Source organism: Lysobacter capsici, from assembly GCF_018732085.1.
Lineage (GTDB): Bacteria > Pseudomonadota > Gammaproteobacteria > Xanthomonadales > Xanthomonadaceae > Lysobacter > Lysobacter capsici_A.
Genome location: NZ_CP076103.1, coordinates 3,097,699 through 3,155,369, shown reverse-complemented (window position 1 = coordinate 3,155,369; position 57,671 = coordinate 3,097,699). Strand labels below are relative to the sequence as shown.

Genomic DNA, 57,671 nt, shown 5'->3' with positions numbered 1-57,671 from the left:
CGATCGATCAGGCTTCGCAACAAGGCCGGACCGGCGACATCCACACCATCAACCGCGCCTACGACCAGGCGCAGGCGCGACTGGACGCCGACAACGTCGCCGCCCAGTACAAGCCCGAACCGCCGGCGAACACTCGCGCTTCGCAGACGCCCGACGGCGCCGCCGTGCGCGAGAGCACCTACGCCGACGGCACCCGCATCGTCCAGACCGACGGGCTCGACGCCAACGGCCATGCCTTGGTGACGACCAAGGTGTTCGATCCCAAGGCGACCGGGCCCGCCGCCGCGGTGCCGCTGGAAAGCCGCAGCGTCGTCGACAACGGCGTGTCGACGGTCAGCGGGCTTCCGCAACGCACGGTGCAGCCAGGTCCCGACGGCAAGAGCGCGGTCGTCACCGATGCCTACGGCGGCACCGCGGCCGAACCGGCGCGGATCGTGCAGCATGCCGTGATCCCGAACGAACAGGGCTATCAGGTCCAGTCGGTGACGCTGCGCGAGAACGGCGCCGACATCACCGGGCCGCAGCCGCTGCGGATTCGCGAAGTGTCGGCCGACGGTGCGACCACCTTCGATACCGGCGAGGTCAGCAAGGTCACCACCACCCCGGTGGCCGGCCAGCCCGGCGTCAGCACCGTGACCCACGCCTACGACAGCGGCTATCGCATGGAGTACCAGGTGCATGCGGCGCCGGCCGGAGCGCAGGGCATTCCCGATGCGCAGCTGTCGCAGAAGCTGGTCGCGCAGGACGGCAGCGTCGTGTTCGAGCAGAAAGGCGTCGCGCGCACGGAGCAGGTCGGCGAAGACGGGCGCAAGCAGGTCGTCGACACCGCCGCGGACGGACGGCGCACCGTGTACTCGCTGGGCGACGACGGCAAACTCGCCACGACCCAGGCCTACGACGCCAAGGGCGCGCTGCAGCAGACCACCCAGCACGAGTCGGTCAGCGGCCTGCCGGTGGTCACCCGCCGCGATACCACCACCAACGCCGACGGCAGCAAGGTGGTGACCGAATACGACGCGCAGCAGCAGCCGATTGGCGTGCGCCAGACCGCCGCCGACGGCAGCGTGGTCAAGGAACTGGGTTCGCTCAAGGGCGAACGCATCGATCAGGGCAGAGCGGGGCAGGTCGCCGACGAGATTCTCGATCAGGGCGACCGCACGATGTGGCGCGACGACTACGAGAAGCGCCTGAACTACGCGCTCGACACGCTGCAGGACCTCGACCCGGTGTCGCAGCAGATGGTGATGTCGGCGCTGCAGGAAAAAGATCCCGGCATGGGCCAGTCGTGGTTCAAGACCGGCATCCTGGAGAACCTCTCGCCCGAGCAGATGACCCAGCTCGAAAACGGCGGCCTGGACATCATGACCGGCGTGCCCGGCACCAAGGCCGCCGATCTGCAGGCGATCAAGGACATCGATCAGTACAACGCCAACGGCGACAACTACACCGGCGAATACGGCGAACTGGCCGCGACGAGCGATCAGCAGAACGCCGGGCAGCTGCAGGCGTTCATGACCCAGTATCAGGCGCGCGCGGCCGATCCCGCCGCGCAGGCGCGCTTCGTGGCGCTGTACAACCGCATGCACGGCGATGCGTTCACCGAAGGTTTCCTCAGCGACGAACATCTGGCCAGCGCGCGCGACGCCGGGGTGAAGACCTTTACCGAGCAGACGGTCAAGATCGACGGCGACACCTACAACACGCTCATGGGCGATCGCCTGGAGACCGCGGCCGACAAGAGTCCCGCCGTGCTCGCCGCGCGCGATCGGGTGATGGATGCGGGCGTTCGCCGCTTCATGGTCGACAACCAGGAAGAGCGGGTGCAGGCGCTGGTCAAGGAAATGGGTTCGCTCGATGCCGACGGCCAGGCGGCGCTGATCCGCCAGATCGTCAAGACCGATCCGGACGCGCGCCTGAACTGGCTGCGCGACAGCATCATCAGCCGCGCCACCGAAGGCAACGAGGCGTTCACCCCGCAGATGCGCGAGCTGATCACCGATGTGCGCGGCAACGGCGAAACCAGTTTCATGGGCCAGCTGCAAGGCTTCGGCGGCGGCGTCAAGGACGCGGCGGTGGGCTTCGTCGTCGGCCTGGGCGCGTTGGCGAGGACCGCGTACGACCTCAGCGGCACCGGCGTGCTCGTCGATCAGGTCAGCGGCGGCAACGCACCGGCGTTCCTGCCCAGCGCCAAGCGCGGCATGGAAACCGGCGAGGCGATGGTCGAAGGCCTGCCGCACATGTTCGATCACATCGGCAAGGCCTGGAACGACGGCCGTTACGGCGAAGCGCTCGGCAACGTCACCTTCGACGTGGCCTCGCTGGTCATCCCGCTGAAGATTCCCAAGATCAAGCTGCCCGGCGCGGCCGGGGCGGTCGACGACGTGGCCCACAGCCCGCTGCGCTACATCGATCAGCAAGGCCGCCCGGTAACGCCGCCGGCGACCGAGCCGCGGTTGGCGACGCAAGGCCCCGACGGCGTCTACAACATCACCGATCTGCCGCCGCCGCGCGGCGTGCTCGGCGGCGCGCCGCAGCGACTGGCGCTCGACGCGGCGCCGACCGCGGAGGTCATCGCCCAGCGCCAGGCGACGGCGATCTCGTTCTACGAGCGTGCGACCGGCAAGCCCGCGGATCTTTCGCACGTGGCGGGCATCGACTTCACCCGCCCGGTGGAAGTGCGGACCTTGCCCAAGGGCACCGAGGTCTATCAGTGGCAGGTGCCGGGCGGGCCGAAGGGCAACTACTTCTCCTTCAGCGACAGCGCCCGTCCCACCGACATCGGCATCGCCGATATCGGCCCCGGTCCGGGCGTCTACGGCCGCGTGCGCGACATCCAGGGCCAGCCGCACGTCGGCGTCGATCCTAAATATGCCGCGGAAATCACTCCCGACGGCATCGTGTCCAAGGTGTCCACGCGCTACGTGCTGACTGAAGACACTCAAGTGCTGGTGTCGACCGCGAATCGCATCGACGATACCTGGGCGATACCCGACAACAGCTTGTCGATGCCGACCGAAGGCGGCCGCCTGCAGATCTATGCCGGCAAGAACGATCCCTTCCAGCCCGTGGCCAAGGGCGTCGATCCTCCGGACGGCGTGCCGCCGGCCGGCGCGACCGGCGCCTATCAGGTGCCGCCGGGCCGATCCTTCGCCGACGACATGGCGGGCACCACGCCGCATCGGCTGGACGGCGATCTGCTGCAAGTCGCCAAGCACGTCTACAAGGCCGACGGTTCCCCTCTGGAAGGCAGCTTCCGCCAAGTCGCCGACGCCGATCTGCCGGCCGGTTTCACCCCGGCGGATTTCAACCATTCCTCGGGACTGCGCGCGGGCCTGTACACCAACGGCGAGGGCCAGTTCGTGCTCGCGTTCAAGGGCACCGCGCCGACCAGCCGGACCGCCTTGAAGGACATCTACACCGACGCTGCACAAGGTTTGGGCTTCGACACCGCGCAGTATCGACATGCGGTGGATCTGACCCGTCGCGCCTATGAAACCTATGGCGAGAATCTCGTATTGACCGGCCATTCGCTCGGCGGCGGGCTCGCCTCGCAGGCCGCGATGGCGGTGGGCGGCGGGCATCTGCCGGCGATCGTGTTCAACCCGGCGGCCGTGCATCCGCGCAATCTGGCCCGCAACAATCCGCTGTTCCGTGAGGATGGCGGCGTGCAGCAGGCGCCCGACGGCGGAACCTTCGCCAACAGCCGCGACCTCGCGCCGTATTTCGCCGAGCAAGGCGGCATCGTGCGCGCCTACCTGGTCAAGAACGACGAACTCAACTGGTTGCAGGACCATATTCCGGGCATGCCCGATGCCTTGGGTCATCGCGAGATGCTGCCGCCGAAGTTCCCGGTCGGCCACACCATGGGCCCGGTCGAGGAGAGCTTCAACAAACGCTTCCCCGACGGCGTGCCCGAGATTCCCGCCGACGTCGGCCGCTGGTACATCGATCCGCAAACCGGGCAATGGACGACGAAGGCGCCCGATCCCAACGCATCGGGTTGGCCGGATTGGCCGCTGGGTGGAGGCCGATAGTCGTCGTCGCCGGTCGCCGTCGCTGACGACCTGGCACCACCGCGGTTTCCCCTTTATAGCGGGGAACCGCGACGAATCGAACTGTCCGCACCGCAGCTATTCATGCGTTAACCCCAGTACGCATGGACGACTGGGGAAAGGACATGGCCGACAGGACAGTGGGGCGTCTCTCGCATCGGCTCGGCGTGGTCTGCCTGTTGCTGGTGGCCTGCATCAACGCCGGTTGCGTTTCCGGACGGACGTATCGGACGCAATTGCATACGAGCGACTACTGCATCTTCGAGGCGAAGGGCGACTGCCCGCAGGAAGTACTGCACCAGGTGGGCGAAACGCCGTCGAAGTCCCCGCCGGTATTGCTGGGCTATGTCGAATTCGACGACCAAGGCTATTTGCGCGAGCCCGAAAGCAAGGAAAACCTGATGCGGCAGATCCGTGCGATAGACAGCGATCGCCCGGTCCTCATGGTCGTTTTCGCCCACGGATGGAAGCACAATGCCGCTCCCGACGACGGCAACGTGGAGGCGTTCGCGCAGTTTCTGCGCAAGATAGCCAAAGCCGACGCGCAGGCCTGCGAAAACAGGGCATGCGCGCCGCGCCAGGTGGTCGGGATGTACCTGGGCTGGCGAGGCTTGTCCAACAAGGTCGAGCCGTTCAAGACGCTGACATTCTGGGGACGCAAAGGGCGCGCGCATCGCGTCGGCACCGACGGGGCCACCGAGGTGCTCGCCGAACTGGCCAAGATCAAAGCCACCCGGCGCAACAATCGCCTGATCGTCACAGGCCATAGCTTCGGCGGCGCGCTGGTCTACAACTCGCTCAACCAATTACTCATTCGCGACACCGCATTTGCCAACAAGGAAGGGACGGTCGCGCGCAACGCCGCCGACCTGGTCGTGCTGGTGAATCCCGCATTCGAGGCAGCGCGCTTCAACGCACTGCAGCGCAAAGCCTCGGGGATGACGTTCAAGCCCGGACAGATGCCGATCCTGGCGATCTTCACCTCACAGGCCGATACCGCGACCAAGCGGGCCTTCCCGGCCGGACGCGCGCTGGCGACCTTGTTCTCCGAGCACAGCACGCCCGAACAGAGGCGCCAGAACATTCAGGCGATCGGTCACTACGCCCCGTATCGCACCCACACGCTGATGCAGCTCGCCACGCCGGCGACGGTCGACTTCAAGGACTTCGCTTGCGCCTGGAAGGCTTACAGCATCGGGACAAGTAACCGGTGGAACGTCGGAGCGGTTGCGCTTGCACGAACTCCGGCGAAGCCTGAAAGCTCGCAGTCGAGTCTGGAGTCGGCCCGTTTCAATCCTTACATGGTGGTCGGGGTGGAGAAGGGAATCATCTCGGGGCATAACGAAATCTGGGGCGACGAGTTCTCCGACTTCCTGTATCGATTCGTCGCCGTCCAGCGCTACGGCGGGCACTGCGGGACTGCTGAGGATTCGACACAGCAGGAGCAGGATTGAACGGCGGAAGAACCGGGCTCTCGCTGGGCATCGGCGGCTTTTCGGCGTGGGCGCCGCGGATCGCGCGCACGGCGACGGCGAAAACGCCGTCGCCGGCTGGAAGCACGAATCGGCCTCGGCCAGGTCCGATACGCCCGATGGCATCGCAGGGCGTTCAAGCTGGCATGCACACCCCCGACGCGAAGCGGGCCAGGCTCAGGATGCGTGGGCCGCGTCCAGCGCTGCGAGACTGGCCGGGCGCATGTCGGTCCAGTGCTGTTCGACGTAGTCCAGGCAGCTCTGGCGCTGGTCCGGGCCGAACACGCGCTTCCAGCCGGCCGGGATTTCGGCGAACTGCGGCCAGAGCGAATGCTGGTTTTCGTCGTTGACGAGGACGAGGAAGCTGCCGTTGTTGTCTTCGAAGGGATTGGTCATGGCGTTCTCCGGTTAAAAGTGGATGGCAAAGCAGGTGGCCCGTCCTGAAGCGGCGGCCATTGGAAAAATCCACATCCCATGTCGGGATGCGGGGATGGCGCATGGCGACGCAATGAGCAATCGCCGCGGCCACGGCACGCGGCATCGATGCGCGTCGTCGCCGCGGGTCGTCATAGGCGATAGTCCTCCGCCAGCGTGCGACCGATGCGCGCCAGGTGTTGCGGGTGGGTCAGTTCGTCGTGGCGGCAATCGATGTCGTAGGTGCGCAGCGCGCCGGTGATGTTGTGCTTGAAGGTGGCCGGCTCCAGTACGTAAGCCTCGCCCTGGCTGTCCTGGGTGGCGATGAAGAACACCACGTCGCCGCGGAACTTGCCGCTGGGCGTGTAGTAGTTGAGCAGGTCCGAGTCGTTGTTCTGGGTGGCGACGAAGCGCTCCAGCAAGCCGGCGTCGAAGCCGGAGAAGATGCTGTATTTCAGCAGCTCGGTCGCCTTTTCGAAGTCCAGCGATTCGGGATCGTAATCGCCGATATCGCAGCCGGCGATGTTCTCCAGGAAGCCTTGCAGGATGCTCGCGCGGTAGTCGCCGGTCGGCGCGGTGGCGGGATCGAACCCCGGCATCGAGGTGCGTATGCACGAATCCAGGATCACCAGCCGTTCGACCTCCTGGTCCGCTTGTTGCAAACGCAGGGCCGTCTCCAGGGCGGTCGCGCCGCCGTAGGAATAACCCAGCAGGTGATACGGCCCCTCGGGCTGGATCGCGCGGATCTGGGTCAGGTAAGCGGCGACATCCTCCTCGACGCTGGCCGACAACGGCGCCGAGGGATCGATCAGGCTGGCGCTTTGCAACGCATAGATCGGACGCTGTGGGTCGAGATAGCGAGTCAGGCCGCGATACCACCAGCCCAGGCCACCGCCCGGCGGCAGGCAGAACAACGGCGGCAGATCGCCCTGCGCGCGGATCGCCACCACCGGCTCGAGCGCGGACAGCGCCTGCAGCGGCTCGGCCATGCGTTCGGACAAGGCCGCGATCGTCGGCGATTCGAACAGCAGGCGTGCGGAGACTTCGATGCCTAGGGTGTGGCGAATGCGGCCGACCAGACGCGTGGCCAGCAGCGAGTGGCCGCCGATCTCGAAGAAGTCGTCGTCGATGCCGACTTCGTTGAGTTCCAGTACTTCGGCGAACAGCTCGCACAACGCCTGCTGCTGCGGTGTCGTGGCTGCGCGCCGATGGCTGGAGGTGAACTCCGGCGCGGGCAGGGCCTTGCGGTCCACCTTGCCGTTCGGGGTCAGCGGCAGCATCGGCAGCGGCACCAGCAGCGGCTGCATGTAGTCGGGCAGATGCTTTTGCGCATGTTGGCGCAGATCGACCAGGCGATCGAAGCTGCCCGGGCTATTGGCGCAGGCATCGAAATCGCGCGGGTGGGCCGGTACATGGATGTCGGTCCAGATCGTCTCGGCGTCGTGCTTGGGCAGGAACAGCACTTCCAGCCCGCGTTCGGGCGCCGACCACGTGACCGCGACGTCCCAGCCCAGCGTTTCGCCGTGAGCATGCAGCGCCTCGACCGGCGGCAATTCGCGCGTCTGCGCCGCCAGCAGGCGAGAGCGGACTTCGGCGATGCGCCGGCCGGCCTGCAACTGCTGCAGCGCATCCAGCTCGGGCTGCAGCAGCGGATGCGGAACATCGACGATGCGCAGTCCGGCGCGATGCTCGGCCAGCTGCGCGGCCAACGCATCGGGTTCGAGCAGCGCGGCGGACCACGGCCGGGTCGGCAGCGCGGCCGCCGAACGCACCTCGGGGCCGTGCTTGCGCAGCACCACTTCATAGCGGTGACGGCTCAGCTCATTGTCGTGGCGGCTGCGCTTGGTCTGGATATCGACCGCGGCGATGCTTTGCAGGCGTTGCGGCAACTGGGTGAAGAATTCCGGCGCCAGCAGCAGTTCCTTCTCGGTCAGCAGGGTCTGATCGATACGGCGTTGCAGGGTGGTCGCGTCGATGTCGTTGCCGGCCTGATGCAGTTGCACGGCGTTAACGAAGCTGCGCAGCAGTTGCAGGTTGCGCACGTCGCCCAGGTACAGCGCGCCGCCCGGCGCCAGCAACGCCATCGCCTGCTCGATCACCTCCAGCAGATAGTCGCTGCTGGGGAAGTACTGCAGCACCGAGTTGACGATGATCAGGTCGTAGTAAGCCTGCGTCGGCAGGGACGCGGCCACTTGCCGGGTGCGGTGCGCGGGCAGGGTGTGCAGTTGCACCTTGCCCGCCAGTTCGGGCCGTTGCGCGAGCTGGCGTTGCAGGCGCTCGACCGTGGCGCGCGACAGATCGGTGCCGTGGTAGGTCTCCACCTGCGGCGCCACCGGCGCCAGGATCAGGCCGCTGCCGACGCCGATTTCCAGCACCCGGCGCGGACGCAGCGCGAGGATGCGCTGCACCGTGGCCGCGCGCCATTCGCGCATTTGCTCCAGTGGAATCGGGGTCTGGGTGTAGCTGCTGTTCCAGCCGCGGAAGTCTTCGCCGAACTGCGGCGCCTGCGCATCGACGGTGTCGTCGTCGTAAAGCTCCTGATACAGCGATTCCCACTCGTCGACCTGGCGCGTCTCCAGCGCCGCATCGCGCTGACCGCCGCCTTGCTTGAGCACCACATAGCCGACCAGTTGCTTGTGACCGGGCACGTCCTCGCGCACCTGCACGAGGGCCTGGGCCACAGCAGGATAGGACTGCAGCACGTTTTCGATCTCGCCCGGCTCGATGCGGAAGCCGCGCAGTTTCACCTGCTGGTCGCTGCGGCCGATGAATTCGATCTGGCCGTCCGCGCGCCAGCGCACCAAGTCGCCGCTGCGGTACATGCGCTCGCCGCGGTGATGCGCGGGCGCGTAGGGGTTGGCGACGAATCGTTCGGCGGTGAACGACGGCCGCCCGAGGTAGCCGCGGGCCAGGCCGGCGCCGGCGATGTACAACTCACCGGGCACGCCCGGCGGCACCGGCCGCAGCGCGCCGTCGAGCACGTAGACGCGCATATTGTCCAAGGGCGCGCCGATCGGGACGCTGGCCGCGTCGCTGGCGAGCGTGGGCACCGCGCAGCTCAGGGCGAAGGTGGTGGTTTCGGTCGGGCCGTAGCCGTTGACGATGCGCAGCGCGGGGTAGCGCGCCTGCAGACGGCGGATCGCATCGGCCGAGAGCACGTCGCCGCCGGCCCATACTTGCACCAGCGGTGCGAACAGTTCGGGCATCGACTCGACGAATTCGTGGAACAGGCCCGCGGTCAGCCACATGCTGCGCACACCGTGTTCGGCGACCAGCCGCTGCATCTGGCGCCCGTCGCCGGAGTCGACCGTGCAGACCACCACGCGGCCGCCGTTGAGCAGCGGCACCCACAGCTCATACGTCGACGCATCGAAGGCGTGCGGGGAATGCAGCAGCACGACTTCGTGATCGCGCGCGAAGCGGCGGTCGCGAGCGAAGGCCACGATGTCGCCTTGTTCCACCGCGACGCCCTTGGGGCGGCCGGTGGAGCCGGAGGTGAACATCACGTAGGCCAGTTGCCGCGGATGGGCGACGGGCAGGGGCGTGGCAGCGGCCTGCGCCGCCTCGTCGTCGGGCAGATCCAGGCGCAACACCTGCGACGGCGCCAGGTCGAGATTCCGTCCTTCAAGACCGGCATCGGCGATCAGCAGCACGGCATCTGTCTCGGCCAGGAGCAGGGCCAGGCGTTCGTCCGGATGTTGTTCGTGCAGGGGCACGTAGTAAGCGCCGGCCTTGAGCACGGCCAGCGTAGCGATGACCAACTCGGGCGAACGACGCAGCAACAGCGCCACGCCTTGTTCGGCGCCGACGCCGCGCGCGATCAGCCGCTGCGCCAGGGATTCGGCGCGACGGTCCAGTTCGGCATAGCTCAGCGTGAGTTCGCCGGCCACCAGCGCCACCGCGTCCGGCGTGGCGCGTGCTTGACGCTCGAAGCACGCGGCCACGCTTTCGGGCATCACCGGATGCTCGGCGCCGTTCCAGCTTTCGAGCTGCGCACGCTCGCTTTCCTCCAGCAGATCGAGCTGGCCCACGCGCAGGCCCAGATCGCCGGCCAACTGTTCGAGAATGCGTTCGTAGCGGCGCGCGAAGCGCTGGATGTCGGCCTTGGCGAACACGTCCGGGCGATAGCTGAAATTCAACTTCACCCATTCGCCGGGCATCGACAGCAAGGTCAGCGGGTAGTGCGATTTGTCGCCGCCGAAGCCGTCGACCATGGAGATGCGCAGCGAGCCGTCGGCATTCGACAGGCGCTGATCGTCGGCGTCCATCAGATAGTTCTCGAACACCATCAAGCTGTCGAACAGCCGCGTGTGGCCGCTGTCGAGCAGGATCTGGCTCAGTCCCAGATGCTGCGCGTCCAGCAGCTGCGCCTGCCGGTCCTGCAGCGCGGCGAGCCAATCGCCCAGCGTCTGCGCCGGGTCCAGCGGCAACCGCAACGGCAAGGTGTTGATCAGCAGGCCGGCCATGCGTTCCACGCCGGCCAGTTCGGGCGGGCGGCCGGAGACGGTGATGCCGAAGACGATGTCCTGGCGTCCGGTCGTCTGCGCCAGCAACAAACCCCACGCAGCCTGCAACAGGGTGTTGATGGTCAGGCCGTGGCGGCGCGCCTGCGCGGTCAGCGCCTGGGTGAGTTCGCGCGAGAAATCGTGCGGATGGGTGTGCGGCATCACCGGTTCGGGCGATGCCTGCGGCGCCAGCAGCGTCGGTCCGTCGAGGTCGGCCAATTCGCGCCGCCAGTTATCGCGCGCGGCCTGGCGATCCTGCGCGGCGACCCAGGCCAGGTAATCGCGGTACGGCGTCACGTACGGCAGCGCCGAGCGATCGCCACGCGCGTAGTACAGGCTCAGCAGTTCCTTCATCACCATCGGCGAGGACCAGCCATCGAGCAGCATGTGATGGCTGGTGAACGCGAGGTAATGGCACTCGGGCGCGGTGCGCACGAGCAGGAAGCGCAGCAGAGGGCCCTGCGACGGATCGAAGCGCCGCTGGTCTTCGCGCAGCAGCGCCGGTACGCCGGCCTCGTCGCTGTCGACCAGGCGCCACGGCGCCTTGGGCTTGAGCGGGATCACCTGCACGGCTTCCGGCAGGCCGCGATGCAGGAACGACGCGCTCAGGTTGGCGTGCCGTTCCAGCAATCGGTCGGCCGCGGTCCGCAGCATGTCGGTGTCGAGCGCGCCGTCGAAACGGAATACCTCCTGGACCAGATAGGCATCGACGCTGTCCTCGTCGTAGATCGCGTGGAACAGCAGGCCGTGCTGCAGCGGCGACAGCGGCAGGATCTCGGCCAGCGGCGGTTGGCTGGCTTCGATCGCTTCGATCTGGGCCTGATCGAGCTTGACCAGCGGCAGGTCCGACGGGGTGAATCCGGGTTTGGCATGCGCGGCGCGTTCGGCGATGCAGCGCAGCAGTTCGAACCAGCGCTGCGCCAACGCGCGTATCGCCGCCTCGTCGAACAATTCGCCGGCCCAGTTCCAGGTGGCGTGCAGCATCGGGCCGCAGGCGTGGTCGATCGTGACCGCGTCCAGGCCGAGCACATGCCACAGCGGCCAGGTCGCGTCCTCGCCGTTCGGCGCTTCGGTTTGTGGCGGGTCGAGCTGTCGTTCGTCGTCGCCGGCGTCACTGACCGCCTGCAGGCGGCCCAGGTAATTGAAGCCGACCTGACGCGACGGCCGCTCGGCGAGTGCGTCGCGTCCGTGTTCGTCGAGATAGCGCAGCAGGCTGTAGCCGATGCCTTTGTCGGGCAGTCGGCGCAGTTGTTCCTTGACCCGCTTGAGCGCGTGTTCGAGCGCGGGGCCGCCGCGCAGCGCCTCAATCAGATTCAATCCGGTCAGATCGAGTTGCAGCGGGAATTCGCTGGTGAACCAACCCACGGTATGCGACAGGTCGGCGCCCTCGACGATGGCCTCGCGGCCATGGCCTTCCAGATCGAAACGCAGCGACGAATTCGTCGCGCCGAGCCGTTGCTGGCGCCAGTCGATCAGCGCCAGCGCGAACGCGGTCAGCAGTACGTCGTTGATGCGGCCGCGGATCTGGGTCGGCGCCACGGTCAGCAGTTGCTGGGTGGTCTGGGTGTCCAGGCGCAAGGTCAGTGTGCGCTGGGTGGCGCCGATATCGCGCCGGGGATCGAGCGGCCGTTCGCTCAAGGCCGGGTCGTCGCCGGCGAACATCGATTGCCACAGCGGCAGTTCGCCGCGTCGCGCGGTCGCGATCGCCGGCAACTGCATGGCCCAGTGGCGTAGCGAGGTGCCGGCGTTTTCCAGGCGCGGCGCCAGACCGCGTTTGCGCGCGTCCAGCGCGGACTGCAAGTCCGGCAGCAGGATGCGCCAGGACACGCCGTCCACGGCCAGGTGATGGATCGTCAGCAGCAGTTGCGCGTCGTCGCCGTCGACGAAGCACACGGCTTGCAACATCCGGCCTTCGCCGGGCGCCAGGTCTTCGCGAGCGGTGCGTTGCGCTTCCTCGATGACGCGTCGGCGGGCAGTGGAATCCAGGCCCGCCAGCGACACCTGACGCAGACAGTCCTGCGCATGCACAGTGCGTTGCGGGGCGATCTGCAACTGGCGTCCGGCGTCCACGCGCAAACGCAGCGCATGGTGATGATCGAGCAGATCCTGCAGCGCATGCGTCAGCGCTTCGCCGGCCAGGTCGGCCAAGCTGAGCGGCAGGGTCATCGACTGATTGAAGGACTCGGCGAGCTCGGGCTGATCCAGCAGCCAATGCATGATCGGGGTGGCCGGGAATTTTCCGGTCGGCGCTTCCAGCGGCGCGGCTTGGGTGCGCGGCAGCGGCACGGCCGTCGCCGCGAGCACCTCGACCGTCTGCTGGCGGAACACGTCGCGCGCGGTGATCACCAGGCCTTGCTTGCGCGCGCGGCTGACCAACTGGATCGAGCTGATGCTGTCGCCGCCGAGGGTGAAGAAGTTGTCGTCGATGCCGACCCGTTCCAGGCCCAGCACTTCCGCGACCAGGGTGCAGAACAACTGCTCCTTCGCGTCGCGCGGCGCGCGCACGCTGGCGGAGGCGAAGTCCGGCGCCGGCAGCGCCTTGCGGTCGAGCTTGCCGCTGATGTTGAGCGGCAACTGCGGCAGCCGCACGAACGCGGCCGGCACCATGTAGTCGGGCAGTTGCGCGGCCAGTTGCCGACGCAGCGCCTCGACATCGACGCCGGCGCTGTCGGCCGCGGCGATGTAGGCGACCAATTGCTTGCGTCCGGGCTGGTCGTCGCGCACCAGCACCGTGTTCTGGCTGTAGCCGGCCTGGGCGATGCGGGCCTCGATCTCGCCCAGTTCGATGCGGTGGCCGCGGATCTTGACTTGGTTGTCGCTGCGGCCCAGGTATTCCAATTGGCCGTCGCTGCGCCAGCGCGCCAGGTCGCCGCTGCGGTACATGCGCTCGCCATGGGCGAACGGATCGGCGACGAAGCGTTCCGCGTTCAAGGCCGGACGATCCAGGTAGCCGCGCGCCAGGAACGCGCCGGCCAGGTACAGCTCGCCGGCGACGCCGACGGGCAGCGGCTGCAGGCGCGCATCAAGCACATAGGCGCGGCTGTTCCACACCGGCGCGCCGATGGCCGGACGGCTGCCGGGTTCGATGCTCGCGAAGCAGGCATCGACCGTGCATTCAGTCGGGCCGTAAAGGTTGTAGCCGCGCGTGTGCTGCGATTCGCCAAGCAGGCGCCAATGGGTGTCGTTGACCGCTTCGCCGCCCAGCATCACGCAGTGCAGTTGGCTGTCTTCGCGATCAAGCAGGCCGTCCTGCAACAGCAGTTCGAACAACGACGGGGTGATGTCCATCCCGTTGATGGCGTGCTCGACCACGTAGTCGACCAGCCACTGCGTGTCCTTGCGGACCTGCTCGTCGATCAGATGCAGTTCGTGGCCGGCGACCATCCACAGCAACGCGTCGATCGAGGTGTCGAACACCATCGAGGCGGTCAGGGCGAAGCGCATGCGCGCACCGCCGGCGAAGGCGGCTTCGCGATCGATCAGGACCTGCTTGTGATGGTGATAGAGATTGGCCAGCGAGTCATGAGCGATCACCACGCCCTTGGGCTTGCCGGTGGAACCGGAGGTGTAGATGACATAAGCCGGGTGCAGCGGCGACCACGGGCGGCGGCGATCGGCATCGCTGGGCGCGTGGGACGGCGCCGCGGCCAGCAGGTCGCGGGTGTCGGCGCTGTCGAGCATCAGCAAGGGCAGCTCGCGGCCGCGATCGTCCTGGGTCAGCGAGCGCGTGCCTGCACTCGTGCCGATCACGACCGCGGGCAGAGCGTCGTCCAGGATCTCGTGCAGGCGTTCGGCCGGTTGCTCGATGTCCAGCGGCAGATAGGCGGCGCCGGCCTTGAGCACGGCCATCAGCGCCACGATCATGTCCGGCGTGCGCAACAGCGCGAGCGCGACGCGGTCCTCGGCGCCGACGCCGCGGGCGATCAGCACATGGGCCAGGCGATTGGCGCGTGCGTCGAGTTCGGCGAAATCCAGCGACTGCCCGTTGCACACCAGCGCGGTGGCCTGCGGCGTGCGAGCGGCGGCTTGCGCGAACAGATCGTGCAGGCCGCCGGGCGGCAGCTCGCGCAGTTCGGCGCCGCCGTTTTGCAGCAGGCGCGTGCGCTCGCCCGCCTCGAGCAGATCCAGCCGACCGACCGGCACGGTGAGATCGCCGGCCAGGATTTCGAGCAGGCGGGTGAAGCGACGGATCTGGTCCTGCAGATCGGCGACCGAGAACACATCGGGCCGGTAGCTGAAATCCATCTGCAACTGCTCGCCGGGCAACAGCGAGACACTGAGCGGATAGTGCGACAGATCGCCGCCATGGCCGTCGGCCATGCTGATGCGCAGTTCGCTGTCGGCTTCCAGTGCGCGCCGGTCGTTCGGGTCGAACGGATAGTTCTCGTAGACCATCAAAGTGTCGAACAGCGCGGCGTGCTCGCAGTCGCGCAGAATCTGCGGAAGCTCCAGGAACTGCTCGTTGAGCAGCCGCGCCTGGCGCGCCTGCAGGTCGTCCAGCCACGCGCCCAGCGATTGCGCCGGGTCGATGCGCAGACGCAGCGGCAAGGTGTTGATCAGCAGGCCGACCATGCGTTCCACGCCGGCCACTTCGGGCGGACGGCCGGACACGGTGATGCCGAACACGACGTCGTGGCGGCCGGTGGCCTGCGCCAGCAGCAAACCCCACGCCGCCTGCAGCAAGGTGTTGAGGGTCAGGCCGTGGCGACGCGCCTGCGCGTTGAGGGCCTGGGTGAGCTCGCGCGAGAACCGATGATCGTGGGTGAGCGGCATGCACGGCTCGGCCGAGGCCTGCGGCGCGAGCAAGGTGGGTTCGTCGAGATCGGCCAGTTCCCTGCGCCAGGCCTCGCGCGCGGCCTCGCGATCCTGGGCGGCGATCCAGGCCAGGTAATCGCGGTAGGCCGGTGCCGGCGGCAATGTCGCGTCGCTGCCGCGATCGTGGTAAATCGCCAGCAACTCGCGCAGCACGATCGGCATCGACCAGCCGTCGAGCAGGATGTGATGGCTGGTGAACACGAGGTAATGGATATCGGGCGCGGTGCGCGCCAGGGTGAAGCGCAACTGCGGCGCCTGCGACGGTTCGAAACGCTGCTGCTTGTCGAGCAGCAACAGCGTCTGCAGCCCTTCTTCGTCGGTGTCGACGCTGCGCCACGGCGCCTTGACCACGCGCGCGATGGCCTGCACGTTCCTGGAGCGGCCGTCGTGGATGAAGGCCGCGCGCAGGTTGGCGTGGCGTTCGAGCAGGCGATCGGCGGCGGCCTGCATCGCCGCCGCGTCGAGCCGGCCTTCGAAGCGGAACACCTGCTGCACCAGATAGGCGTCGGGGGCGTCCTCGTCGTAGAGCGCATGGAACAACAGGCCGTGCTGCAACGGCGACAGCGGCAGGATCTCGGCCAGCGGCGGCAGGATCGCCTCGATGGCTTCGATGCGTTGCTGGTCGAGTTCGATCAGCGGCAGGTCCGACGGCGTGAACAGCATGCGCTCGTCCTGCGCGGCGCGCAGCGCCACCTGACGCAGCAACTCGAACCAGCTCTGCGCGAGTTCGCCGATGGCGCGCTCGTCGAACAGTTCGCCGGCCCAACTCCAGTTGGCGCACAGCACCGGGCCTTCGCGGCGGTCCTCGGTGGTGGCGTTGAGCGACAGCGCGTGGACCAGCACCTCGTCGTCGCCCGCGCTCGCAATGGCGGCGTCGGCCTGGGTCCAGGCCGCGTCGGCCTGACCGTGCTCGGTGACGGCGAAACGGCCCAGATAGTTGAAGCCGATCTGCGCGGCGGGTTGTCCGCCCAGCGCGGCGCGGCCGCTCGCGTCGAGGTAACGCAACAGGCCGTAGCCGATGCCGTTGTCGGGCAATGCGCGCAGTTGCTCCTTGACCGACTTGAGCGCGGCATCGAGCGCGGCGCCGCCATTCCAGGCGGCGGCCTGATCGATGCCGGCCAGCGACAGCCGCACCGGGAACTGGCTGGTGAACCAGCCGACCGTGCGGCTGAGATCGGCGCCCTCGACCACGGCCTCGCGGCCATGGCCTTCCAGATCGAAACGCACACCGTCGACATCGCCCAGGCCCTGACGACGGCGCCATGCGGCCAGCGCGAGCGCGAAGGCGGACAGCAGCACGTCGTTGATGCGGCCGCGGATGCGTTCGGGCGCGCGGGTCAGCAGCAGGCGCGTCACATCGGGTTCCAGACGCAGCGACAGGCTGCGCTGGGTCGCCAGCGTGTCGCGCTTGGCATCGAGCGGACGCGGCGTCAGCGGTGGATCTTCGCCGTCCTGCATCGCCTGCCAGAACGGCAGTTCGTCGCGGCGCGCGGCTGCCGCCTCGGGCAGAGCCAACGCCCATTGCCGGAACGAAGTCGGCACGGGTGCGAGCGTGGGCGCAAGGCCAACTGCGCGCGCTTCCCACGCCGCCTGTAAGTCGGGCACCAGGATGCGCCAGGACACGCCGTCCACCACCAGGTGATGCACGGCGAGGAACAATCGCGAATCGACGCCGTCGTCGAACCACACCGCTTGCAGCATGCGGCCTTCGTCGGGATTGAGCCGCTGTTGCGCCGCGCGCATGTGCTCGTGCATGAGGCGTTCGCGCGCATCGGCGCTCAGCGCGTGCAGCGGCACGGTCTCCAGGCAATCGATCGCGCGTACGCTGCCGGCCGCATCGATCTGCGCGATGCCGTCGCGCAACTGCATGCGCAAGGCATGGTGGTGTTCGATCAGATCCTGCAGCGCGGCCAGCAAGGGCTCGCGCCGCAGTTGCGGCACTTGCAGCAGCATGGCCTGGGCGAAGTGCCGGTACGGGCCTTCGCGCTCGAGCAGCCATTGCATGATCGGCGTGGCCGGCAGGACGCCGGTCGGAGCTTGCTGCGGCACGGCGGCGGCGGCGGGCTCGCGGGTGCCGGCGATGCGCGCGAGCGCCTGCACCGTCGGGTGCTGGAATACGTCGCGCGCGCTGAAGCGCAGGCCGGCCTGACGGGCGCGTCCGACCAACTGGATCGAACTGATGCTGTCGCCGCCCAGGGCGAAGAAGCTGTCGTCGATACCGACTCGATCCAGCCCGAGCACTCCCGCGAACAAGTCGCACAGCGATTGCTCCAGCGCATTGCGCGGCAGTCGGATGTCCTTATTCGCCTCCGGCGCGGGCAGGGCCTGGCGATCGAGCTTGCCGTTGGGCGTGAGCGGCAGCGCGTCCAGCGTGACGAACGCCGCGGGCACCATATGCTCGGGTAGGCTGCTCGCCAGGCGCCGACGCAGGGCTTCGATATCGGCGGCGACGGTCGCGGCGTCGGCATTGGTCACCAGATAGGCGATCAATTGCCGCTGGCCGGGCCGATCCTCGCGCACCGCAACCGCGTTGTGCGGGTAGCCCGCGTCGGCCACGGCCGCTTCGATCTCGCCCAGTTCGATGCGGAAGCCGCGCAGTTTGACCTGGCCGTCGTCGCGGCGGGGGGCGCCGCGCCAGGTCGCCGCTACGGGCGCGCCGGGCGCGCGGGCGAGCGAGGGGGGCGGCGCGCGCGCGCGCGCGATGTAGAGCGCCGGCGATGCTCGCAGCTGCGGCCGCGCAGTTGCTGAGCGCGTCGGGGCAGCGTCGCGCGCCGATCGGTGTTGGCGCTCGCCGCGCGCGATCAGGACAGTTGCCGCGGCTGCAGCCGCGCGCGCGCTGGCCAGGCCGGTCGCGGCTGTGGCGCGCAGTCGTGCGCCGTTGCGCAACGCCGGCGGAATGGCCTCGCCGCCGAGCGCAGCGCGGGTCGCCGTCGACACGCCTTGCGCCGCTCCACGTCGCGCACAGCGGCCTCGACCGCTCAGCGCCAGCCGCACGCTGCGCCGAGTTCGCCCGCCGGCGGCCCGCGCCGCCGCCCAGCGCGCCGCGCGCGCAGGCGCGCGAGCGCGCGCCGGCGACGCTGCAGCGACGGCAGCGCCGCCGCTCGCGCCGGCCGGGGCAACACCAGCCGCCGCGTGGGTGTGCACGATCGCGCCGGCGATGGCTCGAACGCCACCGACCACGCCCTTCGCGCCGGGGTAGAGCCGGCCGCGTTGGAATGCACGATCTGGCGATGGCTCACCACCACGCCCTTCGGCCGGCCGGTGGAGCCGGAGGTGTAGATGACGTAGGCCGGGTGGTCCAGATGCAGCCGCGGCCGCAGCGAGCCGTCGGCCGCGGACGATATCGCCGCGGCCTCGATGGCGTCGCGCACGGCGGGATCGTCGAGCAGCAGGGTGTCGCCCGGCGCGGCATGGAGCGTGTCGCGACGGGTGATCGTGAGCACGGGCCGGGCGTCGTCGTGCATGTAGGTCAGGCGCTCGGCCGGATAGTCGACATCCAGCGGCAGATACACCGCGCCAGCCTTGAGCACGCCGAGCAAGGCGACGACCAGTTCGATCGAACGCGGCAACGCCACTGCGACCCGGTCCTCGGCGCCGATGCCGCGGCCGCGCAGCAGGCCGGCGAGTCGATTCGCGCGCGCATGCAGCTGCGCATAACTCAGCCGCTGTTCGCCGAAGATCAGCGCGGTCGCATCCGGGCTGCGCTCGGCTTGTTGCTCCAGCACGCTGGCCAGATCCAGCGCGGGGACGGGCAGGGTGCTGGCGTTCCAGTCCTGCAGCACGCGCTCGCGCTCAGGCAGGGACAGAACGTCCAACTGCGCCAGCGAGCGCTGCGGCTGATCGGCGATCGTCTGCAGGATGCAGGTGTAGCTGTCGATCAGACGCTGGATCTGCGCGGGCGTGTAGACATCGGTGCGGTAGCTCAGGCCCAGGCGGATGCGTTGTCCCGGCACCGCCGACAGACCCAACGGGTAGTGCGAAGTATCGCCGCCGTGGTGGCTGTGGAAACCCACGCGCAGTTGCTGCGACTGGTCGTTGAGCGCGGCCTCGTCGATGGGATAGCTCTCGAACACCATCAAGGTGTCGAACAACTCGCCCAGGCCCGCGACGCGCTGGATCTCGCTCAGGCCGAGATGGCTGTGTTCGAGCAACGCCGACTGTTGCTGCTGCAGGCGCCGCAGCAGTGCGTGCAAGGGTTCGTCGGCGCGCAACTGCAGGCGCAACGGCAAGGTATTGATCAACAGCCCGACCATCTGTTCGCTGCCGGCCAGTTCGGCCGGCCGGTCGGCGAAGGTGATGCCGAAGACCACGTCGTCGCGGCGCAGCAGGCGGGCGAGCAGGATCGCCCAGGCTGCCTGGATCACGGTGTTGAGGGTCACGCCGCAGTGGCGCGCCTGTTCGGCCAGGCGCGTGCTGAGGCTCTCGGGCAGATACTGCTGCTGCAGCGCGGGCGCGCTCGCCACGACGCTCGCCGCGCTGATCCGGCTCGGTTCCTCCAGTCCCGCCAGCGCATCGCGCCAGGCGACCAATGCCGCCGGTTTGTCGCGGCTGCCGAGCGAGCGCAGGTAATCGCGATACGGGGTGACGCGCGGCAGCGCGGCCTGTTCGCCCTGCGCATACAGCGCCAGCAGTTCCTGGATGAGGATCGGCGTGGACCAACCGTCGAGCAGGATGTGGTGGCTGGTGAAGACGAGGTAGTGCCGATCCGGCGCGGTATGCACCAGGGCGAAACGCAGCAGCGGCGCCTGCGCCAGCGTGAAGCGTTGGCGTTGATCGTCGCGCAGCAATTCGGCGAACGCGTCTTCGTCGAGGTCCAGCTCGCGCCAGGGCGCTTCGACCGTGTGCGCGATGACCTGCACGGCTTCGGCCAGGCCTTCATGCACGAATGCCGCGCGCAGGTTGGCGTGGCGTTGCAGCAGCCGGTTCGCGGCGGTGCGCAGCGCGTCGCCGCGCAACGGGCCGTCGAACTGGAACACCACCTGCATCATGTAGGCGTCGTGCGACTGTTCGTCGTACAAGGCATGAAACAGGAAACCGTGCTGCAGCGGCGACAGCGGCAGGATGTCGGCCAGCGGCGGATGCGCGGCTTCGATGGCTTCGATCTGCGTCTGTTCTAGCTTGACCAGCGGCAGGTCGGACACGGTGAACGCCTCGTGCGTGGCGCGCGCGGCGTATGCGGCGATGGCGCGCAGGGCCGCGTGCCAGTGTTCGGCCAGTTCGCGCACGCTGGATTCTTCGAGCAACTCGCCGGCCCAGCTCCAGGTGGCGTTCAACACCGGTCCGGCCGGGCCGTCCAGGGTGATCGCATTGAGTTCGAGCGTATGCGACATCGGCCGCGCGGGATGATCGTCGGCCTGCACGTTCAGACGGTCGGTAGCGCTCCAGTCTTCGCCCTCACCGCCGACGCCGAAGCGTCCCAGATAGTTGAAGGCGATCTGCGGCGCGGCCTCGCCCGCCAGGGCCTGACGGCCTTCTTCGCTGAGGTAACGCAGCAGGCCGTAGCCGACGCCGGCATCGGGCAGGCGACGCAGTTGTTCCTTGACCTGCTTGAGGCAACGCGCCAACACGCGCTCATCGTCGAGCGCGGCGCGCGGATCGATCGCGCCCAGATCCAGTTGCACCGGGAACAGGCTGGTGAACCAGCCCAGGGTGTGCGACAGCTCGGCGCCGGCCACGATGTCCTCGCGGCCGTGGCCTTCCAGTTCGAAACGAACCGTGTCCGCGTCGCCCAGGGCGCGCCGCGCGCGCCAGCTGCGCAACGCGAGGGCGAAGCCGGTCAGCAGGACGTCGTTGATGCGGCCGTGGATCGATTCGGGCGCGCGGGTGAGCAGGCAGCGGGTGACCTCGCTGTCCAGGCTGAGGCTCAGGCTGCGGCGCGTGGCCACGGTGTCGCGCGCCGGATCGAGCGCACGCGCGCCGAGCAGGGGATCATCGCCTGCGAATATCGACTGCCACAACGGCAGTTCCTGGGTGCGTTGCGCGGCGGCCTGCGGCAATTGCAAGGCCCAGTGACGCAGCGGCGTCGCCACCGGCGTCAGCGCGATCTCATGCCCGGCCACGGCCGCTTCGGCGGCCTGCTTCAGGTCCGGCAGCAGGATGCGCCAGGAGATGCCGTCGATCGCGAGGTGATGGATCTGCACCAGCAGCATCGGCTGCCGCGCATGTTCGAACCACAGCGCCTGCAGCATGCGGCCGCTGCGCGGGTCCAGCGTGGCCGCGGCGGCGTTCGCGTGGTCGCGCATGCGGGTTTCGAATTCGTGCTCGTCCCAGTCGGCCGTGTCGATGCGCAGCAGGCAGTCGTCGGCCTGCACGCTGCCGGCGGCGCGCACCTCCCAGCGTTGTTGCGGCGACAACCGCAGGCGCAAGGCGTCGTGATGATCGAGCAACGCCTGCAGGGCCGACAGCAGATGCGCCCGGCCGAGCGCGGGGATCTGCAGCAGTACGCACTGGTGGTATTGCTGCAGCGGGCCGCCTTGTTCGAGGAACCAGTGCATGATCGGCGTGGCCGGCAACTCGCCGACCGAGGCCTCCAGCGCCGGCGTGGCCGCCTGCGTCAGCGGCAGCATGATCCGGGCCAGGGCTTCCGGGCTCTGGTGCTCGAACACGGTGCGCACGCTGACCGACCAGCCGGCGCGGCGCAGACGGCTGACCAACTGGGTCGAGCCGATGCTGTCGCCGCCGAGCGAGAAGAAGTTGTCGTCGACGCCGACCTGCGGCAGGTTGAGAATGTCGGCGAACAACTCGCACAGCAAAGTTTCGCGCGCATCGCGCGGTGCGCGTTCGCTGGCGCTGCGGATCTGCGGTGCCGGCAGGGCCTTGCGGTCCAGCTTGCCGTTGCCGGTCAACGGCAGGGCGTCGAGGGCGACGAACGCGGCCGGAATCATGTAGTCGGGCAGACGCGTGGCGAGCCCGGCGCGCACGGACGCGGCATCGAATTCGCTCGCGACCACGTAAGCCACCAGGTGTTTCTGGCCGGACTGGTCTTCGCGCGCGATCACCGCATTGTGGGCGAAGCCCGCCTGCGCCAGCGCGGCTTCGATTTCGCCCAGTTCGATGCGATAGCCGCGAATCTTGACTTGGTGATCGATGCGGCCCAGGCAGTCGAGGCGGCCGTCCGCGCGCCAGCGGGCGAGATCGCCGGTGCGGTACATGCGTTCGCCCGCGGCGAAAGGATCGGCGACGAAACGTTCGGCGCTCAGGCCGGGGCGATTGAGATACCCGCGCGCCAGGCCGGCGCCGGCGATGTACAACTCGCCGGCCACGCCGACCGGCTGCGGCTGCAATTGCGCATCGAGCACGTACAGCCGAGTGTTCCAGATCGGCCGGCCGATCGACACGCCGGCGGCCTCGCGCATGTCTTCGTCGATCATCTCGACGCAGCAGCCGACGGTGGCCTCGGTCGGGCCGTATTCGTTGATCAGGCGCACCTGCGGATAGCGCTGCTGCCAGAAGGCCAGATCGGCGGGCACCAGCGCTTCGCCGCCCAACAGCAAGGCGCGCGCCGGCGCGGGCGCGCCGGTTTCCAGATCGGCGTTGAGCAATTTCAGATGCGCCGGCGTGAGCTTGAGCAGGCCATAGCCGCCGTCGGGTTGCCGGGCGAGCAGGCGGGAAAAATCCTTGTCGGTTTCGATCAGCGTCAACGGCTGTCCCGCCAGCAGCGGACCGAACAGCACGGTGACGCTGCCGTCGAACGCGGCCGACAGCGTGGTCGCCGAGCCGTTGCCGCCGCTTTTGTCAGCGTCGAAATAGGCGTGACCACTCCAGGCGAAGTAGTGCGCGGCGGAGCGATGCGCCACTGCCACGCCCTTGGGCTTGCCGGTCGAGCCGGAGGTGTAGATCACATAGGCCGGATGCAGCAGGTGCAACGGGCGCAGTCGATCGGCATCGGTGGGATTGTCGCTGCGGCTTTGCGCAAGGCGTTGTTGCAGGACGGGATCGTCGAGCAGGCACAGCGGCGCGTCGGCCGGCAACCGGTGTGCATACGCTTCGCGAGTCAGCACGCGGACCGGCCTGGCATCGTCCAGCATCGTCGCCAGCCGCTCGCTCGGATTGCCCAGGTCCAGCGGCAGATAGGCCGCGCCGGCCTTGAGCGTGGCGAGCAGGGCGGTCAGCAGATCCAGCGACGGCGGCAGCGCGATCGCCACCACGCTTTCCGGGCCGACGCCTTCGGCGATCAATGCATGCGCCAGGCGATTCGCGCGCTGGTTGAGCGCGTCGAAATCGAGCGTGTGTCCATCGCAGATCGCCGCCGGCGCCGACGGCGTGCGCGCCGCTTGCGCTTCGAACAGCGCGGGCAAGGTCGCCTCGACGATGGTCTGTTCGGTAGCGTTCCAGTCGTGCAGCAGGCGTTGCCGCTCCATCGCGTCCATCAGTTCGACGCTGCCGATGGTCTGGCTGGAATCCTCGGTCACCGCGTACAGCAGGCGCTCGAAGCGCTGCAACAAGGTGTGTACCGTGGCCTCGTCGAACAGGTCCGCGGAATATTCGATGGCGCCTTGCAGGCCGCTGGGCTGGCCGTCGGCCTGGGTACGTTCGGAGAACGCGAAGTTGAGGTCGAACTTGACCACGTCCATTTCGAGCGGATGCGCCTGGCAACGCAGGCCGGGCAAGCGCATCTCGCTGCCGCTCATGTTCTGCAGCACCACCATCACCTGGAACAGCGGGTGATAGGACAGCGAGCGCACCGGGTTGAGCGTTTCCACCAGTTGTTCGAACGGCAGGTCCTGGTGCTCGTAGGCGGCAAGGTCGGTGTCGCGCACGCGCGCGAGCAGCGCGGCGAAGCTGGGATCGCCGGAGGTGTCGACGCGCAGCACCAGGGTGTTGAGGAACAGGCCGACCAGATCGTTGAGCGCGGCATCGGTGCGGCCGGCCACCGGCGTGCCGATCGGAATATCGGTGCCCGAGCCCATGCGCGTGAGCAGCGCGGCGACCGCGGCCTGCAGCACCATGAACAAGGTGACGCTGTGACGCCGGGTCAGCGCCAGCAGGCGGCGATGCAGTTCGGCGTCGAGTTCGAAATGAAACGGCCGTCCGCGATAACTCGTGGTCCTCGGGCGCGGCCGGTCGGTGGGCAGCGGCAACTGCTCGGGCAGATCGGTCAGGGTGCGTTTCCAGTAATCGATCTGCTGGCGCAGCAGGCTGTCGCTGTCGGTCTCGCGGCCCATCAACTGCTGTTGCCACAAGGTGTAGTCGGCGTACTGCACCGGCAACGCCGTCCACGCCGGCGCCTTGCCGGTCATCCGCGCGGCATAGGCCTGCGACAGGTCGCGCGCGAGCGGCGCCAGCGAGGCGCCGTCGCCGGCGATGTGGTGCAGCAGCAGGAGCAGCACATGGTCTTCGGCACCGATGCGGAACAAGGTGGGGCGCAGCGGCAGTTCGCGGCTCAGATCGAAGGCGTAGGCCGCCGCCTCGCGGATGCCGGCGTCCAGGCGGTCTTCGTCGGTCTCGACGATCTCCAGCGGCACGAACGTGGCACTTCCGCCGAGGCCGGCGCGATCGCCCGGCGCGGCGAGGATGTGTTGCCGCGGCGTGTCGCTGTCCGGGAACAGCGTGCGCAGGCTTTCGTGGCGCGCCAGCAGATCGTTGATCGCGGCCTGCATGGCGTCGTGGTCGAGCGCGCCGCGCAGGCGCAGCGGCAGCGGGATGTTGTAGGTCGCGCTCGGCCCTTCGAGCTGATGCAGAAACCACAGGCGGTACTGCGCGAACGACAGCGGCAATTGCTCCGGGCGCTGCTGCGCCGACAAGGCCGGCCGGCGCATGCGGTTGCGGTCGAGGTGCGGCGCCAGCGCGGCCACGCAGCGTTGTTCGAACAGCACGCGGATCGGCAGTTCCAGTTGCAGGCGCGCGCGGATCAGGCCGATCAGGCGGATCGCCAGCAGCGAATGGCCACCCAGGTCGAAGAAACTGTCGTCGATGCCGACCCGGTCGCGGCCGAGCACTTCGGCGAACAACTGGCACAGCAGTTCCTCGCGCGGATTGCGCGGCAGGCGCAGGCTGGCCGATGCGTAGTCCGGCGCGGGCAGGGCCTTGCGGTCGAGCTTGCCGTTGGGCGTGAGCGGCAGCGTTTCCAGGGCGATGAAGGCGCTGGGAATCATGTAGTCGGGCAGGCGGCCGTCGAGCGCCTTGCGCACCGCGTCGGCGTCGATGCGCTGATCGGTGCCGACCAGGTATGCGACCAGTTGCTTGTCGCCGGGAATGTCCTCGCGCGCGATGACCGCGTTGCCGGCGAAGCCGGCCTGGGCCAGCGCGGCCTCGATTTCGCCCAGTTCGATGCGGAAGCCGCGGATCTTGACTTGATGATCGACGCGGCCCAGGTAGTCCAGACGTCCGTCGTCGCGCCAGCGCGCCAGGTCGCCGCTGCGGTACATGCGCTCGCCGGGCGAGAACGGATTGGCGATGAAGCGTTCGGCGGTCAGACCCGGGCGGTTGAGATAACCGCGCGCCAGGCCATCGCCGGCGATATACAGCTCGCCCGGCACGCCGGCCGGGACCGGACGCAGCGCGGCGTCGAGCACGTAGAGTTCGGTGTTCCAGATCGGCCGGCCGATCGACACGCTGCTGGCGCTGCGCATGTCGTCGCTGATGTCTTCGGTGCTGCAACCCACCGTGGCCTCGGTCGGGCCGAATTCGTTGACGATGCGCACCTGCGGATAGCGTTGCTGCCAGAACGCGAGATCGGCCGGCACCAGCGCTTCGCCGCCGAGCAACAGCACCTTGCCCGGCGCCGGCGCGCCGGACTCGTCCAGCATGGGATTGAGCGCTTTGAGGTGCGCCGGGGTGAGCTTGAGCAGGCTGTAGTCGACCGGCGAGGCGGGCGTGCCCAGCGCGGACAGTTCGCTGCCGGCGGGCAACAGGACCAGCGGTTCGCCGGCCAGCAGCGGACCGAACAACAAAGTGACGCTGCCGTCGAAGGTGCTCGACAGCGTGGTCGGCGAACCCGCGCCGGGCTGGCGAGCGTCGCCGTCGCCGTCGATGCCGTAGTAGTGATCGCGGGCGAAGGCGAAATAGTTCGCGACGCTGCGATGCGCGACCAGCACGCCCTTGGGACGGCCGGTGGAACCGGAGGTGTAGATCACATAGGCCGGGTGATCGACGCGCAGAGGCTGCAGGCGCTCGGCGTCGCTCGGATCGTGCGCGGCCACTTGCGCGAGGCGCGCGAGCATGTGCGTCTCGTCCAGCGCCAGCCGCGGCGCGTCGGCCGGCAATGCGACCTCGCCGTGGGTGATCACGCGCACCGGCCTGGCGTCTTCGAGCATGAAGGCCAGGCGTTCGGGCGGGTAATCGACATCCAGCGGCAGATACGCGGCGCCGGCCTTGAGCGTGGCGAGCAGGGCCACGATCAGATCCAGCGAGCGCGGCAGGGCGATGGCGACGATGCTTTCCGGGCCGGCGCCTTCGGCGATCAGCACATGCGCGAGGCGATTGGCGCGCTCGTTGAGCTCAGCGAAGCTGAGTTCGCTTTGCTCGAAGATCGCGGCGAAGGCATCGGGTGTGCGGGCCACTTGTTGCTCGAACAGGGTCGGCAACGGCAACACCGATACTTCATGCGCGGTCGCGTTCCAGTCCTTCAGTTGTTCGTGCTCGTCGGCATCGAGCATGTCCAGACGCCCGACCGCGCCGTCCAGATGGTCGGCGAACGCCGTCAGGATGCGTGCGTAGCGCGCGCCGATGCGCTCGATCTGTTCGGCGCGGAACAAGTCGGGTCGATAGCTGAAACCCAGATGGATCCGCTCGCCCGGGCCGACCACCATGCTCAGCGGATAATGCGAGGTATCGCCGCCGCAATGGCTGTGGATGCCGATGCGCAGCGCGTCGCGGCCATCGTGGCCGTCGCCCGCGTCGCTGGGATAGTTTTCGAACACCACCTGGGTGTCGAACAGTTCGTGCTCCACGCCGGTCAATCGCTGGATATCGACCAGGTTCAGATGCTGGTAGTCCAGCAGCGCCGATTGCTGCTCCTGCAAGCGCACCAGCAACTGACGCAGCGACTCCTCCGGCCGCAGCTGCAGGCGCACCGGCACGGTGTTGATCAGCAGGCCGAGCATCTGTTCGACCCCGGGCAGTTCCGGCGGACGCCCGGATACCGTCGCGCCGAACACCACGTCCTCGCGTCCGCACAGATGGCCGATCAGGATCGCCCAGGCCGCCTGGATCAGCGTATTCATGGTCACGCCGACGTTGCGCGCCTGCTGCACCAGACGCGCGCTCAGGTCGGCCGGCAGCAGATGCACCTGGGTGGCCGCGATCGCGGTGGAGGTGGAGGCTTCGACCACGCGCGTGGGTTGCTCGACGCCGGCCAGCGCTTTGCGCCAGGCGTTGAGTGCGGCGTTCTTGTCGCGCGATTCCAGCCAGCGCAGGTAGTCGCGATACGGCGTGACCCGCGCCAGCGCGGCGGGATCGCCGCCGCTGCGGTACAGCGCCACGAACTCGCGCAGGAAGATGCCCATCGACCAGCCGTCGAGCAGGATGTGGTGATGGGTGAAGATCAGGCGATAGTGCTGGCGATCCATCCGCACCAGGATGAAACGCAGCAGCGGCGCCTGGCTCAGGTCGAAGCGCTGGTGCTGGTCGGCGTGCAGCAGCGCCTCGTACGCGGCCTCGCGCTCGGCCGGCGCCTGCGCGCTCAGATCGACATCGCGCCACGGCAGTTCCACCGAACGCAGGATCAGCTGCACCGGCTCCTTGACTTTCTGATGCACGAACGCCGCGCGCAGATTGGCGTGACGCTGCACGATCGCATCGGCCGCGCGATGCAGGGCCTGCGCGTCCAGCGGTCCGTCGAAGGCCAGCACCATCTGCACGACATAGCTGTCCTGCACCTGCTGGTCGTACAGGGCGTGGAACAGGAAGCCCTGTTGCAACGGCGACAGCGGCAGCAAGTCTTCAATCTGGTGCTTTTGCATACAACAACTCCAGGAATTCGATGTCGGACTGGTCCAGCGAGACCATCGGTACGTCGGAAGGGGTGAGCGCGGCGCTGTCGGAGCTCGCGGCGAAGTCGGCGATGCGGTGCAGTGCGGTGAACCAGGCCTGCGCCAGCTCCTGCACTTCGGTCTCGTTCAACAGCGCGCCGGCATACAGCCAATGCGCCTGCAGTTGCGGACCGTCGGGCCCGTCCACGGCGATCGCGCTCAGGTCGAGCACATGCGGCAAGGCCTGGTGATCGGCCGCGCCGCCACCCATCGCCGGCGCATCGGCGGGCGGTTGCCAGGTCGCGCTGCTGGACGCCGCGCCGTGGAGCGCGGCGTTCTTGCTCGATGCGCCCTGGCCAGCGCCGAAGCGACCCAGGTAGTTGAAGCCGATCTGCACGGCCGGGCGGGTTTGCAGCGCGGTGCGGCCGATCTTGCTCAGGTAGCGCAGCAAGCCGTAACCGATGCCGTGGTCGGGCAGGCGCCGCAGTTGCTCCTTGACCTGTTTGAGCGCCTGCTCCAGCACGCCGTGATCGCGCAGGGCGAGTGCGGGATCGAACGCGGACAGGTCCAGTTGCACCGGGAACAGGCTGGTGAACCAGCCCACCGTGCGGCTCAGGTCGGCGCCGTCGAGGATGTCTTCGCGGCCGTGGCCTTCCAGATCGAAGCGCACGCTGCGCAGACGGCCGCGACGCGGCCCGCTGCGTTCGCGTCGCTCGCGCCAGCCGATCAGGGCCAGGGCGAAGGCGGTCAGCAGCACATCGTTGACCCCGCCGTGGATGCGCTCGGGCGCGCGGGTCAGCAGGATCTGGGTGGTCTTCGCATCCAGCGTCAGGCTCAGCTGCGCCTTGCTGGCGAAGGTGTCGTGGGCGGGATTGAACGCGCGCCAGCCCAGGGTCGGGTCTTCGCCCTGGAACATCGATTCCCACAGCGGCAGTTCGGCCAGGCGTTGCTCGGCGAGCGACGGCAATTGCAGCGCCCAATGCCGCAGCGGCATCGGCACCGGCGGCAGTTGCGCACTGCGTCCGGCGCTGACCGCTTCCCACGCGGCCCGCAGATCCGGCACCAGGATGCGCCAGGACACGCCGTCCACGGCCAGGTGATGGATCAACAGCAGCAAGCGCGAATCGGTATCTCCATCGCCGTCGAGCCAGACGATCTGCAGCATGCGTCCGTCGCGCAGATTCAGCCGCTCGCTGGCGAGCCGCGCCTGTTCCTGCAGATACGCCGGCCGCTGTCCGGGCGCGATGGCGCGCACGTCGCAGCGGGCGATCACGCTCTCGGCGGCGACGCTGCCCGGTTCGGCGATCAGCAGTGGTCGCTCGTCGGCATCGTCGTCACGCACGCGCAGGCGCAGCGCATCGTGATGATCCAGCAGCGCCTGCACGGCCAGGACCAGGTCGGCGTGTTCGAGCTTGGGCACCTGCAGCAGCATCGACTGATGGAAGGCGTCCAGTGGGCCGTGCTGGTCGAGGAACCAATGCACGATCGGCGTCGCCGGCAAGGTTCCGGTGGCCGCTTCGAGCGCCTGCGTTTCGGCCTCGTGCACCGGCCTGGCGACGGCGGCCAGCGCTTCCACGCTCTGGTTCTGGAACACCTCGCGCACGCTGATCGCCAGGCCCTGGCTGTGGGCGCGGCTGACCAACTGGATCGAGCTGATGCTGTCGCCGCCGAGCGCGAAGAAACTGTCGTCCAGGCCCACCTGCGCCAGCCCCAGCACTTGCGCGAACAAGGTGCAGAAGATCGCTTCCTCGGCGGTGCGCGGCGCGCGCGCGCTGGTCGGCGCGAAACTCGGCGCCGGCAGCGCCTTGCGGTCGAGCTTGCCGTGGATGGTGATCGGCAAGGTGTCAAGCGCGACCAGGGCGGCGGGCACCATGTAATCGGGCAAGCGTTCGGACAAGGCCGCGCGCAGCGCCGCCATGTCGGTGGCGGTGCCGACCACGTAGCCCACCAGCTGTTTATGCCCGGGCCGATCCTCGCGCACGATCACCCGCGCCTGCGCCACGCCTTCGTGCGCGCGCAAGGCCGCCTCGATCTCGCCCAGTTCGATGCGGAAGCCGCGGATCTTGACCTGCTCGTCGGCGCGTCCGAGGAAGTCGAGCGTGCCGTCGGCACGCCAGCGCGCCAGATCGCCGCTGCGATACAGACGTTGGCCGCCAGCGAAAGGATTGGCGACGAAGCGCGTGGCGGTGAGGCCGGCGCGGTTGAGATAGCCGCGCGCCAGACCCAGGCCAGCCACATACAACTCGCCGCCCACGCCCACCGGCACCGGCTGCAAGCGCTCGTCGAGCACGTACAGCTGCAGGTCCGGCGTGGCGCGGCCGATCAGGCTGCCCGCGGCCGCCTCGGCCATGCCGCGGTCCAGCGGCTGGAAGCTGGCATGCACGGTGACTTCGGTGATGCCGTACATGTTGACCAGGCGCGGGGCTTGATCGTCGTGGCGGGCATACCAGTCGTTCAAGCGGCGCAGGTCCAGGGCTTCGCCGCCGAACACCACGGTGCGCAGGCTCAGTGCGGCGCCGAGCGCCGGTTGTTCGGCGTCGACTTGAATCAGCTGATAGAACGCCGACGGCGTCTGGTTGAGCACGGTGACGCGTTGCTCGGCCAACAGGCGCAGGAAGTCGGGCGTGGAGCGCGCGATATGCCGCGGCACCACCACCAGCCGGCCGCCGTAGAGCAACGCGCCCCAGATTTCCCACACCGAGAAATCGAAGGCGTAGGAGTGGAACAAACTCCATACGTCGCGCTCGCTGAAATCGAACAGCGGCTGCGCGGTGTCGAACAGCGCGATGACGTTGCGATGCGAGATCAGCACGCCCTTGGGCTGGCCGGTGGAGCCGGAGGTGTAGATCACGTAGGCGCGGTGGGCCTCGGTACTGCGCGGCGGCGGATTGGCCGCCGGTTGCGCGGCGAGCAAGGCCTGCGTGGCCGGATCGTCGAGCACGATCGTCGGCACCGTCGAGGCGGGCAAGCCGGCTTGCAGCGCCGCATGCGTAAGCAACTGCACCGGCCTGGCGTCTTCGAGCATGTAGGCCAGGCGTTCGGCCGGATAGTCCGGGTCCAGCGGCAGATACGCGGCGCCGGCCTTGAGCACTGCGAGAATCGCGACGAGCGTGTCGAGCGAATGCGGCAGGGCGATCGCGACGAGGTCTTCCGGCCGCGCGCCGCGTTCGATCAACACCGCGGCCAATTGGTTGGCGCGGGCGTTGAGCTGCGCGTAGCTGAGCGTGTCTGCCTCGCAGGTGACGGCGATCGCGTCGGGATACGACGCGGCCTGGCGCTCGAAACGGGCCTGCAAGGTATCGGGCGCGACCGCGGGCGGCGCCGGATTCCATTCGAGCAGAAGCTGCGCGCGTTCGCTGTGTTCGAGCAGATCGACTTGGCCGATGGCCTGCGCCGGCTGCTCGGCCATCGCCGCCAGCATGCGCGCGAAGCGGCGCGCGATGGTCTGCGCGGTATCCGCGTCGAACAGGTCGGTGGCGTATTCGAGTTGCGCGCCCAGGCCGCCGTCGGCGCCGCGTTCCCACACGTTGAGGCTCAGATCGAATTTCGCGATCGGCAGTTCGTAGCTTTGCTCGCCCAAGCTCAGCCCGGGCAGTTGCAGGCTCGCGCTGGCGGTGTTCTGCAACACCAGCATCACCTGGAACAAGGGATGGTGCGAAAGCGAGCGGGCCGGATTGAGCTCGTCCACCAATTGCTCGAACGGCAGGTCTTGATGCTCGTAGGCGGCCAGGTCGGCTTCGCGCACGCGCGCCAGCAAGGTGTCGAAGCTGGGATTGCCGGAGGTGTCGGCACGCAACACCACGGTGTTGAGGAACAGGCCGATCAGGTCGTTCAACGCGGCATCGGTGCGGCCTGCGACAGGGCTGCCGATGGCGATGTCGGTACCGGCGCCCAGACGGGTCAGCAACGCGGCCAGCGCGGTGTGCAGCAGCATGAACAAGGTCGCGCCACGCTGGCGCGCCAGGGTTTGCAGGCGCTGATGCGTATCGGGATCGATCTGGAAATCCACGCGGCCGCCGCGATAGCTGGCGGTGGCCGGGCGCGGCCGGTCGGCCGGCAGCGCGATCTGTTCGGGCAGGTCGGCCAGGGTCTTGCGCCAGTAACCGAGCTGGCGTGCCGCGCGGCTGTCGGCATCGCCGATCTCGCCGAGCAGTTGCTGCTGCCACAAGGTGTAGTCGGCGTATTGCACCGGCAGCGGCGTCCAGTCCGGCGCACGGCCGTCTCGACGCGCCGCATAGGCGAGCGAGAGATCGCGCGCCATCGGCTCCATCGAGGCGCCGTCGCCGGCGATGTGGTGCAGCAGCAACAGCAGCACGTGACTGTGCGGCGACAGCCGGAACAACCGCGCCTGCAGCGGCAGTTCGCTGCCCAGGTCGATCGGACGCACCGCGGCGGCATCGAGCGCGGCCGGCAGATCGGCCTCGTCGATCTCGGTCACCGGCAGCGCGATCCGCGCATGCGCCAGGATGTGCTGCATCGGCTGCTCGCCGTGCGGGAAGATCGTGCGCAGGCTCTCGTGACGCTGCAGCAGATCGTTGAGGGCCGCATGCAGCGCGCCGACATCGAGTTCGCCTTGCAGACGCAGCGCGAGCGGGATGTTGTAGGTCGCGCTTGGGCCTTCGAAGCGATACAGGAACCACAGCCGTCGCTGCGGATACGACAGCGGCATGAGCTCGGGACGCGCCATCGCCCGCAGCGGCGGCCGTTGTTCCTCGCGTTCGGACAAGCGCGCGGCCAGGGCCTCGACGGTCGGCTGTTCGAACACGCTGCGAATCGGCAGGGCCACGCCGAGCTCGGCGCGGATGCGGCTGATCAGCCGGGTGGCGAGCAGCGAATGTCCGCCCAGAGCGAAGAAGTTGTCGTCGATACCGACGCGTTCCAATCCGAGCACGTCCGCGAACAGGCGGCACAGCGCGTCTTCGCGTGCGTTGCGCGGCGCGCGTTGCACGGTCGTGGCGAAGTCGGGCGCCGGCAGGGCGCGCTGGTCCAGCTTGCCGTTGGGCGTGAGCGGCAGCGCATCGATGGCGACGATCGCCGCGGGCACCATGTAGTCGGGCAGGCGCCGCGCCAGCGCCGCGCGCAGCGCTTCGGCGTCCAATTGCGGCGTCACCACATACGCGACCAGGCGCGGCAATCCCGGACGATCCTCGCGTGCGATCACCGCGTGCCGTGCATGGCCCAGTTCGGCCAGAGCCGCTTCGATTTCGCCCAGTTCGATGCGGAAGCCGCGGATCTTGACCTGGTGGTCCACGCGGCCGAGGTAGTCGAGCTGGCCGTCGGCGCGCCAGCGCACCAGGTCGCCGCTGCGGTACATGCGTTCGCCCGGCGCGAAGGGATCGGCGACGAAGCGTTCGCTGGTGAGCGCGGCGCGGCCGAGGTAACCGCGCGCCAGACCGGGGCCGGCGATGTACAGCTCGCCGCAGACGTTCGCCGGCACCGGCTGCAGATGCGCATCGAGCACATACAGCCGCACCTGCGCGAGTTGACGGCCGATCGGCGGCGCGCTGGCCGCGGCCGACGCATCGCCCAAGGCATCGCCCAGACAATCGCTGATCGTGACGCAGATGCTCGCCTCGGTCGGGCCGTAGGCGTTGCGCATGTTGCGCGCATGCGACCAGGCGGCGACCAGCGGCGCGGGGCAGGCTTCGCCGCCGACCACGAGCGTCCGCAGCGCGGTCACCGATGCGGCGTCCATGCTCGCCAGCGCGCTCGGCGGAATCAGCGCATGGGTGACGTCGAAGCGATGCAGCGTCGCCGCCAGCTCGTCGCCGAGCAACACGCCGGGCCGCGGCAGCACCAGCGCCGCGCCGGGCGCGAACGCCATCAGCATTTCCATCGTCGCCGCATCGAAACTCAACGAGGCGAACTGCAGCACGCGGCTGTGCGCGGCCAGACCGAATCGCTCCACCTGCGCCCGCGCCAGACCGGGCAGGCCGGCGTGGGTCACCACCACGCCCTTGGGGCGGCCGGTGGTGCCGGAGGTGTAGATCACATAGGCCGGATGCCGCGGCGACAGCGGGCGCGTGCGCTGGCTGTCGTGCGGATCGTCGAACTCGCGCGCGTGGCTGTCGGTATCGGCGTTGGCGCAGATCTCGCCGAGCACGTCGTCGAGCCATAGCGCGGACGCGACGGCGGGCAGACGCTCGGCGACGTCGCGCCGGCCGATCAGCAGCGACGGCCTGGCGTCGTCGAGCATGTAGGCCAGCCGTTCGGCCGGATAGCCGGTGTCCAACGGCAGGTAGGCGGCGCCGGCTTTCACGATCGCCAACAGCGCGATCACCATCTCCGGCGAACGCGGCACCGCGAGCGCGACCAGATCCTCCGGGCCGATGCCTTGCGCGATCAGGCGATGGGCCAGCGCGTTCGCGCGCCGGTTGAGCTGCGCGTAGCTGAGGGTTTCCTGGCTCAGGCCGACGGGTTCGCCAAGCAGGGCCGGCGCGTCGGGCGTGAGTCGTGCATGTTGCTCGAACATCTGCGGGAACAGCGGTTCGGGCGAGGGCGCGTCGGCGAGTCGCGGCGAGATCAGGCGCTCGCGTTCGTCGGCGTCCAGCACCTCGATGGCGGACAAGCGGCATTGCGGATTCGACGCCACGGTCCGCAATACGCGCTGCAGGCGCTCGACCAGCACGCCGATGCTGTCGGCGTCGAACAGGTCAACGGCGTATTCGAGCACGCCGTGCAATCCGTCGGCGCCGCCGTCTTCGCGCCAACGCTCGGCCAGGCCCAGGTTGAGGTCGAATTTGGCGACCGTCATGTCCAGCTCGACCGGGCGATGGCTCAGTCCCGGCAGGTCGAGCTCGGGGCGATCGTTGTTCTGCAGGGTCAACGCCACCTGGAACAAGGGATGGTGGGCCAGCGAGCGATTGGGATTGAGCGCTTCGACCAGGCGTTCGAACGGCAGGTCCTGGTGTTCGTAGGCGGCCAGGTCGGCGGCGCGCAGGCGTTCGAGCAATTCGGCGAAACGCGGGTTACCGGAGGTGTCGGTGCGCAACACCAGCGTGTTGACGAAGAAGCCGATCTGATCGTCGAGCAGGGCATCGGTGCGGCCGGCGATGGGGCTGCCGATCGGGATGTCGGTGCCGGCGCCCAGGCGCGACAGCAGCGCCGCGAACGCGGCCTGCAGCACCATGAACATGGTCACGCCCTGGCTGCGTGCCAACGCCGACAGGCGTTCGTGCAGGTCGGCGTCGAAGGCGACCGCGCAGCTCGCGCCGCGCTGGCTGGCGGCCAGCGGTCGCGGCCGGTCGCTCGGCAAAGCGATCTGGTCCGGCAGATCGGCCAGGGCCTGCCGCCAATAGGCCAGTTGCTTCGACAGTGGACTGTCGGACGCGTTTTCCTCGCCCAGCAGGCGCCGCTGCCACAGCGCGTAGTCGGCGTATTGCACCGGCAGTGGCGCGAAATCCGGCGCATGCCCGGCGCACCGGGCCGCATAGGCCAGGCTCAGGTCGCGCGCCAGCGGCGCCATCGAAGCGCCGTCGCCGGCGATGTGGTGCAACAGCAGGAGCAGCACATGCCGCTCGGCGTCGCGGCGGAACAGATGCGCGCGCAGCGGCAATTCCGATTGCAGATCGAAGGCATGGGCCGCGGCTTCACATACGTCCTGGCGCCAGCCGTCTTCGGTGCTTTGATACACCGGCATCGACAAGCTCGCCTCGGCGCGAATGCACTGCACGGGCATGCCGTCCACGAGTTCGAATACGGTGCGCAGGCTTTCATGCCGCGCCAGCACATCGTTGAGCGCCTGGGCCAGCGCCTGGCTGTCCAGCGGACCGTCCAGATGCACCGCCATCGGAATGTTGTAGGCGTTGCTGGTCTCGTGCAGTTGCTGCAGGAACCACAGGCGCTGCTGCGCATGCGACAGCGGCAGGCAGGCCGGCCGCGGTTGCAGTGTGAGCGCCGGTCGCGCCGCCGCGCTTTCGTCCAGGCGCTGGGCGAGCGCGGCCACGGTGGGCGCTTCGAACAGGTGGCGTATCGGCAGTTCCTTGCCGAAGGCGACGCGGATGCGGCTGGCCAGGCGCGTGGCCAGCAGCGAGTGGCCGCCGAGCAGGAAGAAATTGTCGTCGATGCCGACGCGTTCGAGCTTGAGCACTTCGGCGAGCAAGCGGCTGAGCAGTTCTTCCCTCGGGTTGCGCGGGGCGCGCGAGGTGGACACGGCGAAGTCCGGCTCGGGCAGGGCGCGTCGGTCGAGCTTGCCGTTCGGGGTGAGCGGCAGCGCCTGGATCGCCACGAACGCCGCCGGCACCATGTAGTCCGGCAACTGGGCAAGCAGGCGCTCGCGCAACGCGGACGCATCCACGCGCGCGGCGACGAGATAAGCCACCAATTGCGGCTGGCCTTGTCGATCGGGGCGGGCCAGCACCGCGTTCTGGGCGAAGCCGGCGCGTGCGAGCGCGGATTCGATCTCGCCCAGCTCGATGCGGAAGCCGCGGATCTTGACCTGATGGTCGACGCGGCCCAGATAGTCGAGCGCGCCGTCGCGGCGCCAGCGGGCGCGATCGCCGCTGCGGTACATGCGCTCGCCGGGCGCGAACGGATTGGCGATGAAGCGTTCGGCGGTCAACCCTGGCCGGCGCAGATAGCCCGATGCCAGATTGGCGCCAGCGATGTACAACTCGCCCGGCACGCCGACCGGTGCCGGCTGCAGGTCCGCGTCGAGCACGTACAGGCGCGTGTTCCAGATCGGCGCGCCGATCGGCACGCCGGCGGGATCGTCCCAGCCGGCGGCATCGCGAGCGAGCGCATGCGCGGTGACCACGTGCGTTTCGCTGGGGCCGTAGTGGTTGTGCAAGCGTCGATTCGTTGCCTGCTCGCGCCAGGCGCGCAGGGCCGGACTCAGGCTCAGCGCTTCGCCGGCCTGCACGAGCGTGTGCAGCGCCGGCAAGGCGAGGCCTTGTTCCTGCGCGGCGGCGCAGACCGCGTCGAGCACCAGGTTGGGCGCATACAGTTCGTTGACCTGGCATTGCTCCAGCCATGCCGCCAGCCGCGCCGGATCGCGCTGCGTGTCGCGGCGCGGGATCGCCAAGGTCTTGCCGCAGGTCAGCGCCGAGAAGATTTCCTGCGCGGACACGTCGAAGCTCAACGCGGTGAACTGCGCCACCACCGTGCCGGCCGCTTGCATATCGCCCGATTCGGTATCGGTAAAACCGGCGTCGGCCGATCCGGCCAGCGCGCCGTGGTGCCAGGCCAGCAGGTTGCTCAGCGCCTGATGCGGCAGCGTCACGCCCTTGGGCTTGCCGGTGGAACCGGAGGTGTAGATCACGTAAGCCGCGTGCTGCGGCTGCAACGGGCGCAGGCGTTCGTGGTCGGTCGGATCGGTCGACGGCAGGTCGCGCGCGGCGGATTCGGTGAAATCCCGATCCAGCAACAGCGATGCGCAGGCATGCGGCGGCAGGTGCGCAAGCGTGGCGCTGTCGCTCAGCAACAGCCTGGGCTGCGCGTCGGCCAGCATGTGGGCCAGGCGTTCGGCCGGATAATCCGGGTCCAGCGGCAGGTAGGCCGCGCCGGCTTTGTGCACGGCGAGCAGCGCCACCACCATCTCGATCGAGCGCGGCACGGCCAGTGCGACCAGTTCGCCCGGTCCGACGCCGTGGGCGATCAGTCGATGCGCCAGCCGGTTCGCACGGGCGTTGAGTTCGGCGTAGCTGAGCGCTTGTTGTTCGAAGCGCAGCGCGACCCGCTCGGGGGTCCGCGCGACCTGCGCCTGGAACAAGGCCGGCAAATGGCTCGGCGGCGCATCCTGCGCGGTGGCGTTGAAGCCATGCACCAGCGTTTCGCGTTCGGCCGGCTCGAGCAAGTCGATGCGGCCGATCGGCAGCGAGGCATCGGCCGCCACGGCTTCCAGCAAGCGCAGATAACGTCGCACCAGCGCATCGGCGGTCGCGGCGTCGAACAGGTCGCTGGCGTATTCCAGCACACCGCGCAGACCGGCGGCCTCGCCGTCGGCATCGTAGTCCTCGCTCAGGCCGAGGTTGAGATCGAACTTGGCCAGGCCCGGCGAGCAGTCGATCGATTCCCAGGCCAGCCCCGGCAGGTCCAGTTCGGCGCCCTGGTTGTTTTCCAGCACCAGCATCACCTGGAACAGCGGGTGATGGGCCAGCGAGCGGTTCGGGTTGAGCGCTTCGATCAGTTGTTCGAACGGCAGATCCTGCTGGCCGTAGGCGGCGAGGTTGGTCGCGCGCACGCGCTGCAGCAGTTGCGCGAAGCTGGGATTGCGGGAGGTGTCGTTGCGCAACACCAAGGTATTGGCGAAGAAGCCGACCAGGGATTCCATCGCCGCATCGGTGCGCCCGGCGATCGGACTGCCGATGGCGATATCGTCGCCGGCGCCCAGGCGGCTCAGCAGGCTCGCCAAGGCCGCCTGCAACAGCATGAACAGGCTGACCTGGTGCTGCTGCGCCAACGCCAGCAATCGCGCGTGCAACTCGGCGTCGATCCGCACGCGCAGGCGTTCGCCGCGATAGCTCGCCTGCGCCGGCCGCGGCCGGTCGCCGATCAAGGGCAGGCATTCGGGCAGGCCGGCGAGGGCGCCGCGCCAGTAGTCCAGTTGCGCGCGCTGCACCGCGGTGGGTTGGGCCTGATCGCCGAGCAGCTCGCGCTGCCACAAGGTGTAGTCGGCGTACTGCACCGGCAGCGGCGCCCAATCCGCGGCGCGGCCTTCGCGGCGTGCGGCATAGGCCAGGCTCAGGTCGCGCGCGAGCGGCGCCAGCGAACCGGCGTCGGCGGCGATGTGGTGCAGCACCAGCGCCAGCACGTGCTCGTGCTCGTCGATGCGCAGCAGGCAGGCTTTCAGCGGGATGTCCCGCGACAGGTCGAAGTCGCAACGTGCCGCTTCGTCGAGCACCGATTGCAGGGATTGCGCCGACACCGCCTCGATTGGCAACGTCCAGTCGATTTCATCGGCGGCGAGAATCCGTTGCCACGGCTCGCCGTCGTGTTCGACGAACACCGTGCGCAGGCTTTCATGCCGATCCAGCAGATCCCGCAGCGCCAACCGCAGCGCCTCGACATCGAGCGCGCCGCGCAGGCGCAGCGGCAGCGGAATGTTGTAGACGCCGCCTTGCCGTTCGAGTTGCTGGATGAACCACATCCGGCGCTGCGCATACGACAAGGGCAGCCGCTGCGGCCGCGGCATCGCTTGCAGCATGCGACGCGCGCTCTGGCGGCCGAGACGTGGCGACAGCTCGGCCACGGTCGGGCTTTCGAACAGGCTGCGGATCGTCGCTTCCACACCGAGGCTGGCGCGCAGGCGGCCGACCAGTTGCGTGGCCAGCAGCGAATGTCCGCCCAGGGCGAAGAAATTGTCGTCGATGCCGACGCGCTCCACCCCCAGCACCTGCGCGAACTGCGCGCACAACTCGGCTTCCTGCGCGTTGCGCGGGCCGCGACCTTCGCCGGTGACGAAGTGCGGCGCCGGCAGCGCCTTGCGATCGAGCTTGCCGTTGGGCGTCAGCGGCAGCGCGTCGAGGGCAAGGATCGCGGCGGGCAGCATGTAGTCGGGCAGGCGTTCGCCCAACTGTTGCCGCAGCGTCGTCACATCGATCGCCTCGGTGGTGGCGATGTAGGCGACCAACTGCTTGTGGCCCGGCGCGTCCTCGCGCAACAGCACGGCATTGCGCGCGTGGCCGAGCTGCGCCAGCACCGCTTCGATTTCGCCCAGTTCGATGCGGAAGCCGCGCAGCTTCACTTGGTTGTCGACGCGGCCCAGGCAGTCCACGCGTCCGTCGGCGCGGTAGCGCGCCAGGTCGCCGGTGCGGTACATGCGCGCGCCCGGTTCGAAGGGATTGGCGAGGAAACGTTCGGCGGTCAGCCCAGCGCGCTCATGGTAGCCGCGCGCCAGGCCGTCGCCGGCGATGTACAACTCGCCCGCAACGCCCGCCGGCACCGGTTGCAGATGGTGGTCGAGGATGTAGACGCGGGTGTTGTCGAGCGGACGGCCGATGCTTACCTCGCCATCGGCGTCGACGCGATCGAGCAAGGACCACACCGTGGTCTCGGTGGGGCCGTACATGTTCCACAGCGCGCCCGCATCGGCGCTCAGGTAGGCGGCGAGGTCGGGCGGCAGGGCTTCGCCGCCGCACAGCAGGCGCATCGATTCGCGCGGACGCCAGCCGTGGCAGCGCAGCATCTGCCAGGTGGCGGGCGTGGCCTGGATCAAGTCCGGCTCGACACGGTCGATGTGCGCGGCGAGCTGTCCGGCGTCGCTCGCGGTGTCGCGGTCGAGCAGATGCACGCAGCCGCCCTGCCACAGCGGCAGGTACAGCTCCAGGCCGGCGATGTCGAAGGAGATCGGCGTGAGCGCGAGCAGGCGCTCGCCCGCGGCCATGCCCGGGCTGCGCGCCATCGAACGCAGGAAATTGGCGAGCGCGCGGTGCTCGACGGTCACGCCCTTGGGGCGGCCGGTCGAACCGGAGGTGTAGATGGTGTATGCGGCGGACTGCGCGAACGCGAACGCTTCGCCGGGATTGCGCGAGGGCGCGCGTTCGATCGCGGCGCGGGTCTGCGCGTCGTCGAGCACCAGCACGGTCTCGCAACGATGTGCGCCGCCGGCGACGACCGCGGCCGATGCCGCATCGGTGATCACGGCCGCCGGCTCGGCATCGTCGAACATGTAGGCGATGCGATCGGCGGGGTAGTCCGGGTCCACCGGTACATAGGCGGCGCCGCTCTTGAGCACGGCCAGCAAAGCGATCAGCAGATCCGCCGTGCGCGGCAGCGCGATCGCCACGCGGTCTCCGGCCACGATGCCGCGTTCGTTCAGTACGTGCGCCAGTTGGTTGGCGGCGGCGTTGAGCGCGGCGTAATCGAGCTGGCCGTGCGCATGCACCAGAGCGACGGCCTGCGGCGTGGCCGCGGCCTGTCGCTCGAAGCGCTGCGGCAACAGTTCGGCGGCGTCGACACTCCGACCGGCGCTCCAATCGCGCAACAGGCTGACGCGCTCGGCGTCGGTCAGTATCGGCAGATCGGCCAGGCGCAGGCGCGGATCGGCCGCTACCGCGTCGAGTAGGCGTTGCAGGCGCTCGGCCAGGCGTTCGATGCTGGCGGCATCGAACAGATCGCTGGCGTATTCGATGCGGCCGTGCAGACCGCCGGCGCGGCCGTCGGCGTGACGGTGTTCGGTCCAGTCGAAGCTCAGATCGAACTTGGCGTTTTCCAGCAGCAGCGGCTGCACGCGCACGTCCAGCTCGGGCCAGGCCGGCAACTCGGGGTCCTGGGTCTGCAGCGCCAACAGAACCTGGAACAAGGGATGATGCGAGAGCGAGCGCGCCGGCTTGATCGCATCGACCAATTGCTCGAACGGCAGGTCCTGGTGCTCGTAGGCCGCCAGGTCGGTGTCGCGCACGCGTGCGAGCAAGGTCTCGAAACCGGGATTGCCGGACGTATCGGTGCGCAGCACCAGGGTGTTGAGGAACAGGCCGATCAGGCCGTTGAGGCCTTCTTCGCCGCGTCCGACGATGGGACTGCCGAGCACGATGTCGTCGCCCGCGCCCAGGCGGCTGAGCAGGGCCGCGACCGCGGCCTGCAGCAGCATGAACAAACTCGCCTGGCTGGCGCCGGCCCGCTCCAGCAGGCGCTGGTGCAGGTCCGCCGGCAGCGCGAAGCGGACGCTGCCGCCGCGATAGCTCACCACCGCCGGACGCGCGCGATCGGTGGGCAGGCTCATCTGTTCCGGCAGCTCGGCCAGCTGGCGCGTCCAGTAATCGAGCTGGTGCGCGCTGCGGCTGTGACGGTCCAGCGGATCGCCCAGCAGTTGGCGCTGCCACAGGCTGTAATCGGCGTATTGCAGCGGCAGCGGCGTCCACACCGGCGCCTGGCCGGCGCGCCGCGCGGCATAGGCGTGGGCGATGTCCTGCAGCAGCGGCAGCATGGACACCGCATCGGCGACGATGTGATGCAGCAACAGCAGCAGTACGTGTTCGTCGTTGCCGGATGCGGACGCGCCCAGATGGAACACGTTCGCCCGCAACGGCAGCTCGCGGCTCAGGTCGAAGGCATGGTCGGCGGCGCGTTGCAGATCGTCGGCCAAACGAGCGTCGTCGCTGGCATGGATCGACAGCGGCACCTCGGCCTGTTCCGGCGGCAGGATCTGCTGCAACGGTTGTTCGCTGTCGGGGAAGATCGTGCGCAGGCTTTCATGGCGCACCGCCAGATCGGCCAATGCCGCGCGCAACGCGTCGACGTCCAACCCGCCGCTCAGGCGCAAGGCGACGGTGACGTTGTAGGTGGAACTGGGGCCTTCGAGCTTGTGCAGGAACCACAGGCGCTGCTGCGCATACGACAGCGGCAGGATCGCCGGCCGCGGCTGCGCACGCAGCGGCGGCCGCGGCGCGTTGTTCGGATCGAGTTGCCGCGCCAGCTCGGCCACGGTCGGAGCTTCGAACAGGCTGCGGATCGGCAGCTCCAGCCCGAGCCGCGTGCGCAACATGCCGATCAGGCGGATCGCCGACAGCGAATGCCCGCCGAGCGCGAAGAAGTCGTCGTCGATGCCGACCTGTTCGCGCCCCAGCAATGTCGCGAACAGCTCGCACAGCAGCTCTTCGCGCGGATTGCGCGGCGGACGCAGGCGGGCGACGACCTGGCCCGGGGCAGGCAAGGCGTTGCGATCGAGCTTGCCGTTGGGCGTCAGCGGCAAGGCCTGCAGCGCGACGAAGGCGCTGGGGACCATGTACTCGGGCAGCTGGCTTTCCAGCGCCTGCCGCAACGCGGCGGTATCGAGCTTCGTGTCGGCGCCGACCAGGTAGGCGACCAGTTGCTTGTCGCCGGGCACGTCCTCGCGCACATGCACGACGTTGCGCGGATGGCCGCAGCGGGCGAGGGCGGCCTCGATTTCGCCCAGCTCGATGCGGAAGCCGCGGATCTTGACCTGCTGATCGATGCGGCCGAGATAGTCCAGACGGCCATCGTCGCGCCAGCGCGCCAGATCGCCGGAACGGTACATGCGCGCGCCCGGTTCGAACGGACTGGCGACGAAGCGCTCGGCGGTGAGGCCGGGCCGCTGCAGATACCCGCGCGCCAATCCTTCGCCGGCGATGTACAACTCGCCGGCGATGCCGGCGGGCAACGGACGCAACGCGGCGTCGAGCACGTACAACTGGGTGTTCCAGATCGGGCGGCCGATGGAGACGGCCTCCACGCCGGCCATGTCCTCGTCGATCTCTTCGATGCTGCAGCCGACGGTCGCCTCGGTGGGACCGAACTCGTTGATGATCCGCACCTGCGGGAAGCGCGTCTGCCAGAACGCCAGATCGGCAGGCACCAGCGCTTCGCCGCCGAGGATCAACACCTGGCCCGGAGCCGGAGCGCCGGACTCCTCGAGCATCGGGTTGAGCGCCTTGAGGTGCGCCGGGGTGAGCTTGAGCAGGTTGTACGGGACCGTCTGCGCGGACGACGCCAGCGTCTGCAACTCGCTACCGGCGGGCAGCAGGATCAGCGGTTCGCCGGCCAGCAGCGCGCCGAACAGCAACGTGACGCTGCCGTCGAACGTGCTCGACAAGGTGGTCGGAGAACCGGCTCCGGGTCGGCGACCCGCGCCGTCGGCGTCGATGCGGTAATAGCGGTCACGGACGAAGGCGAAGTAATTGGCGACGCTGCGATGCGCCACCAGCACGCCCTTGGGACGGCCGGTCGAGCCGGAGGTGTAGATCACGTAGGCCGGATGTTCCGGCTGCAACGCGCAGCGACGCTCGGCGTCGCGCGGATCGTGTTCGGGCGCCTGCGACAGGCGCTGTTCCGCATCGATCAGATCCAGGTGCGGCGCCTGCGCCGGCAGCGCGGCGAGCGGGCCGCGGGTGATCACGCACACCGGCCTGGCGTCTTCGAGCATGAAGCCCAGGCGATCGGCGGGATAGTCGATGTCCAGTGGCAGATACGCCGCGCCGGCCTTGAGCACGGCGAGCAAGGCGACGATCAGGTCGAGCGAGCGCGGCAGGGCGACGCCGACGATGCTTTCGGGGCCGGCGCCTTCGGCGATCAACACATGCGCGAGCCGGTTGGCGCGCGCGTCGAGTTCGGCGAAGCTGAGCCGTTGCTCCTGGAAGATCGCCGCAACCGCGTCGGGCGTGCGTTGGACCTGCTGCTCAAACAGGTCCGGTAAGGTCTGGCGCGGCAATTCGCGCCGGGTGTCGTTCCAGGTGCGCAATCGCGCGCGCGCATCGCCGTCGAGCAGATCCAGACGGCCCACGGTCTGGCCCAGATCGCCGGCGAAGGCTTGCAGGATGCGCTCGAAGCATTGCTCGATGCGTTCGATCTGCGCATCGTCGAACAGGTCGGGACGATAGCTGATGCGCAAGTGCAGGCATTCGGCCGGAACCAGCAGCAGGCCCAGCGGATAGTGCGACATGTCGCCGCCGCGGCCGCCTTCGGCCAGGCGCACGCGCAGCGAACCGTCATCGTCGTTGTCGAGGAATTGCCGGTCCTGGGCGTCGAACTGGTAGTTCTCGAACACCAGAAGGGTATCGAACAATTCCTGTTGGCCCAGCTCGCGCAGCAGATCGGTCAGGCCCAGATGATGCGCGCCGAGCAGGCTCGACTGGCCGTCCTGCAAACCGTCCAGCAGCTCGCCCAGCGATTGGCCGTTGTCCACGCGCAGGCGCAACGGCAGCGTGTTGATGAACAAGCCGACCATGCGTTCCATGCCGGCCAGTTCCGGCGGACGGCCGGAAACGGTGATGCCGAAACACACGTCCTGATTGCCGGTGGCCTGCGCCAGCAGCAGCGCCCAGGCGCCTTGCAGCAGGGTATTGATGGTCAGGCCGCGGCGGCGCGCCTGCGCCTGCAGCGCCGCGGTGAGTTCGGGCGAGAAATCGCGGCGGCGAATGCGCGGCATGACCGGCTGCGCGGTGGCCTGCGGAGCCATCAGGCACGGCTGTTCGAATCCCTCCAGCGCCTGACGCCACGCGGCCAGCGCGGCCGGACGATCCTGTGCGGCGATCCAGCCAAGGTAATCGCCGTACGGCGCGACCGGCGGCAGCGACGACGCGTCGCCTCGCGAGTGATACAGGGTGAACAATTCCTGCAGCAGCACCGGCACCGACCAGCCGTCGAGCAGGATGTGGTGATGGGTGAAAGCCAGGCGATGTTCGTGCTCGCTCAAGCGCACCAGGCTGAAGCGCAGCAGTTGCGCCTTCGACGGGTCGACCGGGCGCGCGAGGTCTTCGCGCAGGAACTCGTGCAGCGCCCGCTCGCGTTCGGCCGCGGGCAGGGCGCCCAGATCGCATCGTTGCCAGCACAACGCCGGTTGGCGCGGCAGCAATTGCAGCGGCGGCTGCGCATCGAGCTGCACGAAGGCCGCGTCCAGGTGCGGATGCCGCGACAGCACCTCGCGCGCGGCGCGCTCCAGCGCGTCCGCGTCCAGCGGGCCGTCCAGCGCGAACACCATCTGCACCAGATAGGCGTCGGCCGCCTCCTTGTCGTAGAGGGCATGGAACAACATGCCCTGTTGCAAGGGCGCCAGCGGCAGGATGTCGGCCAGCGGCCGCGCCGCTTCCAATTGCGCGATGGTGTCTTGATCGAGCTTGAGCAGCGACAGGTCCGACGGTGTCAGCGCCGCCGCATCGGCGCGGCCCGCGTGCGCGATCAGCGCCTGCAGACAGTCGAACCACGTTTTGGCCAGCGCTTCGATCTCATCGGCCGCGAACAGTTCGCCGGCATACGACCACGCCGCGACCAGTTCCGCCGCGCCGGCTCGGTCGTAGACGATGCTGTCGAGGGTGATGGCGTGGCTCAGCGGGCGGCGCGGATCGTCGCCGCCGCCGAACTGTTCCCGATCGCCGTCCGCGGCGACGGCGAAGCGGCCCAGATAGTTGAACGCCAACTGCGCCGCGGGCGCGGCGCCGAGTTCGGCGTCGGCCGCGAGATGACGCAGCAGGCCGTAACCCAGGCCATGGTCGGCAATCGCGCGCAGTTGTTCCTTGATGCGGCGTAGCGCGCGGCCCAGATCGTCGTGGCCGTCGAGCACCTGGCCGATATCGATCGGGCCCGGATCGAGTGCGACCGGATACACACTGGTGAACCAGCCGACCGTGCGCGACAGATCGACATCGTCGAACACGTCTTCGCGGCCGTGGCCTTCCACTTCGAAGCGCACCGCCAAGCCGGCGTCCGCATCGCGCTGCCGGCGCCACGAGGCGACGGCGAGGGTGAACGCAGTCAGCAGCACATCGTTGATGGTGGCGCGGAACGCGGCCGGCACTTCGCCCAACAAGCGAGCGACGTTGTCGCCGGCCAGCCGCAGGCGCAGCTCGCGCCGGGTGGCCACGGTGTCGCGGGCGGGATCGAGCGATCGCGTACCCAGCACGGGATCGGGCGTCGACGCCATGCCGCGCCAGAGCGCCAGCTCGTTGTGCCGGCGCTGCGCGCCCGAGTCGCGCTGCAGCAGTCCGGCCCAGCGGCGCAGCGAGGTCGTCGGCGGATCGAGCGCCACCGGCTGTTCCTTCATCGCCGCCCGCCAGGCCTGTTCGAGATCGGGCAGCAGAATTCGCCACGACACGCCGTCGACGGCGAGGTGATGGACGATCAGGCACACGCGGCCCGGCCGGTCCGCGCCGCGGTCGCCCCAGATCGCATGCACTAGGCGGCCTTGGCCGGGGTCCAGTCGCGTCAATGCATCGGCGACGGCCTGTTCGAATCGGCGCTCGTCGTCGTTCGCATCGACAGCGGTCAGCTCGACGCGGGTCAGGCAGGACGCCGCGTCGACGGAGCCAGCGGGCGGAATCGATGCATGGTGTTGACCCTCGCGCGACATCAAGCGCAGACGCAGCGCGTCGTGCCGGTCGAGCAAGGCCTGCAAGGCCGCGAGCATCGCCGGCTCGGTCATGCCGGCGGGCGCGTTGAGCCGTTGCGACTGGTGCAGCCGCTCGAGCGGGCCGCCTCGATCGACGAAGGCGCGCATGATCGGCAGCAAGGGCAGCTCGCCGATCGCCTCGTCGTTGATTGGCGCCGGCGCCGGCGCGTTGCGCGCGGCGATCTCCTGCGCGGCGACGGCGGCCGCCAGCGCTTCGATTTTCGGGTGCTTGAACAGGTCGCGCGGCGCCAGCGGCAGGCCGCGTTTGCGCGCACCGCTGACGAGGCGGATCGCGCTGATGCTGTCGCCGCCGAGTTCGAAGAAGCTGTCGTCGATGCCGACCTCGGTCAGATCCAGCACCTCGGCGAACAATTCGCACAGAAGCGCCTCATGCGCAGTGCGCGGCGCGCGGGCAGTGCCGCCTTGCTTAAAATCCGGCGCCGGCAGCGCCTTACGATCGAGTTTTCCGTTGCCGGTCAGCGGCAACTCGCGCAGCGCCACGAACGCGACCGGAACCATATAGGCGGGCAAACGCGCGGCCAGTTGCTGTTGCAGGCCGGCGCCGTCGACCGCGTCGGCCACCAGATAGGCCACCAGTTGCTTCTGCCCGGCGTGGTCTTCGCGCACGATCACGGCGCCGTGGGCGAACCCGAGTTGGGCCAAGGCCGCTTCGATTTCGCCCAGTTCGATGCGATAGCCGCGGATCTTCACTTGCTGATCGATGCGGCCCAGGTAGTCGAGCTGTCCGTCGGCGCGCCATCGCGCCAGATCGCCGGAGCGGTACATGCGTTCGCCGGCCGCGAACGGATTGGCGAGGAAACGCTCGGCGGTCAGCGCCGGGCGATGCAGATAGCCGCGCGCAAGGCCTTCGCCGGCGATGTACAGCTCGCCGGCGGCGCCGGTGACTTGCGGCCGCAGATTGGCGTCGAGCACATACAACTGCGTATTCCAGATCGGCCGGCCGATGGCGACGCCGCCGTCCAGGCGGTCGTGCGGGCTTGCCTCAAAGGTGCAGCAACCGACCGTGGCCTCGGTGGGACCGTATTCGTTGATCAGCCGTACCTGCGGATGATGCTCCTGCCAGTAGGCCAGGTCGGCATGCATCAGCGCTTCGCCGCCGAGAATCAGCGCCCGCGCCGGTGCCGGCGCGCCGGCTTGCATCTGGGAATTGAGCAGTTTCAGATGCGCCGGCGTAAGTTTCAGTACTTCGTAGCCGCCCGCCGGCAGTTCGGCGGTGAGTCTGGAAAAATCGCCGTCCAGGGCCGTCAGGGTCAGCGGCTGTCCCGCCAGCAAGGGACCGAACAGCACCGTGACGCTGCCGTCGAAGGCCACCGACAGGGTGGTCGCCGAGCCGTTGCCGTCGGCGTTGAAATAGGCGTGTCGACTCCAGGCGAAGTAGTGCGCGGCGGAGTGGTGCGAGACCATCACGCCCTTGGGTTTTCCGGTGGATCCGGAGGTGTAGATCACATACGCCGGATGCAGCAGGTCCAGCGGACGCAGACGCTCGGCGTCGCCGGGATTGTCCTCGCGGCTGCGCGCAAGGCGTTGCTGCAACTGCGCGTCATCGAGCAGCCATAACGGCGCCGTCGCGGGGAACAAGCCGGAAAATTCGCCGTGCGTGATCACCCGCACCGCGCGCGCGTCCTCGAGCACCACCGCCAGACGATCGGGCGGATTGCCGAGGTCGAGCGGCAGATAGGCGGCGCCGGCCTTGAGTACCGCGAGCAGGGCGACGATCAGATCCAGCGAAGGCGGCAGGGCGATCGCCACCACCGACTCTGGACCGGCGCCTTCAGCGATCAACGCATGCGCCAACTGGTTCGCGCGTCGGTTCAGCTGCTCGAAGTCGAGCCGCTGCGCTCCGCAGATCGCAGCCACGGCGGCGGGCGTACGCGCGACCTGCGCCTCGAACATCGCCGGCAAGGTGGCGGCGAGGATCGGCTGAGTAGTGGCGTTCCAGTCCTGCAGCAACTGCCGGCGCTCACCGGTGTCCATCAACTCGATGGCATCGATGGTCTGGCTCGCGTCGTCGACGACCGCAGCGAGCAGGCGTTCGAAGCGCTGCGCGAACGACTGCGCCGTCGCCTCGTCGAACAGGTCGGTGGCGTATTCCACGAAGCCACGCAGGCCGGCCGGGCGGCCGTCGGCATGTTCGTGCTCGGCCAGTTCGAAGCTCAGATCGAACTTGGCCGTGGGCATGTCGAACAACTGTTCGCTGCAACGCACTCCCGGCAGTTGCAGACGGTGGCCCGCGGCTTTCTGCAGGACCAGCATCACCTGGTACAGCGGATGGTGCGACAGCGAACGCTCCGGGCTGAGCGCATCGACCACCTGTTCGAACGGCAGTTCCTGGTGTTCGTAGGCGGCGAGGTCGACGTGCCGCACGCGTGTCAGCAAGGCATCGAAGCGCGGATTGCCCGAAGTATCCACGCGCAACACCAGCGAATTGAGGAACAGGCCGATCAGCCCGTCCAGCGCCGGATCGGCGCGGCCGGCGACCGAGCTGCCGATCGGAATGTCGGTGCCCGCGCCGAGCCGGGTCAGCAAGGCCGCCAGCGCGGCGTGCAGCACCATGAACAAGGTACAGTCGTGCCGCTTCGCCAACGCCAGCAGACGGCCGTGCAGATCGGCATCGAGGTTCCAGTACAGATGCTGGCCGCGGTAGCTGATCTCCGGCGGACGCGGACGGTCGTAGGGCAGGCTCAGCTGCTCGGGCAGATCGGCCAGCGCCTGACGCCAATAGGCCATTTCGCGCGCATGCACGCTGAGCGGATCGGCCGCATCGCCGAGCACGGCGCGTTGCCATTGGCTGTAGTCCGCGTACTGCACCGGCAGCGCCTGCCAATCGGGCGCGCGATGCCGCAGCCGCGCGGCGTAAGCGACGGACATATCCTCGGTCAGCGGCCGCAACGACGCGCCGTCGCCGGCGATGTGGTGCAGCAACAGCAGCAGTACATGGCGTTCGGCGTCGATGCGGAACACACTGGCGCGCAGCGGCAATTCGACGGTCAGGTCGAAGGGGCGCATGACCGCGGCGTCGAGCGCGGCCTGCAGCTCGTCCTCGGCGACCTCGACGAGCGCGAGTTCGCATTCGGCCTGCGCGAGCACCTGCTGATACGCATGGTCGGCGACGGGGAAAATCGTGCGCAGGCTTTCGTGGCGCCGGACCAGATCGTTCAGCGCGGCCTGCAGCGCGGGAAACTGTAACGGGCCGTCGAGACGCGCGGCCAGCGGAATATGGTAGGTCGCGCTCGGGCCTTCGAACTGATGCATGAACCACAGCGTGCGCTGGGCATGCGACAGCTCGAGCCGCTCGGGACGCGGCAGCACCTGCAACGCCGGGCGTTCGCCGTGCAGCGCGCGCAGCCGCGGCGCCAGCGCGGCCGGCGTGCGCGCTTCGAACACGTCGCGGATCGACACGTCGGCGCGCAGATGGGCGCGGATCGCCGCGATCAGGCGCAACGCCAACAGCGAATGTCCGCCGAGTTCGAAGAAGTTGTCGTCGACGCCGACCTCGTCCAGGCCCAGCACCTGCGCGAACAAGGCGGCGAGTTCGGCCTCCTGCGGCGTGCTCGGCGCGCGGCGCGTGGTCGATGCAAACACCGGTGCCGGCAACGCTTTGCGATCGAGTTTGCCGTTGGCGTTGAGCGGCAGCGTGTCCAGCGCCACGAAAGCGACCGGGACCATGTAATCGGGCAGGCGCTGCCCGAGTTGCGCGCGCAGCTGCGCCGCATCGACCGCGGGCGCGACCACGTAGGCGACCAATTGCGCCGGGCCGCCGCCGTCCTCGCGCGCCACGACCACGTTCTGGGCGAACCCCGCCAGTGCGAGCGCCGCTTCGATTTCGCCCAGCTCGATGCGCAGACCGCGGATCTTGACCTGATGGTCAGTGCGGCCGAGATATTCCAGCTGGCCGTCGGCGCGCCAGCGCGCCAGGTCGCCGGTGCGATACATGCGCTGGCCCGGCGTGAACGGGTTGGCGATGAAACGCTCGGCGGTCAGACCGGCGCGGCGATGATAGCCGCGCGCCAGGCCGGTGCCGGCGAGGTACAGCTCGCCCGGCACGCCGGCCGGCACCGGCCGCAGCGCGGCGTCGAGCACATAGGTCTGGGTATTCCAGATCGGCGCGCCGATCGGCACCGCGCTGCCGGCGGTTTCGTCGCGACAGGTCCAGGCGGTGACGTCGATGGCTGCTTCGGTCGGACCGTAGAGATTGTGCAGCGGACGATCGAGCGTCAGACGAAGGCGTTCGCGCAACGCACCGGACAGCGCTTCGCCGCTGCAGACGATGCGGCGCAGGCTGGCGCAGGTCGCGCTGTCGGGTTCGTGCAGGAAGGCTTCGAGCATCGACGGCACGAAGTGCAGCGTGGTGACGTTGTGCTGGCGGATCAGCGAGGCGAGGTAGGCCGGATCGCGATGGCCACCGGGGCGCGCCAGCACCAGGCGGGCGCCGTACAGCAGCGGCCAGAAGAATTCCCACACCGACACGTCGAAGCTGAAGGGCGTCTTTTGCAGTACGACATCGTCGTCCTGCAGCGCATAGGCATGCTGCATCCAGGCCAGGCGATTGACCAGCGCCTCGTGGGTGTTCGGTGCGCCCTTGGGTTTGCCGGTGGAGCCGGAGGTGTAGATCACATAGGCCGGATGCAGCGGCGCGAGCTTGCCGCGCCATTGGCCGTCCTGCGGTTCGTCGGTCGAGGGGTCGAGGATGCGCGCCTGCAGTTCGGCATCGTCGAGTTCCCAGCGCGGCACCGCTGTCGCCGGCAGCGCGATGTCGCTGCGCGTGATCAGCCGCACCGGCTGCGCATCGTCGAGCATGAAGGCCAGACGATCGGCGGGGTAATCGGTATCCAGCGGCAGGTAGGCGGCGCCGGCCTTGAGCACGGCGAGCAGGGCGACGACCAGTTCCGCCGAGCGTGGGAGCGCGATGGCGACGATGCTTTCCGGGCCCGCGCCGTGCGCGATCAGGTGCCGGGCCAGTCGATTGGCGCGCGCGTTGAGTTCGGCGTAGCTCAGCTGCTGGCCTTCGTAGACAACCGCGACCGCCTGCGGCGTGCGGGCCGCCTGTTGTTCGAACCGTTCGGGCACGGTCGCGGTCGGCAGCGCGTGCGTGGTGTCGTTCCACTGGCCGAGCAGTTGTCGGCGTTCGTCGGCTTCCAGCAGTTCGATCTCGGCCAGCGCTCGCGACGGCTCGGCCAGTGCGCGCTCGATGAACTGCAGCAGGCGCGTCGCGTGCCGGGCGAGTTCCTCGTCGTCGTACAACTCGCAATTGGCGTCGATGTTCAGCGCGCAACGGCCTTTGCCCGGCTGGCCCTGCAAGGTCACCGAGAAGTCGTGGACCAGCCCGTTGGACAGCGAATACAAGGTCGCCGGATGGCCGTCGAGCACATAGTCGAAATCGAACGGCAGGATGTTGATGCGTGGCCCGAACGCGCTCGCCGCGGCCGGACGCATGTGCTGGATGTCCTTGCCGCGGAAATACTGATGCTTGAGCACGCGCAGGATTTCGCGGTTGCTGCGCCTGGCCAGTTCGGTCAGCGACTCGTCCGCAAGCGCGCCCAGCCGCAGCGGCAAGGCGTTGGCGGTCGTGCCGGGCACATGGCGCAGGCCCTTGGCGCGTGCGGCCACCGGGAAATCGAAGGTGTCGACCTTGCCGCCGCTGATCCGATACAGGTAGGCCGCGACCGCTGCGGTCAGCAACTGCGGCCATTTGCTTTCGCCGGTTTCCGCCGCGATCAGCGCGGCGGACAGCGCCGGCGATATCGGCAACGAGCAGCGGCGGAAGGTGGCGTCGCGGCTGAGCGGCCGGCCGTTCAGCGCGGTGGTTTCGGGCAGGCCGCGCGCATATTCGCGCCAGAAGTCCAAGTCGCGCCGATAGCGCGCGGATTCGCGGTAGTCGCGGTCGTCGTCCAGGAGCGTGGTGATCGTGCCCAGGCTGCTGGCCGGCACGTCCGCACCGGCGCACAGCGCGGTGTAGATAGCGGTGACGCGCGATACGTCCAGCGTCGAGCCCGCGCCATCGAGCACGATATGGTGGTAGCGCTTGTACCACAGGTAGCGATCTTCGCCGAGCTTGAACAGCGCGTAGTTGAACAGCCGCGACGAGCGCAGATCGAACACGCGCCGCATGTCGGCCTGCATCGCCGACAGCGCGGCCTCGAACGGCTGCTGCTGCGACGAAACATCGACGAACTCGAAGGGCAGGGCAGGTATCGGCCCGAAGTATTGCAGCGGCCCTTCGGGGCCATCGCAGAAGCGCAGGTGCAAGGCGTCGGTTTCGGCGACGAAGCGCTGCAAGGCCTGTTCGAATTTCGCGATGTCCAGCGGGCCGCCGATATCGAGGTAGCCGCAGCTGTGATAGAGCCAGTTGGCCGGATCCAACTCCTGCGCGAACCACATTTCCAACTGCGGCGTGGAGAGCGAACGGAAAATGTGTCTGGTTTCTTTGTTCATGACTGCATCCGGTTGAAGCGCGGCACGGTTGGGTTTGCGCCGGCAAGGCCTGGCAAGCTTCGAACAGGGGTGTGGGTCCGACCGCCGCACGGCGCATGCCCGGCCCGTTCACGGGGCCGGCGGCAGCGGCTCGGCGTCGGTACTGCCGGTCGGACGGTTAGCGGCTAGTCGGGCAGATGACTGGAGTACGGATTGCTCAAGGTGACGGCGATCTTGCGCGGGCCGCTGAAGGTGCGGCGTCCGTGTGCGAACTGCATGTTGTCCAGCAGCAGCACGTCGCCTTGTTCCCAGGCGACGTCGTAGGCCTGGCGATTCAAACCGCTGCGTACCGCCTGCAATACGTCCGGACCGATTTCGCTGCCGTCGCCGAAGAACGACTGCCGGGGCAGGCGGTCGGCGCCGAACATTTCGATCATCGATTGCGCGGTGTCCTCGCCCAAAGACGAGACATGGAACAGGTGCGCCTGATTGAAGAACAGCTTTTCGCCGGTGACCGGATGGGTGGCGACGCCCTGGCAGATCTGGCCGGTGCGCAGGGTTTCCTCGTCGAGCCACTCGTGCTCGATCCCGGCGTTGTCGCAAAACCGCGCGACTTCGTTCTTGTCACTGGTCTGGAACACCGTTTCCCACGGCAGGTCCACGTAGGGACGGTAGTGGCGCACGTACTTCACCCGGCGCTGTTCGAACTCGTCGAGCAAGCTGCCGCCGATCGTCTGGCTGGCGCTGCGCATGGACGCGATCGGCGTGGCGCCGCCGACGGTCGCCGGCTGCAGGCAGCAGAACGCCACCAGCATCGGCCAGTCGCGCTGATAGGCGTTTTCGCAGTGCAGGGGAATCTCCTGCGTCTGCGGGAATTCGGTCGCGGTGAACACGCCGCCGCCCAGCGAGGTGCGCGGTGTCGAGCGATAGGTGTAGTTGAGCCTGGCGTTGCCGACCTGGTCGGCCACCGCGCTGAATTTTTCCACGCTGTCGACCGCGAAACCGCGGAACAGCAGGGCGCCGTGTTCGAGCAGTTCGTCTTTTATCTCGACCGCGTGCTCGGACAGGACGGTGGACAGATCGGGATTTGAGTTGGCGGGCGTGACCAGCAAAGGAGCGGGCACGTCGCTGTCCAATCGCTTTTTCTTCATTTCCATATGCCTGCGGGAATGGGGTGAAGGGGACTGCCGGACGCTGTCCTCGCGCTGCGGATCGTCCGGCCTGGGTTCGTATGCGTAGGTACTGAACTGTCTGGCGCACGGTTACCCGAAACGGCAATGATTCATGCAGTCTGCGTAGGATCTGGGCGCGGCGGATCGACGCGCCGGAATGTAGAACTCAGCCGGCTTCCAGCGCTTCGATCTCGTGGGGTTGCTGGAACTGGCGCTGAACCAGGCGTGCGTAATACGGATGGCTGGCGATCAACTCGGCATGGTTGCCGATGCCGGAGATGCGGCCGCCTTCGAGGAAACAGATGCGTTGCGCATGAATCACCGTGGACAGGCGATGGGCGACGATGATGTTGGTGCGCCCGCGCATCAGCGCTTCCAGCGCGAGCCGCACTTGATGTTCGGTTTCGCTGTCGAGATTGGAGGTGGCTTCGTCGAGAATCAGCAGATCCGGATCGCGCAGGAACATGCGCGCGATGGCGATGCGCTGGCGCTGGCCGCCGGACAGGTTGTTGCCCTGTTCGATCAGCACCGTGTCCAGGCCCTGCGGCATGTGCTCGATGAAGTCCAGCGCGCCGGCGCGCGCGGCCGCGGAACGCACTTCATCGTCGGAGAAAGCGCCGGACAATCCGTAGACGATGTTCTCGCGCACAGTGCCGGGCATGACCGGCGCGCTCTGCGCGACGTAGCCGATGCCGCCGCGCCATTCGTGCAGCGGATAGTCGCGGATCGGCAGGCCGTCGTAGAGGATCTCGCCGTCGCTGGGTTCGTAGAAGCGTTCGATCAACGACAGAATCGTGGTCTTGCCGCTGCCGCTGGTCCCGACCAGCGCCGTGGTCGTGCCCGGCTCGAAGCGCAGGTCGATGCCGTTGAGCACGGTGGTCTCGCGGCCGTCGTAGGCGAAGGAAACGTTGCGGAATTCCAGGACGCCGCCGGCGCTGTGCGGCGCGGAATGCGGCGTGGACTGTTCCTCGGCCTCGTCGAAGATCGCCGCGATGCGAACCGAGGCGCCCTTGGCCTTCTGCAGTTCGGCGGCGAAGCTGGTCAGATGCGCCAGCGGGTTGACGACGTTGAAGATGTAGAGGATGAAGGCGGTGAGCGTACCGACGCTGATCTCGCCGGCGGATACGCGCGAGGCGCCGTAGACCAGGATAATGATGATCGCCAGGGTCATCGCCAGGCCCATCAACGGCTCCAGCACCACGTTGATGCGCGCCGTCTTCAGGCCCAGACGCTTGAGATCGTCGATCTCCGTCGCGCTGCGCCGGCGCTCGTGCGCCTCGGCGGTGAACGCCTTGACCAGGCGTATCTCCTGGAAGATGTGGGTGAGGATCCCGCTCATCCGCGCGACCCGATCCTGGGTGCGGCGCGAGAGTCCGTCGAGCAGGACCGAGATCGGGATCATCACCGCGAACGCGATCACGACCGAGCCGAGCAAGGTCAGCGTCAACGGCACGTCCAGCAGCAGCAGGACCACGATCGAACCGCCGAGCAGCAACACGCCGGTAACGAGATTCACCGTCTGCTTGGTGATCAGATCGGAAATCGCTTCGCAGTCGCGCACCACGCGACTGACGCGTTCACCGCTGCTTTCGCTGTCGAAGGAGGCGACCGGCAGCCGCAACAGCTTCTCGACCAGGGCCGTGCGCAGCCCCGCCACCACTTGATAGCCCACGCGCGTGAGCATGTAGGCCGACAGCGCGCCGGCAGCGGTTCCGCCGGTCAACACCGCGGCCACCAGCGCGACTTGGCGAAGATCGATCCCGCCGCCGTCGAACTGATCGATCAACTGTTTGGTCTGGATCGGAAACCACAAAGAGCCCGCGACCGAAGCCAAGGCGGCGAGCACGGCGACGGCGAACGCTGCGACGGATGGCTGGCCGCGGCGAATCAGTTGCCATAAATGATTTCGATTTTTCTGTTGTTCGATCACTGTCGGCTCTTGATCGCGGAACGGTGCGAACGGTACCAAGGCGACGCGGCATCGAGTGTGTTGCGATGCACGTATTGCGGTAAATGTCGTTCAAAATCAAATTAGTAAAACGCAAATGAAACAGATGCGTAACATGCATGACAAGAATCACGACGGGCAAATGACGACGACGATCGCAACGTGGCAAATGTACTTTTCGCACGATTGCGTGCATGCCGATGAGAAGTGCATATCATCGCAACCATTGCGATCGTCACAGTCGCGGCGAACTTATCGACGCCGACAGTGCCGACGCAGGAAAGTTCCTTGTTGCTGACATTAATTGGACTCATTCACGACCGAGACGCTGCGTTATTGCAGCGTTGAGCGAATACGAAGAACATTCAGGCTCGATGATCGAGTGCGGGATCAAGCGTGTTGAGCATGCTGCGATATTCTTCTGCCCGAGCGGATTGAGTACCGCCACGGCGCAAGGGAAAGCGCGCCGCACTCGCAGCGCTCACACCAACGTGCGCACATCGCGCCGCCGCCACACCAGCAAGTAATAGCCGCTGTGCAGCATCAACAGCACGGCGAAGGTCGTCGCGTATGCCCACCAGATGCCGCTCAGGCCGATGCGAGCGTCCAGCCAATACGCCAACGGCAGTTCCATGCCGACAATCGCGAGCATCGCCAAACCGGTCGGCACCGCCACGACACCGCTGGCGCGCATCACACCGGTCAATACGTTGGCCAGGCCCAGCAGGATCACGCTCCAGGCGACGATGCGCAGCAGGCGCAACGCCTGTTCGATCACGGGGGCATCGACGAGGAACCAGCCGATCACCGTCGGTGCCAGCGCATACACCGCGAGGATGCAGGCGCCGGTGAGCGCGAGATTCAACGCCAGGCCGGTGCGCACGATCGCGCCGAGCCGCGAAGCGCGGCCGCCGCCGATCGCATGCGACGCCAGAATCGTCGCGGTGATGCCGACCGACATCGCCGGCAACTGCAGCCAGCTCATCAATTGATTGACCGCGCCGTACGCGGCGGTCGCGTGCGAACCATGGCGGTTGACCAGTCCCAGCAAGACGATTTCGGCCGCGGCCATGGTCAACATCTGCAGCATCGACGGCAGACCGATGCGCAGCATCGCGACGGCGATACGCGGATCGAGGCGTAGCTGTCTCAGCCGTTGCGCGTTCGGCGCC

At 68.3% G+C, this 57,671-nt stretch carries 9 protein-coding genes (2 of these 9 only partly in view); 2 read left to right on the top strand and 7 right to left on the bottom strand.

Annotation, left to right across the window (positions count from 1 at the left end; all coding sequences use genetic code 11):
• Both KME82_RS13095 and KME82_RS13090 read left to right on the top strand, forming a co-directional pair.
• Window positions 1–4,034 carry the 3' portion of a polymorphic toxin type 46 domain-containing protein gene (locus KME82_RS13095; protein WP_215498907.1) on the top strand. The gene continues 211 nt to the left of window position 1, outside the view, so the window shows 4,034 of its 4,245 coding nt (coding positions 212–4,245); the start codon falls outside the window, past its left edge; the stop codon is at window positions 4,032–4,034.
• Window positions 4,035–4,156: 122 nt separating this feature from the next.
• Complete coding sequence (locus KME82_RS13090; RefSeq protein WP_215498906.1) at window positions 4,157–5,506, top strand: alpha/beta hydrolase; 1,350 nt, start codon at window positions 4,157–4,159, stop codon at window positions 5,504–5,506.
• A 195-nt stretch (window positions 5,507–5,701) separates the two neighbouring features.
• Here the strand turns inward: KME82_RS13090 and KME82_RS13085 are convergent, their stop codons facing one another.
• The 7 genes from KME82_RS13085 to KME82_RS13055 form a co-directional block, all read right to left on the bottom strand.
• A complete protein-coding gene (locus KME82_RS13085) occupies window positions 5,702–5,920 on the bottom strand; it encodes an MbtH family protein (RefSeq protein WP_215498905.1) in 219 nt (72 codons plus the stop codon).
• A gap of 170 nt (window positions 5,921–6,090) precedes the next feature.
• Window positions 6,091–18,195 (bottom strand): non-ribosomal peptide synthetase, encoded by a 12,105-nt coding sequence (locus tag KME82_RS13080; RefSeq protein WP_215498904.1) that lies wholly within the window; start codon window positions 18,193–18,195, stop codon window positions 6,091–6,093.
• A gap of 41 nt (window positions 18,196–18,236) precedes the next feature.
• A complete protein-coding gene (locus KME82_RS13075; RefSeq protein ID WP_215498903.1) occupies window positions 18,237–28,160 on the bottom strand; it encodes a non-ribosomal peptide synthetase in 9,924 nt (3,307 codons plus the stop codon).
• Window positions 28,141–53,400, bottom strand: a complete 25,260-nt coding sequence (locus tag KME82_RS13070) for a non-ribosomal peptide synthase/polyketide synthase (RefSeq protein ID WP_215498902.1) — start codon at window positions 53,398–53,400, stop codon at window positions 28,141–28,143. Before KME82_RS13070 ends, KME82_RS13075 begins: the two co-directional genes overlap by 20 nt.
• A gap of 164 nt (window positions 53,401–53,564) precedes the next feature.
• Window positions 53,565–54,530 carry a TauD/TfdA family dioxygenase gene (locus tag KME82_RS13065; RefSeq protein ID WP_215498901.1) on the bottom strand — a complete coding sequence of 322 codons (966 nt, stop codon included), beginning with the start codon at window positions 54,528–54,530 and terminating at the stop codon, window positions 53,565–53,567.
• Between the two features lie 187 nt (window positions 54,531–54,717).
• Window positions 54,718–56,481 (bottom strand): ABC transporter ATP-binding protein, encoded by a 1,764-nt coding sequence (locus tag KME82_RS13060; protein WP_286673211.1) that lies wholly within the window; start codon window positions 56,479–56,481, stop codon window positions 54,718–54,720.
• A gap of 499 nt (window positions 56,482–56,980) precedes the next feature.
• Window positions 56,981–57,671, bottom strand: the end of a protein-coding gene (locus tag KME82_RS13055; RefSeq protein ID WP_215498899.1) for an MATE family efflux transporter. The gene runs 701 nt beyond the window's last position; only the last 691 of its 1,392 coding nucleotides appear in the window; its start codon lies beyond the right edge, outside the window; its stop codon occupies window positions 56,981–56,983.

Excerpts from the sequence above, each read along its gene's own strand:
- KME82_RS13090 (WP_215498906.1), top strand. The coding sequence starts at position 4,157 with ATGGACGACTGGGGAAAGGACATGGCCGACAGGACAGTGGGGCGTCTC.
- KME82_RS13085 (WP_215498905.1), bottom strand. The coding sequence starts at position 5,920 with ATGACCAATCCCTTCGAAGACAACAACGGCAGCTTCCTCGTCCTCGTC.
- KME82_RS13075 (WP_215498903.1), bottom strand. The coding sequence starts at position 28,160 with ATGCAAAAGCACCAGATTGAAGACTTGCTGCCGCTGTCGCCGTTGCAA.
- KME82_RS13070 (WP_215498902.1), bottom strand. The coding sequence starts at position 53,400 with ATGAACAAAGAAACCAGACACATTTTCCGTTCGCTCTCCACGCCGCAG.
- KME82_RS13065 (WP_215498901.1), bottom strand. The coding sequence starts at position 54,530 with ATGAAGAAAAAGCGATTGGACAGCGACGTGCCCGCTCCTTTGCTGGTC.